56 protein-coding genes, 1 tRNA gene and 1 pseudogene (2 of these 58 cut by a window edge) are annotated in these 54,799 nt (G+C 71.0%); 30 read left to right on the forward strand and 28 right to left on the reverse strand.

What is annotated here, in order from left to right; all coding sequences use genetic code 11:
* Nucleotides 1-458: the 5' portion of a transposase gene (locus tag BLQ63_RS11185; protein WP_091033632.1), read on the reverse strand. It extends 271 nt beyond the left edge of the window; the window shows 458 of its 729 coding nt (coding positions 1-458); it begins with the start codon at nucleotides 456-458; its stop codon lies beyond the left edge, outside the window.
* Nucleotides 459-479: 21 nt separating this feature from the next.
* On the opposite strand from BLQ63_RS11185, the gene BLQ63_RS11190 reads away from it, so the two are divergent.
* A complete protein-coding gene (locus BLQ63_RS11190; RefSeq protein ID WP_091033635.1) occupies nucleotides 480-974 on the forward strand; it encodes a nucleotidyltransferase domain-containing protein in 495 nt (164 codons plus the stop codon).
* 95 nt (nucleotides 975-1,069) lie between these two features.
* A complete protein-coding gene (locus tag BLQ63_RS11195) occupies nucleotides 1,070-1,618 on the forward strand; it encodes a GNAT family N-acetyltransferase (RefSeq protein WP_091033639.1) in 549 nt (182 codons plus the stop codon).
* A 60-nt stretch (nucleotides 1,619-1,678) separates the two neighbouring features.
* Here the strand turns inward: BLQ63_RS11195 and BLQ63_RS11200 are convergent.
* Together BLQ63_RS11200 and BLQ63_RS11205 are read right to left on the reverse strand one after the other, a co-directional pair.
* Nucleotides 1,679-1,852: pseudogene (locus tag BLQ63_RS11200) on the reverse strand (transposase); the annotation flags it as partial.
* Between the two features lie 42 nt (nucleotides 1,853-1,894).
* On the reverse strand, nucleotides 1,895-2,917 hold the full coding sequence (locus tag BLQ63_RS11205) for a transposase family protein (RefSeq protein WP_177154883.1): 1,023 nt from the start codon (nucleotides 2,915-2,917) through the stop codon (nucleotides 1,895-1,897).
* Nucleotides 2,918-2,919: 2 nt separating this feature from the next.
* Between BLQ63_RS11205 and BLQ63_RS28385 the strand changes: the two genes are divergently transcribed.
* Nucleotides 2,920-3,405: an Imm32 family immunity protein gene (locus BLQ63_RS28385; protein ID WP_177154884.1), complete on the forward strand. Its 486-nt coding sequence runs from the start codon at nucleotides 2,920-2,922 to the stop codon at nucleotides 3,403-3,405.
* Between the two features lie 156 nt (nucleotides 3,406-3,561).
* Here the strand turns inward: BLQ63_RS28385 and BLQ63_RS27780 are convergent, their stop codons facing one another.
* From BLQ63_RS27780 to BLQ63_RS11230, 6 genes are all read right to left on the reverse strand, one after another.
* Nucleotides 3,562-4,140, reverse strand: coding sequence for a hypothetical protein (locus tag BLQ63_RS27780; protein WP_143014843.1), 579 nt, complete (start codon nucleotides 4,138-4,140; stop codon nucleotides 3,562-3,564).
* Nucleotides 4,141-5,169: 1,029 nt separating this feature from the next.
* Nucleotides 5,170-5,604, reverse strand: a complete 435-nt coding sequence (locus BLQ63_RS11210) for a hypothetical protein (RefSeq protein ID WP_091033644.1) — start codon at nucleotides 5,602-5,604, stop codon at nucleotides 5,170-5,172.
* Between the two features lie 758 nt (nucleotides 5,605-6,362).
* Complete coding sequence (locus BLQ63_RS11215; protein WP_091033647.1) at nucleotides 6,363-7,262, reverse strand: nucleotidyl transferase AbiEii/AbiGii toxin family protein; 900 nt, start codon at nucleotides 7,260-7,262, stop codon at nucleotides 6,363-6,365.
* A complete protein-coding gene (locus BLQ63_RS28390; RefSeq protein ID WP_177154885.1) occupies nucleotides 7,259-7,864 on the reverse strand; it encodes a type IV toxin-antitoxin system AbiEi family antitoxin domain-containing protein in 606 nt (201 codons plus the stop codon). The genes BLQ63_RS11215 and BLQ63_RS28390 overlap by 4 nt, the downstream gene beginning before the upstream one ends.
* Nucleotides 7,865-7,996: 132 nt before the next feature.
* A tRNA-Ala gene (locus tag BLQ63_RS11225) sits at nucleotides 7,997-8,069 on the reverse strand.
* A gap of 115 nt (nucleotides 8,070-8,184) precedes the next feature.
* Entirely contained in the window at nucleotides 8,185-9,642 is a 1,458-nt protein-coding gene (locus tag BLQ63_RS11230; RefSeq protein ID WP_091033650.1) for an aldehyde dehydrogenase family protein, read from the reverse strand.
* 193 nt (nucleotides 9,643-9,835) lie between these two features.
* Between BLQ63_RS11230 and BLQ63_RS11235 the strand changes: the two genes are divergently transcribed.
* The 8 genes from BLQ63_RS11235 (at nucleotide 9,836) to BLQ63_RS11270 (ending at nucleotide 15,891) form a co-directional block, all read left to right on the forward strand.
* Complete coding sequence (locus BLQ63_RS11235; protein ID WP_091033653.1) at nucleotides 9,836-10,645, forward strand: CoA transferase subunit A; 810 nt, start codon at nucleotides 9,836-9,838, stop codon at nucleotides 10,643-10,645.
* A gap of 23 nt (nucleotides 10,646-10,668) precedes the next feature.
* Nucleotides 10,669-11,388 carry a CoA-transferase gene (locus BLQ63_RS11240; protein WP_091033951.1) on the forward strand — a complete coding sequence of 240 codons (720 nt, stop codon included), beginning with the start codon at nucleotides 10,669-10,671 and terminating at the stop codon, nucleotides 11,386-11,388.
* A gap of 8 nt (nucleotides 11,389-11,396) precedes the next feature.
* Nucleotides 11,397-12,104 (forward strand): protocatechuate 3,4-dioxygenase subunit beta, encoded by a 708-nt coding sequence (gene pcaH / locus BLQ63_RS11245; RefSeq protein WP_091033657.1) that lies wholly within the window; start codon nucleotides 11,397-11,399, stop codon nucleotides 12,102-12,104.
* Complete coding sequence (pcaG, locus tag BLQ63_RS11250) at nucleotides 12,104-12,604, forward strand: protocatechuate 3,4-dioxygenase subunit alpha (RefSeq protein WP_091033661.1); 501 nt, start codon at nucleotides 12,104-12,106, stop codon at nucleotides 12,602-12,604. Before pcaH ends, pcaG begins: the two co-directional genes overlap by 1 nt.
* 63 nt (nucleotides 12,605-12,667) lie before the next feature.
* Nucleotides 12,668-13,729 carry a lyase family protein gene (locus BLQ63_RS11255; RefSeq protein WP_091033666.1) on the forward strand — a complete coding sequence of 354 codons (1,062 nt, stop codon included), beginning with the start codon at nucleotides 12,668-12,670 and terminating at the stop codon, nucleotides 13,727-13,729.
* On the forward strand, nucleotides 13,726-14,499 hold the full coding sequence (locus BLQ63_RS11260) for an alpha/beta fold hydrolase (protein ID WP_091033671.1): 774 nt from the start codon (nucleotides 13,726-13,728) through the stop codon (nucleotides 14,497-14,499). Before BLQ63_RS11255 ends, BLQ63_RS11260 begins: the two co-directional genes overlap by 4 nt.
* A gap of 43 nt (nucleotides 14,500-14,542) precedes the next feature.
* A complete protein-coding gene (gene pcaC, locus BLQ63_RS11265; protein ID WP_218125208.1) occupies nucleotides 14,543-14,938 on the forward strand; it encodes a 4-carboxymuconolactone decarboxylase in 396 nt (131 codons plus the stop codon).
* A 26-nt stretch (nucleotides 14,939-14,964) separates the two neighbouring features.
* A complete protein-coding gene (locus tag BLQ63_RS11270) occupies nucleotides 14,965-15,891 on the forward strand; it encodes an IclR family transcriptional regulator domain-containing protein (protein WP_091033679.1) in 927 nt (308 codons plus the stop codon).
* Here the strand turns inward: BLQ63_RS11270 and BLQ63_RS11275 are convergent.
* From BLQ63_RS11275 to BLQ63_RS11285, 3 genes are all read right to left on the reverse strand, one after another.
* Complete coding sequence (locus BLQ63_RS11275) at nucleotides 15,875-17,110, reverse strand: thiolase family protein (protein WP_218125209.1); 1,236 nt, start codon at nucleotides 17,108-17,110, stop codon at nucleotides 15,875-15,877. The genes BLQ63_RS11270 and BLQ63_RS11275 overlap by 17 nt on opposite strands.
* A 212-nt stretch (nucleotides 17,111-17,322) precedes the next feature.
* Nucleotides 17,323-18,690 (reverse strand): amidase, encoded by a 1,368-nt coding sequence (locus tag BLQ63_RS11280; protein ID WP_091033684.1) that lies wholly within the window; start codon nucleotides 18,688-18,690, stop codon nucleotides 17,323-17,325.
* 42 nt (nucleotides 18,691-18,732) lie between these two features.
* A complete protein-coding gene (locus tag BLQ63_RS11285) occupies nucleotides 18,733-19,878 on the reverse strand; it encodes a cystathionine gamma-synthase (RefSeq protein WP_091033689.1) in 1,146 nt (381 codons plus the stop codon).
* Nucleotides 19,879-19,989: 111 nt separating this feature from the next.
* On the opposite strand from BLQ63_RS11285, the gene BLQ63_RS11290 reads away from it, so the two are divergent.
* Nucleotides 19,990-20,253: a hypothetical protein gene (locus BLQ63_RS11290; protein WP_091033693.1), complete on the forward strand. Its 264-nt coding sequence runs from the start codon at nucleotides 19,990-19,992 to the stop codon at nucleotides 20,251-20,253.
* A 230-nt stretch (nucleotides 20,254-20,483) separates the two neighbouring features.
* On the opposite strand, the gene BLQ63_RS28395 is transcribed toward BLQ63_RS11290, so the two are convergent.
* Nucleotides 20,484-20,876: a VOC family protein gene (locus BLQ63_RS28395; protein ID WP_091033698.1), complete on the reverse strand. Its 393-nt coding sequence runs from the start codon at nucleotides 20,874-20,876 to the stop codon at nucleotides 20,484-20,486.
* Nucleotides 20,877-20,974: 98 nt separating this feature from the next.
* On the opposite strand from BLQ63_RS28395, the gene msrA reads away from it, so the two are divergent.
* From msrA to BLQ63_RS11325, 6 genes are all read left to right on the forward strand, one after another.
* On the forward strand, nucleotides 20,975-21,577 hold the full coding sequence (gene msrA, locus BLQ63_RS11300) for a peptide-methionine (S)-S-oxide reductase MsrA (RefSeq protein ID WP_091033702.1): 603 nt from the start codon (nucleotides 20,975-20,977) through the stop codon (nucleotides 21,575-21,577).
* Between the two features lie 97 nt (nucleotides 21,578-21,674).
* Nucleotides 21,675-22,292 carry an ECF RNA polymerase sigma factor SigK gene (sigK, locus tag BLQ63_RS11305; protein ID WP_091033956.1) on the forward strand — a complete coding sequence of 206 codons (618 nt, stop codon included), beginning with the start codon at nucleotides 21,675-21,677 and terminating at the stop codon, nucleotides 22,290-22,292.
* Nucleotides 22,289-23,035: an anti-sigma factor gene (locus BLQ63_RS11310; RefSeq protein ID WP_091033705.1), complete on the forward strand. Its 747-nt coding sequence runs from the start codon at nucleotides 22,289-22,291 to the stop codon at nucleotides 23,033-23,035. The genes sigK and BLQ63_RS11310 overlap by 4 nt, the downstream gene beginning before the upstream one ends.
* A gap of 130 nt (nucleotides 23,036-23,165) precedes the next feature.
* On the forward strand, nucleotides 23,166-24,662 hold the full coding sequence (locus BLQ63_RS11315; RefSeq protein WP_091033709.1) for a molybdopterin-dependent oxidoreductase: 1,497 nt from the start codon (nucleotides 23,166-23,168) through the stop codon (nucleotides 24,660-24,662).
* Nucleotides 24,663-24,718: 56 nt separating this feature from the next.
* The gene (locus BLQ63_RS11320; protein ID WP_091033714.1) at nucleotides 24,719-25,348 is read left to right on the forward strand and encodes a fasciclin domain-containing protein; all 630 of its coding nucleotides are present in this window, start codon (nucleotides 24,719-24,721) and stop codon (nucleotides 25,346-25,348) included.
* A 74-nt stretch (nucleotides 25,349-25,422) separates the two neighbouring features.
* Nucleotides 25,423-26,610, forward strand: coding sequence for a cryptochrome/photolyase family protein (locus tag BLQ63_RS11325; RefSeq protein WP_091033718.1), 1,188 nt, complete (start codon nucleotides 25,423-25,425; stop codon nucleotides 26,608-26,610).
* Here the strand turns inward: BLQ63_RS11325 and BLQ63_RS11330 are convergent.
* Nucleotides 26,586-27,092: a MarR family winged helix-turn-helix transcriptional regulator gene (locus tag BLQ63_RS11330; protein WP_091033723.1), complete on the reverse strand. Its 507-nt coding sequence runs from the start codon at nucleotides 27,090-27,092 to the stop codon at nucleotides 26,586-26,588. The genes BLQ63_RS11325 and BLQ63_RS11330 overlap by 25 nt on opposite strands.
* Before the next feature lie 104 nt (nucleotides 27,093-27,196).
* On the opposite strand from BLQ63_RS11330, the gene BLQ63_RS11335 reads away from it, so the two are divergent.
* The 4 genes from BLQ63_RS11335 to BLQ63_RS11350 all read left to right on the forward strand — a co-directional run bounded on the left by BLQ63_RS11335 (nucleotide 27,197) and on the right by BLQ63_RS11350 (nucleotide 34,833).
* Nucleotides 27,197-29,284: an MMPL family transporter gene (locus tag BLQ63_RS11335; RefSeq protein WP_091033726.1), complete on the forward strand. Its 2,088-nt coding sequence runs from the start codon at nucleotides 27,197-27,199 to the stop codon at nucleotides 29,282-29,284.
* A gap of 139 nt (nucleotides 29,285-29,423) precedes the next feature.
* Complete coding sequence (locus BLQ63_RS11340) at nucleotides 29,424-29,681, forward strand: hypothetical protein (RefSeq protein WP_091033732.1); 258 nt, start codon at nucleotides 29,424-29,426, stop codon at nucleotides 29,679-29,681.
* 21 nt (nucleotides 29,682-29,702) lie between these two features.
* Nucleotides 29,703-32,861, forward strand: coding sequence for a LuxR family transcriptional regulator (locus BLQ63_RS29625; RefSeq protein WP_177154886.1), 3,159 nt, complete (start codon nucleotides 29,703-29,705; stop codon nucleotides 32,859-32,861).
* 439 nt (nucleotides 32,862-33,300) lie between these two features.
* Nucleotides 33,301-34,833: a multicopper oxidase family protein gene (locus tag BLQ63_RS11350; RefSeq protein ID WP_091033738.1), complete on the forward strand. Its 1,533-nt coding sequence runs from the start codon at nucleotides 33,301-33,303 to the stop codon at nucleotides 34,831-34,833.
* 97 nt (nucleotides 34,834-34,930) lie between these two features.
* Here the strand turns inward: BLQ63_RS11350 and BLQ63_RS11355 are convergent, their stop codons facing one another.
* From BLQ63_RS11355 to larB, 4 genes are all read right to left on the reverse strand, one after another.
* Nucleotides 34,931-35,305 (reverse strand): PH domain-containing protein, encoded by a 375-nt coding sequence (locus BLQ63_RS11355; RefSeq protein WP_091033742.1) that lies wholly within the window; start codon nucleotides 35,303-35,305, stop codon nucleotides 34,931-34,933.
* Nucleotides 35,306-35,449: 144 nt separating this feature from the next.
* Complete coding sequence (locus BLQ63_RS11360) at nucleotides 35,450-35,824, reverse strand: PH domain-containing protein (RefSeq protein ID WP_091033746.1); 375 nt, start codon at nucleotides 35,822-35,824, stop codon at nucleotides 35,450-35,452.
* A gap of 40 nt (nucleotides 35,825-35,864) precedes the next feature.
* Complete coding sequence (gene larC / locus BLQ63_RS11365; RefSeq protein WP_091033749.1) at nucleotides 35,865-37,307, reverse strand: nickel pincer cofactor biosynthesis protein LarC; 1,443 nt, start codon at nucleotides 37,305-37,307, stop codon at nucleotides 35,865-35,867.
* Nucleotides 37,304-38,104 (reverse strand): nickel pincer cofactor biosynthesis protein LarB, encoded by an 801-nt coding sequence (gene larB, locus BLQ63_RS11370; RefSeq protein WP_091033754.1) that lies wholly within the window; start codon nucleotides 38,102-38,104, stop codon nucleotides 37,304-37,306. Before larB ends, larC begins: the two co-directional genes overlap by 4 nt.
* A gap of 162 nt (nucleotides 38,105-38,266) precedes the next feature.
* Between larB and BLQ63_RS11375 the strand changes: the two genes are divergently transcribed.
* From BLQ63_RS11375 to BLQ63_RS11385, 3 genes are all read left to right on the forward strand, one after another.
* On the forward strand, nucleotides 38,267-38,998 hold the full coding sequence (locus tag BLQ63_RS11375; protein ID WP_091033758.1) for a glycerophosphodiester phosphodiesterase: 732 nt from the start codon (nucleotides 38,267-38,269) through the stop codon (nucleotides 38,996-38,998).
* Nucleotides 38,999-39,114: 116 nt separating this feature from the next.
* Nucleotides 39,115-39,516, forward strand: a complete 402-nt coding sequence (locus tag BLQ63_RS11380) for an ATP-binding protein (RefSeq protein ID WP_091033762.1) — start codon at nucleotides 39,115-39,117, stop codon at nucleotides 39,514-39,516.
* A 268-nt stretch (nucleotides 39,517-39,784) separates the two neighbouring features.
* Nucleotides 39,785-41,125, forward strand: coding sequence for a glycosyltransferase 87 family protein (locus BLQ63_RS11385; RefSeq protein WP_218125210.1), 1,341 nt, complete (start codon nucleotides 39,785-39,787; stop codon nucleotides 41,123-41,125).
* 186 nt (nucleotides 41,126-41,311) lie between these two features.
* On the opposite strand, the gene dnaB is transcribed toward BLQ63_RS11385, so the two are convergent.
* Entirely contained in the window at nucleotides 41,312-42,775 is a 1,464-nt protein-coding gene (dnaB, locus tag BLQ63_RS11390) for a replicative DNA helicase (RefSeq protein ID WP_091033770.1), read from the reverse strand.
* Nucleotides 42,776-43,098: 323 nt separating this feature from the next.
* On the opposite strand from dnaB, the gene BLQ63_RS11395 reads away from it, so the two are divergent.
* Nucleotides 43,099-43,488 (forward strand): hypothetical protein, encoded by a 390-nt coding sequence (locus tag BLQ63_RS11395; RefSeq protein WP_091033773.1) that lies wholly within the window; start codon nucleotides 43,099-43,101, stop codon nucleotides 43,486-43,488.
* 85 nt (nucleotides 43,489-43,573) lie between these two features.
* Here BLQ63_RS11395 and rplI read toward each other — a convergent pair whose 3' ends face one another.
* The 4 genes from rplI to rpsF are packed head-to-tail and all read right to left on the reverse strand — an operon-like array spanning nucleotide 43,574 to nucleotide 45,183.
* Entirely contained in the window at nucleotides 43,574-44,035 is a 462-nt protein-coding gene (rplI, locus tag BLQ63_RS11400; protein ID WP_091033776.1) for a 50S ribosomal protein L9, read from the reverse strand.
* A 15-nt stretch (nucleotides 44,036-44,050) separates the two neighbouring features.
* Complete coding sequence (gene rpsR, locus BLQ63_RS11405) at nucleotides 44,051-44,296, reverse strand: 30S ribosomal protein S18 (protein WP_030160643.1); 246 nt, start codon at nucleotides 44,294-44,296, stop codon at nucleotides 44,051-44,053.
* 45 nt (nucleotides 44,297-44,341) lie between these two features.
* Nucleotides 44,342-44,854 carry a single-stranded DNA-binding protein gene (locus BLQ63_RS11410; protein ID WP_091033780.1) on the reverse strand — a complete coding sequence of 171 codons (513 nt, stop codon included), beginning with the start codon at nucleotides 44,852-44,854 and terminating at the stop codon, nucleotides 44,342-44,344.
* 38 nt (nucleotides 44,855-44,892) lie between these two features.
* Entirely contained in the window at nucleotides 44,893-45,183 is a 291-nt protein-coding gene (rpsF, locus tag BLQ63_RS11415) for a 30S ribosomal protein S6 (RefSeq protein ID WP_091033783.1), read from the reverse strand.
* A gap of 254 nt (nucleotides 45,184-45,437) precedes the next feature.
* Between rpsF and BLQ63_RS11420 the strand changes: the two genes are divergently transcribed.
* The 3 genes from BLQ63_RS11420 (at nucleotide 45,438) to BLQ63_RS11430 (ending at nucleotide 48,683) form a co-directional block, all read left to right on the forward strand.
* Nucleotides 45,438-47,099 (forward strand): fumarate hydratase, encoded by a 1,662-nt coding sequence (locus BLQ63_RS11420; RefSeq protein ID WP_091033786.1) that lies wholly within the window; start codon nucleotides 45,438-45,440, stop codon nucleotides 47,097-47,099.
* 58 nt (nucleotides 47,100-47,157) lie between these two features.
* Nucleotides 47,158-47,559 carry a hypothetical protein gene (locus tag BLQ63_RS11425; RefSeq protein WP_091033790.1) on the forward strand — a complete coding sequence of 134 codons (402 nt, stop codon included), beginning with the start codon at nucleotides 47,158-47,160 and terminating at the stop codon, nucleotides 47,557-47,559.
* A gap of 332 nt (nucleotides 47,560-47,891) precedes the next feature.
* Nucleotides 47,892-48,683, forward strand: a complete 792-nt coding sequence (locus BLQ63_RS11430; protein ID WP_177154887.1) for an MHYT domain-containing protein — start codon at nucleotides 47,892-47,894, stop codon at nucleotides 48,681-48,683.
* A gap of 19 nt (nucleotides 48,684-48,702) precedes the next feature.
* Here BLQ63_RS11430 and BLQ63_RS11435 read toward each other — a convergent pair whose 3' ends face one another.
* Nucleotides 48,703-49,911, reverse strand: a complete 1,209-nt coding sequence (locus tag BLQ63_RS11435) for a DUF418 domain-containing protein (RefSeq protein ID WP_091033798.1) — start codon at nucleotides 49,909-49,911, stop codon at nucleotides 48,703-48,705.
* A gap of 129 nt (nucleotides 49,912-50,040) precedes the next feature.
* Here BLQ63_RS11435 and BLQ63_RS11440 point away from each other — a divergent pair, with 129 nt between their 5' ends.
* On the forward strand, nucleotides 50,041-50,781 hold the full coding sequence (locus BLQ63_RS11440) for a TetR/AcrR family transcriptional regulator (RefSeq protein WP_177154888.1): 741 nt from the start codon (nucleotides 50,041-50,043) through the stop codon (nucleotides 50,779-50,781).
* A 90-nt stretch (nucleotides 50,782-50,871) separates the two neighbouring features.
* Here BLQ63_RS11440 and BLQ63_RS11445 read toward each other — a convergent pair whose 3' ends face one another.
* The 4 genes from BLQ63_RS11445 to BLQ63_RS11460 all read right to left on the reverse strand — a co-directional run.
* A complete protein-coding gene (locus BLQ63_RS11445) occupies nucleotides 50,872-52,047 on the reverse strand; it encodes a glycosyl hydrolase family 18 protein (protein WP_419774928.1) in 1,176 nt (391 codons plus the stop codon).
* A gap of 186 nt (nucleotides 52,048-52,233) precedes the next feature.
* Nucleotides 52,234-52,665, reverse strand: a complete 432-nt coding sequence (locus BLQ63_RS11450) for an ArsR/SmtB family transcription factor (protein ID WP_245680945.1) — start codon at nucleotides 52,663-52,665, stop codon at nucleotides 52,234-52,236.
* Nucleotides 52,662-53,315 carry an SRPBCC family protein gene (locus BLQ63_RS11455; RefSeq protein ID WP_091033801.1) on the reverse strand — a complete coding sequence of 218 codons (654 nt, stop codon included), beginning with the start codon at nucleotides 53,313-53,315 and terminating at the stop codon, nucleotides 52,662-52,664. The genes BLQ63_RS11450 and BLQ63_RS11455 overlap by 4 nt, the downstream gene beginning before the upstream one ends.
* A 134-nt stretch (nucleotides 53,316-53,449) precedes the next feature.
* A protein-coding gene (locus BLQ63_RS11460; protein ID WP_091033805.1) for a cystathionine beta-synthase crosses the window boundary here: on the reverse strand, nucleotides 53,450-54,799 show its 3' portion. The gene runs 15 nt beyond the window's last position; 1,350 of the gene's 1,365 nt are visible here — the last part of the coding sequence; the start codon falls outside the window, past its right edge; its stop codon occupies nucleotides 53,450-53,452.

Below are 54,799 nucleotides of genomic sequence, written 5' to 3' on the forward strand. Positions count from 1 at the left end.
AGTCCGAAGCAGCCCTTGGCGTCTTGAAAGGTGGTCTCGATCGGCCCGCGGAGCCCGGCGATGCGGATCAGCCGAGCGAGCCCGGCGCCGGTGGCGGCCTCGGGCAGGAAGGTCAGGTAGTAGGCGTACTCGTCCTTGCGGCGGTTCCATCTGACCAGGAGCCCTCGTTCGCCTGCGGCCCCGGCCGAGTCGAGGGCGAGGTAGCCCCAGGCGTAGACCCGCTGCCCGCGGGAACCGGCCCCGGCAGAGCGGTCGGACCAGTTCCGGGTCGGAATGGCCTCGGCGAGGTGTTCGACCCGCTCGGCCTCGATCGCGGGATCGGTCCGAGCCTGGTGGTCTTTGCCGACTTCGCGCACGTAGGCGATGCCCTCAGATTCGGCGGTGGCCCGCAGCGGCTCCGACCTGCCGTAGACGGCGTCAACGGCGAGGGCCGTCGCAGTGAACGCAGTGCTCGGCAGCTTCGGCTGATCGGTGAAACGGTGGCGATCGCGAAGACCCTCGGGGTGGAGATCTGGCTCCGCGGGGGCTGGGCCATGGACCTCTTAATCGGCGAGCCCACGCGAGACCATGAAGACATCGACTGGTTCGCCTGGTCGGCGGATGCCGCGACGCTGACCCGCGGGCTGTTGCGTTCCGGCTATGAACCCCTGTCCGGTCCAGCTGCTGGCCAGCAGCTCGATTTCGGCAAGCAGGGTGAGGAGAGCAGTTTCGCGCTCTTGGACAAGGACCGGCTCGATCGCGTGGTGGTCGCCGGCGGCCCCTGGGCCGGGGAACGGTGGCCCGAAGACATGCTTGAGGGTTCGTCCGGCCGTATCGGTGCGCTGCGATGCGGGATCATCAGTCCCCGCAGCCAGATCGAGATCAAGCAGATGATGCCGGTCTGGGCACTGGGCCGGCCTCGTCGCAAGAAGGACGCCGATGACATCACCCGCCTGGCGGCGGTCCTGCAAGAGCAGCACATTTGCCCACAGTGAGCCCCAGCCCGACCCGCCAGCCCGTCACACAACGAACTTCCGCCGCCGTACTAGGCCGTTCGGATCGCTTTCACGGTGGCGGTAGGTTGTCTGCCATGCCTGAACTCGGACCTGTTGCCTGGCCGCCCGACCCGATCAAGACCGAGCGGCTCGTGCTTCGCGAGCCCGAGGTGGGAGACAGGGCGGCGATCATCGAGCTGTTCACCTCCCCAGAGGTGGGCGTTTACATCGGCGGCCCTCGACCGCGTGAGGAGTTCGAGCGTGCGATGCCCCAGGTCCCAAAGCGGCGCCCTGGCCTGTTCGTGGTCGATCTCGACGGGGCGATGATCGGGATCGTCACGCTCGACCGTCGCGATCCCGAACATCAGGTCCACGTCCGCCCGGGGGCCTCGGAGGTTGAGCTGGGGTACATGTTTCTGCCGCAGGCGTGGGGACGCGGGTACGCTGCCGAGGCGTGCGTGGCCGCACTGGAGTGGTGCGCCCGAGCGCTGCCCGGCGAGCCGGTAGTGCTCACGACGCAGACCGCCAACGAGCCCTCGTTGCGCCTGGCGGCGAAGCTGGGGTTCACCGTAGTGAAGCGGTTCGAGGAATGGGACGCCGAACAGTGGTTCGGCGTCTGGACCCCGCTCACGTCGTCCGATTGAGCGAGGCGGACCGGCGATCGCGCGGGCCCGCTTGAACGGGATGACTTAGCAGGGATTCAGCGACCCGTACCGCTCGGGCAGGTCACGCCAGGGCGCACCGGTCCGCAGCTTCCACAAGATCGCGTTGATCACCGTGCGGTGGTCACTCCACTGCCCGCCACGCCCGCCATTGGCGGGCAGCAGCGGCTCGATCTGCCGCCAAGCGGCCTCAGCCAACTCACCACGACCAGGCACAAGGCGATGGTCCCCCAACCACAACCATTCACAGGACAGGCCCTAGTCCGGAAGACGGGTCGTGACACCGCCGCACCGGAAGTTCAAGAAGCACCCGCCAGCCTGGTATGAGATCCGCCAGGGGTCGAGACTGACCTTGTCGAGGCATGCGAAGCGGACTTTGAGGTCGGCGTTGGCCTTCTCGGCCAGGGCGCGAAGCGCCCCGTGTAGCCGGTTGTAGGAGCGCTGTACTTCGGTGAGACTGCCACCCTTGGGTTTCTTGTGCGGAGCTCGGACCGCGGGGAAGTCGCGGAGCTTCTCGTACCCGAGGTAGACCAGGACCAGCAGGTGTTGCTCTTGGGGCACGCCGATGTTGAGCAAGGCGATCTCGTCCTCGACACCAGTGCGGTGGGCGGCGGTCGAATCGTGTTCGCGACCGGGCCGCGCGTCGCCGATCCACAGTGGGAACCCGTCTGGGGTGGACAGGACCTGCAGGTTGGCGCCGTGACGGTGATGCTTTCCCGAGTAGAACCGATCGCAGCCCTCGCTGGGGCCTTCGACCTTGACCCGGTTGGTGGGGATGAGGGTGCCGTCCAAGCCGATGTGAGCGTCCCCGACGGATCGAGCGGCGTCGATCGCGTCGTGCAGGGTCGGCGCGCACGCGGCGAGCACTTCCAGGCCCTCCCACAAGTAGGTGTAGGCGGTGGTCTTGGGCAGGGCGTAGTCGCGTCCGAGCTGCTTGATCCTGATGCCGTCGATGAGGAAGCGCAGGGTGTAGACCGCGTGATTCCAGGGTGTGAGGTGGCGAGTGCCCTTGCGGGTGCCGATGGCGCGGCGGTGGGCTGCGAGTTTCGGCGATAGCCACTCAGCGGCGGCCCTGTCGACGGGCAGGACTGCGGCGTAGGTGACAATGGCAGACCCGAAACCCCTTGGGAGAACACTGAAGTCGTAAGCAGCTCTAATATCTACCAGGGGATTTCCCTGTATCCCAACGTCTTCCAGCCACGGCCTTGCGCAACAGCTTGCTCGGAATGGCTCAGTCGCTCGCAGGCGAAGGCGCGCTCCCGAGCATGAGGAAGGATGCACCGGTGATCCTCTATCGGCTTTGTCGTCTTTCGACTTCTGACGGCGAACTGGAGCTTGCCGGACCTCCGGCTGCTCTTCGTGCCCTTGCCCTGCTGCTCCGTGAGACTCAGGGGCGGGTAGAAGCGCAAGTTTCGGGCGGCGTTGTCGTTCAGGAACGGACAGAAGGACCGCTGACTGTCAGCCATCGAGGTGAGGACACGCTGCATCTTGCCGGCGGTCATCAGTATCTCGACATCGTTTGGGACGCTCTCGTCGGTGTGGCCGAGCAGGCAGAAGGCGCTGAGGATCGTGGAGTTAGTCGGCATCAGCACATCGAGTACCTGCCACCGGACGACGAGTATCGTTCGCCGGTATCTGTCCCGCTGATCATCTTGTCCGATTGGCCAGACGTCGCATTACGGACGAGCAACGCCCTGGCCTTGAGCCATCGTGCCTCAATGCGGTACGGCAAGCGCACGCATTCCAAGCAACGCAGTGCACCCGGGTAGCGACGTTCTCAATCGCCCCCACCCCCGCAAACTCACTCATCGCGCATGACACGTTGCCGGGAATACCTCACTGGCCCCTCGAGCTGAACTCAGACGTCCACAGGAATCGTTGCGCGCCAACCACAAACATGCACGAGGTCGTTAGAAATGGAGGTGTCAGTCTCCCCAGAGTTCGTTAACGGTGGCGTTGTCGTAAGCAGTCCGTGCGCTTGCTACGTGCCGTTTGGCACCATCCAAGTCATTGAGAGCCCGAGCCAGCAGGCCGAATTGACTTTCATCAAAGAGACTAAGAGGATTGACTAGTCCTTGCTCTCTTTGCGCATTGTCGTCCTGAATGTCGTACCCATGGTGTTTAAAGATCGCCGCTATCTTGCCGACACGCGCTCCGCTCAGGTACTCGAACAATGCTGTCCTGATGCTGTCGTTGTCGACCTGGCTGTATCGGCTTTGGGAACTTGGCCAGCTAATCTGGCCCACGGAATCCTTTAGCTCGCCAGCAAGCGAAGTGGCCTCAGTTTCGAGTTCGGATCGCAGTTGTCGGACACCCTCTGCCCCCAAGGACCTCGTGACGTCCGGTTGACCCTGAGCCACTGTCTTCGCGAAAGCATCAAGTCTGCCGGGTAGCTCCTCCGCAACGTAGGCGAGGCACGCCCTCTTGAACTCATCTGCGTTCGCTTGAGCGGCGACTTCGTCGTCCAGGGCTTCTTCTAGCATCCTGGCTGTCTCATCGGTCATGCACGCATTGTAGATAATCACCCTGACAGGCTTGCGGTACAGCAGCTTTCCGCAACAACCGGCATGACTGGGGATGTCTCAAGCCAACCGTGACCAGGCTCGATACACCCTGGTTGGCCCGGGACAACCCTGCTGGCAGCAGCTCGGTTCGAGGAGGCGTTCCGCCGCCAATGGGATGCAGCGGCAAATGCGCATAAATAGGCTTCGCGATGAGAGTTCTGGCCGGAACCCTTGGCCGGGAACCCCACCGGGCCCGCGGTCCAGGGAGGTTGCGGTCAGTCCCTGCGGGCCGCCCTGTCGCGGGTCGCGTGTAGCGCGCGCCCGGCCCCGGCCAATGAACCTCTTCAACTTCAGCTTCGGGTCGGCTGAGAGCTTCGCGTCCCGCAGCTCGTCACGAAGATCCGACAGCGCTTGGGAGAGGGGGAGATTCGCCGTGCATCCACGCTACCGACACCCACCCGATTCCACGACCCCCGAACAGGCCACACCACCCGAACGAGCAGACCAGGAGCACGGAACCCACAACCCCACGAGACACGTGGCGACACAATCGGACAGCAAAGTCCATCCTGCAACACAGTCCACAACAGAACAATACGGGAATGCCCGACCCGGCTCCTCGCGTCCGCAAACCACAAGCGCCACAACAGCAAACATGAGCGGTCATCAACCTGATGACCGCTCATGTACACAATGTCCGATTCAGTGGAGGTACTGAACGCGTATCCGAACACGTTTCCGCTGGTCAAAGCGTTGCGATCCGACCTGTCGAACCATGCGAAACCCGACACGAAAAGCCAGGAACGCAGTCCAGGTCGCAAATCTTCTGTTCGGACGGAACCGCGTCCGCTCCGCAAACGACTGGACCCCAGGGACCGCCAACGACTCATCGCAGAGTACCTCGCCGGGGCTCTGCAGAAGGAACTTGCCACGCGATACGGCATTGGTCTCTCGAGCGTGAAGACCGTGCTTCGAGAAGCTGATGCGAAGAAGCACACGGCCCGCCTCTGAACACCTGGCGGCGAGCGCTCACGACTGTCCCGCTCGCTTCGAGGCTCGCCGTGCGGCGATGGACGCGGCCGCGAGGAAGCCGACCGTGACATAGAAGAACATGAAGCCGCTGGGCCCTGCCAGCCAGATGCAGCCCGAGCACCAAAGGAACAGCACCGCCGCGATGCCGACGTGCAGCGGCTCGCGCCGCCGCCCCGCCTTGATGATGAGCAGGCCCGCCAACAGCCCGGGAACCACGATCCCGCCCGGCAGGGCCCAGAAGATCGCGACCGACTCCATGTCGGGCTCCGCGGTGCGCAGCGACCCGCCGATCCAGTCGCCCCAGGGCGCTTGAGGAACGAAGACCAGGGTGTGGAGCACGGCGATGACGATAAGCGACCACCCTGCGAGAGAGGTCAGCCGCCCCGCGGCCGCGGACGAGGTTCGAGTGCGCTGTGGTTCGGTGTCGATCATGACCCCGAGCGTATGGGGGCCCCAGTGGCGGCGCCTCCCCTTGCGGAGCTATCCGACTCCCCCGCCAGGGGGAATCAGCGTTGCGACTCGAACCGGAGCGCCACCGCGCCCCAGGGAAGAACCTTGCGGCCCACGGGTTCCAGGCCGAGAGGCTGGGAGAGACCGGTGAGAAAGGGTTTCACCAAAGCGTCAGAGCGAAGTTGAGCTTGACTCAAGCCCCAATCCGTCAAAGCGCAATTTCGTCATGCCTGGAACTCGCCCACGCCCCGGGCGATCCACCGTCGATGGCCTCGATCAGAGTCCACACCGCTTCACAGAAGAGCGCGGATTCCGAGACCCTGCCTCAGATTGACACCGGCAGATACCGTGAGTTCGCGGTTGCAGGACTGTCCGTGTTCGGAACCGACCCCTTAGGTATTCGAACCCGAACTTGCTTCACCTGGTCAGAGGCGATGTGACTCAAAATGGTGGAGCTGGCAACGGCCTACTTGAACCCATCACCCCAGATCAGCGGACACGCAAACCAGCTCCCTGACCTGTTCAACCGTCCCGCCCACAATCCTGACCCCGCGCCAGCACCCCAAACAGCCGTCACCGCCTGGGCGCTGAACCGTCGCCTGTCCGGTGACGTCAGAAGCGCCATCGTGACCGCTCACCTTGAGGGTGTCCGACAACAGGTCCTTGCGGACCGCTACGAGGTCAGTCTCTCCAGCATCAAGCGTCTGCTCCGCACCGCGCGAGGTGCCTGATGCTCGGTCTCAGTGCGGTTGCCACTGCTGCCGGGCGGCATTCCAGGTCCAGTCGCTGACTTTGTCGTTGACGGCGAGGTCGGCGAAGCCGATCACCGCATCCAGCAGCTCATCGAATCGTTCCGGCAAGCGGTCGTCGAGCCGCTGCTTCCGCCGCCATGCTCGCCACCTCGCCTGCGCGAGTTCGGCGTAGCCGTCGAGGACTTCGCTCAGCGGTGCGAGCGGTGTCTGGCGGTGGGCGGCGACATGGGTGATGGCTTCGGTCATCTCGGCACCGGCGACATCGTGCCGGCGGCAAAGCAGGTACACGTCGGTGAAGTCGCGCCAGCGGGTGTTGGCAGTGCCGCGTTGGATGGCGGTGACCAGCTTCTCGGCGAGCACCATCGTGAGCGGGTAGCCGACGAGCTCGATGTGTCCGCCGAGCAGCCGCGGGAGCGGCACTGTCTGTGGGCCGGGCCAGATCGGGTCGCCGACGTTAATGTCGACATGCAGTCGGAGCTTGGCGACCGATAGGCGCGCGCCGAAGACGATCCGGACGCCGTTGTAGGCCTCCTCGTCGCGGATCGTCTCGACCGCAACATGGTCGAGGTCGAACTCCAGTCCGTCGTTGATACCGATGGCGGCGATACCGAGGACCAGGTCGCGGAGGTGGGTTTCGTCATTGGGGATCTGCTGGCCCTGGAAGTCGATGTCGCGGGTGGGGCGGCGCGTGTCGAACGCGGCCAGGAGCACACCGCCTTTGAGAACCAGTCGATCGGCGTGCTCGGAGACGGCGAGCCGGGCGAGGAACCCTTCGAGCGCGTAGATCTGCAGCAGTTCGTCGGTCGGCCGATGGTCGCGGCGGGCGAGGTTCTGCAGATCGAGGTAGACACGGCCGGCCACGGTCGCTCGGGTCGGTCGCTCGGTCACAGCAGGATCTCCAATGCGGTCTGCAGCGCGGGCCGCGCTTTCGGGAAGTCACGGGCCATGGCGAGCAGGGCGGCAGGGGAGGATCCGGGGCGGCGCAGCCAGCGTTTGAGGGCTTCGACGGCGAGTTCGTGGCCTTCGAGGTGCCGCAGGCGGAACGCGTCGATGATGCTCCGCTCGGGCCCATACAGTCCGATCACGGTCTCCTCGTCGAGCTCAAGCTCGGTGTGGCCGATGTCGAAGGTCTCGGGGTCGAATGAGTGCCAGGCTACCGGTGCTTCAATGACTGGTCTGCGCCGGCCACGCGGGATTGCGATATCGATGGCAGCCGGAATCTGGTCGGTCAGGTCGTGGCGGCTCAGGGCCGAGACCAAGCAGATCGTCGCCTCCGGTGCCCGCTGAGCGATCTCATGAAGCTCGAGGTCGGGCGGCAGCTCGGCGTCGGTGACCCGGAACCGGCCCCGCCCGACCGTCTCGATGAACCCCTCGTCCCGCAAGCGATACAGCTTGGACTTCGCGATACCGGCGTCGATGGCCATGCGGTAGGAGAAGACGGGCGGCAGCTCGCGCAGCCGCTCCCGCGCTTGTCCGCGATCTCCACCCATGGGAAGAAGTGTACACACATCATCGATATGTGTAGACGGTTACTCCCGACGAGACCTGTCCGAGCGGCGCGATGGCGCCAAAAGAGCGGTCATCAACCTGATGACCGCTCATGCACTACATATCCGATTCAGTGGAGCTTAGGGGATTCGAACCCCTGACCTTTTCCATGCCATGGAAACGCGCTACCAACTGCGCCAAAGCCCCTTGATTGGCGTTCCAGAGGTCTGAGACCTTGGAACCGGCACTAGTTTACACAGGGTCGGGATGCGGGCAAATGGAGGGGCTGGAGACGGCGGTCACGGTTGTTGAGCTGGGGTTCTTACCAGGGGTACGGGCCCGGGCCGGCCTGGATCGTCGTCCAGCGGGTTTCGGTGAACGCCTCCAGGTTGGCGGCTCGGCCCCCGAAGCGGGCGCCGGTGCCGGATGCCCGGACGCCGCCGAACGGGGCGTGGGCCTCGTCGCCCACGGTCTGGTCGTTGATGTGCACGATTCCCGTGGGGATGCGCTCGGCCAGGTCCCAGGCTCTCATGACGTCGCCGGTGATGATGCCCAGCGACAGGCCGTATTCGGAGTTCGCCGCGAGTCTGACGGCCTCCTCTGGATTCTTGAAGGGTCGGACCGGGGCCACCGGGCCGAAGATCTCTTCCCGCCAGGCCGGGGTCCCGTCGTCGAGGTTCGTCAGGACCGTGGGCCGGTAGAAGAGGCCCTCGTACTCGCCGCCGGTCGCCACCGTGCCGCCCACTCGGACCAGGGCGTGGATCTTGTCCCGTTGGCCCTCGTCGATCACCGGGCCCAGGTCCACCTGGTCGACGTGCGGGTCGCCCACCTTCATTGCTGCGGCCTTGGCGCGCAGGGCTTCCACGAAGTCGTCGTGGAGCCTCTCGTGGACCAGGTGCCTTCCTGTCGTCATGCAGATCTGGCCCTGGTGGAAGAACGAGCCGAACGCCGCTGCGCTTGCGGCTTGATCGATATCCGCATCCTCTAGGACTATGAGGGCCGAGTTGCCTCCTAGTTCCAGGTGCACTCGTTTCAGGCCTCGGCCGGCTTGCTGTGCCACCTCCCGGCCCGCCCTCGTCGAGCCGGTGAACGAGATGACCCTGATGTTCGGGTCCCCGACCATCGCCCGGCCCGTCTCCGGGCCCCCCGGGGTCAGCTGGAGCACTCCTGGTGGGAGGCCTGCCTCTTCGAGGATTCGGGCGATCACCACGCCCCCGGACACCGCGGTCCTCGGGTCGGGCTTGAGGACCACCGCGTTGCCCACCGCCAGCGCCGGGGCCACCGAGCGGATGGCGAGGATCAGCGGGGCGTTGAACGGCGCGATCACGCCCACGACGCCGGCCGGGACGCGGCGCACCGCCGACAGGCGGGGCTGCTCCGACGGCAGGAGCTCGCCGATCGGGCCGGAGGCCAGGGCCGCGGCCTCGTGGCATTCGGCGGCCGCCACGTGGGTCTCGAAGCCCGCCTTCATCGGGACGGCGCCCGATTCGCGGATCAGCCACTCGTGGATCTCCTCGGCGTACTGCTCGAACAGGTCGCCTGCGTGGCGTAGGACGGCGGCGCGTTCGTTGAAGGGCTTTGCGGCCCAGGCTGTCTGGGCTCTGGTCGCGGCCTCAGCCGCTTCGGCGATGTCTTCCGGGGACGCCAGGGCGACCCTCGCCAGGTGGTCGCCGGTGGCCGGTTCGACTACCGGGACGGTGTTCGCGGACGGGCGCCAGGCGCCGTCGAAGCGGCGCGAGTCCCAGGTCGTGGGGTCGAGGAGTCGGTTGAGCGCTGACATCGTCGTCACTCCAGTCGGCTTGGGGGAGAACGGGCCGAGTGTTCGTCTCGCGGAGGTTTGTTCGTCATGTGAACTCCTGCATCGTATCGAGCGTGCGAGTCCGGGGCAAGGGGTCGCTCGTCGCGCTCTGGAAATCGATAGATGTTCGTGTATACTCTGTTCGTTCGCATACCGAACTCCCCGGAGGTGGTCCATGGCCGTCCTGGCCGCCCTCCCCGAAGCGCTCGCGTCGGCCGTCCACGACGGCGACTCCGTGGCGCTGGAGGGCTTCACCCATCTCATCCCGCACGCCGCCGCCCACGAGCTGATCCGCCAGGGCCGCAAGGAACTCACCCTTATTCGGATGACTCCCGACGTCATCTACGACCAGTTGATCGGGGCTGGTTGCGCTTCGAAGCTGGTCTTCTCGTGGGGCGGGAATCCCGGGGTCGGCTCGCTGCACCGGTTCCGGGACGCCGTCGAGCACGGATGGCCGCGTGAACTCTCCATTGAGGAGCACTCCCATGCGGGGATGGTGAACCGCTACGTCGCAGGGGCCTCCGGGCTGCCGTTCGCCGTCCTGCGGGGGTACGCCGGGACCGATCTTCCCGAGGTGACCTCCTCGATCGCGCCCATCACCTGCCCTTTCACCGGGGAGCGGCTCACCGCCGTCAGCGCGCTCAACCCGGACGTGGCGATCATCCACGCGCAGAAGGCGGACCGCGAGGGGAACGTGCAGCTGTGGGGCATCGTCGGCGCCCAGAAGGAGGCCGTGCTCGCCGCGAAGTGCGCCGTCGTCACCGTGGAGGAGGTCGTCGACGAGCTGACCCCCGTCCCCGGCGCGATCCTCCTGCCCCACTGGGTGGTCGACTGGGTCTGCGAGGTCCCCGGCGGGGCCGCGCCCTCCTACGCCGCCGGATACACCGAGCGCGACAACGACTTCTACGTGCGGTGGGACGCCGTCAGCCGCGACCGGGAGGCCTTCGGGGCCTGGATCGCCGCCAACATCACGGAGGCCGAGTGAGCACCGTCCACAGTGCCGAAGAGATGATGACCGTCGCCGCGTCCCGGGCGCTCGCCGGGCGCCGCACCTGCTTCGTCGGCATCGGCCTGCCCTCCCTGGCCGCCAACCTCGCCCGCGCCACCTGCGCCCCGGGCATCGTCCTCATCTACGAGTCCGGGACCATCGGCTCCAAACCCGACCGGCCCCCGCTGTCCATCGGGGACGGTTCCCTCGCGGAGACCGCCGACACCGTCGTCTCCAGTGCGGAGATCTTCAACTACTGGCTCCAGCCTGGACGCATCGACACCGGGTTCCTCGGTGCGGCCCAACTCGACCGGTACGCGAACCTCAACACCACCGTCATCGGCGACTACCGCCGGCCCAAGGTTCGCCTGCCCGGCGCGGGCGGGGCCCCCGAGATCGCCGCCTCGTGCCAAGAGACCATCGTCATCGTCCGGCACACGAAGCGGATCTTCGTGGACCGCATCGACTTCACCACCTCCGTCGGCCACGGCGACGGCCCCGGCGCCCGCGAACGGCTCGGCCTGCGCGGCGCCGGACCGGTCAAGGTCATCACCGACCTCGGCGTCCTCGAACCCGACCCCGAGACCCGCGAGCTCGTCCTCGTCAGCGCCCACCCCGGCACCGACCCGGCCGACGCCGCCGCCGAGACCGGCTGGCCGCTGCGCATCGCCCCCGACCTGGCGACCACCGACCCGCCCACCCCCGGAGAACTCGGCGCCCTGCGCGCCCTGAACAGTTGAGGAGCGACATGGCGACCCCCCTTCGCCGCGACGGCCGCGACGCGCACCCCGACCGCGACCACCCCGCCTACCGGTCCACCGCGCTGCGGCACCCCCGGCAGCCGCTCGTCCCGCTCCACGACCCCGAAACCGAACTCGCCCGGCCGTTCCTCGGCGCCGGGCCCATCGCGCCCCTCGACCACGACCTCACCGCCCAGCGCGGCGGGCAGCCGCTCGGCGAGCGCATCGTCGTCACCGGCCGGGTCCGCGACGGCAACGGCGCCCCGCTCGCCGGCCAGCTCGTCGAGGTCTGGCAGGCCAACGCCTCCGGCCGGTACGCGCAGGCCGAGGACCGCCACGACGCGCCCCTGGACCCGAACTTCGCCGGCGTCGGCCGCTGCCTCACCGACGCGGCCGGCACGTACCGCTTCGTCACGGTCAAGCCCGGCCCCTACCCGTGGCGCAACCACGACAAGGCCTGGCGCCCTTCGCATATCCACTTCTCGCTGTTCGGGACCGCATTCGCCTCCCGGCTCATCACGCAGATGTACTTCCCGGGGGACCCGCTCTTCCCCTACGATCCGGTCATGCAGTCGGTGACGGACGAGGCCGCGCGCGAGCGGATGGTCGCGGCCTTCGACCTCGATGCGACGGTGGACCAATGGGCGACCGGGTACCGCTGGGACATCGTCCTGCGCGGACCCGCCGCGACCGTGTTCGAAGACGTGGAGGGCTGATGGCGGTCCAGGAGCTCACCCCGGCCCAGACCGTCGGGCCGTTCTACGGCTTCGCCCTGCCGTACCCGGCCGGGCCCGTCGTCGCCGAGGGCGGGAGCCTGCGCCTGCGGGGGACGGTCTTCGACGGCGCCGGGGAGCCGGTCCCGGACGCCCTGGTCGAAGTGCTGCAGGCCGACGTGGACGGGCGCCTCGACGGCGGACTGTTCGGGCGCTGCTCGACCGCGCCCGAGGGCCGGTTCGCGTTCACGACCGTGCGCCCCGGTCCGACCGCGGACGGGTGCGCGCCGCACCTCGCGGTCATCGTCCACGCCCGCGGCCTGCTGCTGCACCTGCACACCCGCGTCTACTTCCCGGGCGAGGCGCTGAACGCCGCCGACCCGGTGCTCGCGGTCGTCCCCGAGGACCGGCGGCACACGCTTATCGCGGTCGAGGAGGAGCGGGGATTCCGGTTCGACATCCGCCTGCAGGGCGAGGATGAGACGGTGTTCTTCGATGTGTGAGCGGTCGGAGCGGCGACGAGCGGCGGGGGAGCCTCCGAGTGGCTGAACGAGGTGAACCGGCGGATGCCTGAACTGTTCGGCGCGGTCTTCGCGCGCGGCGCGGCGGCCGAGGCCGTCTCCGGCCGCGCCTGGCTGGAGGCCCTGCTTTCGGCAGAGGCGGCGCTCGCACGCGCCGCGGCCGAGGTCGGCGTCATCGAAACCGGTGCGGCCGAGACGATCGCAGCCGCCGCCGTCCCCGCGAACTTCGACCCTGAGGCGGTCGCCGCGTCGGCCGCCGCGATCGGCAACCCCGTCGCCGGGGTCGTCGACCGGCTGCGTGAACTGGTACCCGCGGACCACCGGGACGCCGTGCACTACCAGGCGACCAGCCAGGACCTGCTCGACACCGCCATGATGATCGTCGCGAAGGCGGCCGTCGCGGCGATCGCGGACGACCTGCACGGCTGCGACCGGGCGCTCGAACGCCTGGAGGCCGTGCCGGGCGACCTCATCGGCCGCACGCTCCTCCAGCGGGCCGTGCCGCTCCCGGCCCGCGACCGGGCCATCGCCTGGCGGGCCGGACTGTGGGACCCGATCAACCTGCTCGGCCGGCTGGAGTTCTACAGCTCCTACGGCGGCCCGGTCGGCGCGAACTGGGCACTCGACGGCGACACCGACTTCGCCGACATCCAGCAGCTGATGTCCGAGGAACTGGGCCTGGAACCGCGACTGGACTGGCACACCATGCGCAGCCCGGTCGTGCGCATCGGTGCGGCGGCGGCCGAGGCGGCCGGGGCCTGCGCGAAGATCGCCGTCGACGTGATCCTCCTGAGCCAGAACGAGATCGGCGAGGTCAGCGAGGCGCGGCCGGGTGGATCGACCTCGATGCCGCACAAGCGCAACCCCGTCGCCGCCACGTGCGCCCGCGCCTGCGCCGCCCGCACCCCCGGCCTCCTCGCCACCCTGTACGCCGCGATGCCGCAGGAGCTCCAGCGCTCCCCTGGCCTGTGGCACAGCGAGTGGGAGACCCTCTCGGACCTGCTGCGGCTCACCGGATCGGCCGCCGCGTGGCTGCGAGAGTGCCTGGAGGGCCTGCAAACCCACCCCGAGGCCATGGCACGGAACCTCGAGGAGGGCACCGCATGATCCCCCATCACGTCATCGACGGCGACGGTCCGCCGGTCGTCCTCCTCAACTCCCTCGGCACCACCCTCGACATGTGGCGGCCGCAGGTGACGGCGCTGAGCGCCGCGTTCCTCCTGGTGCGCCTGGACTTCCGCGGCCACGGCGGCACCCCCGCCGCCGCCGGGGCGCTCACGGTCGGCGACCTCGCACGGGACGTGGTCGAACTGCTCGACCACCTGGCCGTCCCCAGCGCCCACATCGCCGGGGCCTCCCTCGGCGGCGCCGTCGCGATGCGCATCGCCCACGACCATCCCGGCCGCGTCGAGCGCCTGGCGCTCGTGTCGACCGCCGCGCGGATCGGCACGCCCGAGAGCTGGCGCGAACGCGCCGAGACCGTCCGCGCCGACGGCGGCGCGGGCATCAGCGAAGCGGCCATGGGCCGCTGGTTCTCCCCGGCGTTCCACGCCGACCAGCCCGGCACCGTCGCGGCCTTCCGCGAGCGCTTCGACGCGACCGACGCCGAAGGCTACGCCGCCTGCTGCGAAGCCCTCTCCCGCTTCGACATGCGCGGCGAACTCACCGAGATCCACTGCCCCGCCGTCGTCATCGCGGGCACCGGGGACGAGGTCACCACCGTGGCCGACGCCGCGTATTTGGACGAACGCATCCCCAACGCGCGCATGGTCCTCGCCGAAGGCGCCAAGCACCTCCTCACGGTCGAGCGCGCCGACTGGGCCAACCGCATCCTCCTCGACTTCTTCACAACCGACGACTCGCAGGCCCGCGCGTGAGCGGCCGCCGACGCCCACGGAAGGCGACATGGAGGAGCGGAACATGACGGACCCCGACAGCGCAGCGCACCGACCCGAACCGAGCCCCGGCGAGACCGTGAGGCGGGCCGTCCTCGGCGATGATCACGTCGACCGCTCCGACGCCGCCCGCACCGACTTCGACCGCGACTTCGGCACGTTCATCACCGAATACGCCTGGGGCGGCGTCTGGTCCAGGCCCGGACTCCCGCGCCGCACCAGGCGCCTGCTCACCATCGCCGTCCTGTGCTCCCTGGGCTCCGAGGACGAACTCGTCATGCACGTCAGAGCCGCCCTCGACGACGACGTCCCGCCCGAGGAGATCAAGGAAGTCCTCCTCCACACCGCCGTCTACGCCGGCCTCCCCCGCGCCAACCGGGCCTTCGCCCTCGCCGGGCGGGTCGTCGCCGAGCGCGGCTGAGGCCCGAACACGGATATGGTGAGCCCATGCAGCCCGAGCCCACTGAGGAACGCGGACCCGAAACCGCCGCACCGCGCAACTCCGACTACGTGCAGACCCTCGCGCGCGGTCTCGCGGTCATCCGCGCGTTCTCGGCCGAGCGGCCCGAACTGACCCTCAGCGAGGTCGCCAAGGAGACGGGCCTGACCCGCGCCACCGCGCGCCGGTTCCTCCTCACCCTCACCGAACTGGGGTACGTGCGCGCCGGCGGGCGCCACTTCCGGCTCACGCCGAGGGTGCTCGAGCTCGGCTTCGCCTACCTGTCGAGCCTGAGCCTGCCCGAACTCGCGCAGCCGCACCTGGAACGACTGGTCGCCGAGGTGCAGGAGTCGGCGTCGGTCGCGGTCCTGGACGGCACCGACATCGTGTACGTCTCCCGGGTCGCCACCCGGCGGATCATGCGCGTCGCCATCAACATCGGGACCCGGTTCCCCGCCGTCAGCACGTCGATGGGGCGGGTCCTTCTGGCGGACTTGGACACTGAGCGGCTCGACGCGGCGCTGGAGGAGGCCCGGCCGGTCGCGTTCACGCCGTTCACGATCACCGACGAGGCCCGCCTGCGGGCCGAGATCGACCTGGTCCGCAGCCAGGGGTGGGCGTTCGTGGACCAGGAGCTGGAGGAGGGGCTGCGGTCGATCGCGGTGCCGATCCGGGACCAGTGGGGGAAGGCCGTGGCGGCCATGAACGTCTCCTCGCACACGAGCCGCAACGACCTCGACTCGGTGCGCCGCGACCTGCTGCCGCCCTTGCTGGCGGGCGCCGCGCGGGTCGCGGCGGACATGGCGATCACCTACGGGACCGCCCAGGCCGAAACGGGGATTCGCGGTCGGCGGACCGTGACCGGCCCTTGCAGGGTGGGTGATCCTGAGCTGCGGTCGAGTCGAATGCCCTTGCGGCTCAGACGGATTCGATGACCACGGCGATGCCCTGGCCGACGCCGATGCAGAGCGCGGCGAGGCCGTAGCGTCCGCCTTCGCGGCGCAGCCGCCACGCGAGGGTCGTCAGGAGCCGCGCCCCCGAGCAGCCGAGCGGGTGGCCGAGCGCGATCGCCCCGCCCTGCGGGTTGACGCGTTCGGGATCGAGTCCGGGCCAGGACGCCAGGCACGCGAGCGCTTGGGCCGCATAGGCCTCGTTGAGTTCGACCGAGTCGACGGCGTCCCAGCCGATCCCGGCGCGTGCGAGCGCCCGCTCGGCGGCCCCGACCGGTCCGATGCCGTAGCGGTGCGGGTCGACGCCGACGACGGCCCGGGAGACGATCCGGGCCAGCGGCCTGCCGTGCGCCTCGGCGGCCCTCTCGTCGCCGAGGAGGAGCGCGGCCGCGCCGTCGCTGAGGGGGCTGGCGTTCCCGGCGGTGACGGTGCCGGGCCGGTCGGAAGCGCTGTCGCGGAAGACGGTGCGCAGCCCCGCGAGGATCTCGGGCGTGGTGTCCGGGCGGATCGCCTCGTCGCGGGGGAGCTCGGCGAGCGGTGCGATCTCGCCGTCGAAGCGGCCCGACTCCCAGGCGGCGTGGGCGAGCCGGTGGCTGCGGGCGGCGAAGGCGTCCTGGGCTTCGCGGGTGACGCCGAACTCCTCGGCGAGGATCTCGGCGCCCTCGCCCAGACTCACCGTCCATTCAGGATTCATGACGGGGTTGACGAGCCGCCAGCCCAGGGCGGTGTCGGCGAGTTCGAGGCCGCCGCGCTGGAAGGCCTTGTCGGTCTTGGGAAGCACCCAGGGGGCGCGCGTCATCGACTCGACGCCGCCGGCGATCGCGAGCCGGGCGTCCCCGCATTCGACGGCGCGGGCGGCCGCGACCACGGCCTCGGCGCCGGAACCGCAGAGGCGGTTGACGGTGGTGCCGGGGACCGAGGTGGGCAGTCCGGCGAGGAGCGCGGCCATGCGGGCGACGTTCCGGTTCTCCTCGCCCGCGCCGTTGGCGTTGCCGAGCACGACGTCGTCGATCGCGGCCGGGTCGAGCCCGGGGTCGCGGGCGACGAGCGCGCCGATCGCCTTGGCGGCCAGATCATCGGGGCGGACCTTCGCGAGGGCGCCGCCGAAGCGCCCGACGGGGGTGCGGACGGCGTCGAGGATGAAGGCGGCGCTCACGGCGCCGCCGGGTGCGTCTCGGACATGGCGGGTTCCAAGTGTTCGCATCGCGGATGAACGTGCTCTGTGCGAACAATAATGGACGAGGGAGGGGTGCGCAAGACTCCGCTGTTGTGCCGAGGCGGCAATACCATCCCGAGCCCCCACCCACCACGGGGAAAGGTAGCTCCCACCTTCCCGCGGGGGTCCGACGAGAAGCGCGGGCCGCGCCTGTCACCCGATCGGGTGCCGTGGCGATCGCCACGGCACCCGCGGATCGATCAGTCCCAGCTCAGCCCGGGGGCGTAGCGCCTCGGGCGGAGTTTCGCGATGAGCTGGGCCGCCACGTCGAAGAGGCGCCCCTGGGATCCGGGCGGGCCGACGAGCTGGACCGTCGCGGGCGCGCCGTCCGAGCGCATCCCCACCGGGACCACCAGCGCCGGAAGCCCCGCCAGCCCGAACGGCGCGGTGAACGCCGCCGCCCCGGCCAGGTGGCCCACGTTGGAGCGCAGCGTCTCCAGCGACCACTCCTTCGCCTCCGGCGGCGCCGCGGGCATCCCCGGCGTCACCAGCAGGTCGTAGTCCTCCAGGTCGAACCAGTCCTCCAGGTGCCGGCGCACGCGGTTGCCGTCGCCGAGCACCCCGCCGAACAGGCCGCGCAGATACGTCCGCTCGCCGACCGACACCAGGCGCCTCGTGCGCCGCTGGAGCCCGTCCGGCCCGCACTTGAGGCTGCGCAGGTACGCGGCGCACGTCCACGCGCCCGAGGACGCCGGAGTCAGCCGCGCGCCGAAGCGCGGCTTGGCCCGGAACGTGTCGTGTCCCAGGTCCGTCAGCGACCTGACGGCCTTGAGCAGCCACTTCGTGGCGTCGTCGTCGACGCGGGCGGGCAGCGGCGCGATGTTGGAGGCCGCGATCCGCAGCCGTCCCGGGTCGCCGGTGGAGCGCGGATGCCGGTGCGTCAGCGCGGCATAGGCGAGCGCGGTGTCCTCCACCGTGGTCGCCATGACGCCGACGTGGCCGCCGAGCCAGTGGTCCGGGTCGGCGTTGATGTCGGCCGGGACGTGCTCGGGGCTGAACGCCACGATCCCGCACGCGGCCGCGGCGGTGCGCACACCGCCGGCCGAACCGGGCCCGTCGAGGCCGATGCCGATGGGGGCCGCGCCGGTGGCCACGGCCAGGGCCGTGCCGCCCGAGGGCCCGCCGATGCCGCGGTCGGGCCGCCAGGGATTGGCCGGGACGTTCCCGTCGTCGTCGGTCGCGGGCCACAGGCCCAGTTCCGACGACCGTCCGAAAGCGACGATCACCGCGCCGGCGCCGCGGATGCGCTGCACCGCCTGGTGATCGGTGTCCGCGATCGGCAGGACCGCGGCGTTCGAGCCCAGTCGCGGGGCGTGCCCGGTGACCGGGAGCTGCTCGCACACGGCGACCGGGACCCCCGCGGCGGGCAGGGCGTCGCGGTTCTCGATCTCGTCCACGGCCGCGGCCTCGGCGAGCGATTCGATCTTGCGGACGCTCGTGAGGGCGCCCTCGGACTCGCGGTGGTCCTCGATGCGGCGGAGGTGGTGGTCGACGACGATCGAGGCGTCGGCGTCGCCGCGCCGAACCGCCTTCGATATCTGCTGCGCGGTAGTTCCCGACCAGCTCACTGCTCGTCCTTTCTCGCGGGGGACAGGGGTGCCGGTGCGGCGCTAGCCGAGGGCTCGGCGCAGGTCGGACAGGAGGTCGTCGACGTCTTCGATGCCGACGGAGAGGCGAACCAGGTCGCCGGGGACTTCGAGGGCGCTGCCGGCGACCGAGGCGTGGGTCATGCGCCCGGGGTGCTCGATGAGCGACTCGACGCCGCCGAGGGACTCGCCGAGCGTGAACACCTCGGTGCGGGCGCACACGTCGACCGCCGCCTGCTCGCCGTCCTTGTGGCGGAAGGAGACCATGCCGCCGTAGCGCTTCATCTGCTTGCCCGCCACGTCGTGCCCGGGGTGCTCGGCGAGCCCGGGGTAGCGGACCTCGGCGATCTTCGGGTGGCCGGCCAGGAACTCCGCGACGCGCTCGGCGTTGTCGCAGTGGCGGTCCATGCGGACACCGAGGGTCTTGACGCCGCGCAGGGTGAGGAACGCGTCGAAGGGGCCGGCGACGGCGCCCAGCGCGTTGTGGTGGAACGCGATCTTCTCCGCGAGTTCGTCATCGCCCACGACGGCCGCGCCGCCGACGACGTCGGAGTGGCCGCCCACGTACTTGGTGGTCGAGTGGACCACGACGTCGGCGCCCAGCGCGAGCGGCTGCTGGAGATAGGGACTCGCGAAGGTGTTGTCGACGACGACGATCGCGCCGCGGCGGTGGGCCAGGTCGGCGAGGTGCTCGATGTCGGCGATGTTGAGCAGCGGGTTGGTGGGCGTCTCGATCCACACCATCTTCGTGTCGGCGTTCATGGCCGCCTCGACGGCGGCGACGTCGGTGATCGGGGCCGCGGAGTACTTGAGGCCCCAGCGGGTCGCGACCTTGTCGAACAGGCGGAACGTGCCGCCGTAGGCGTCGTTCGGGATGACCACGTGGTCGCCGGGCCCCAGCAGCCCCCGCAGGATCGCGTCCTCGGCGGCCAGGCCCGAGGCGAACGCGAAGCCCCTGGTGCCGCCTTCGAGCGAGGCCAGGCAGGCTTCCAGGGCGGTGCGCGTGGGGTTGCCCGACCGCGAGTACTCGTACCCGCCGCGCAGGCCCCCGACCCCGTCCTGCTTGTAGGTGGAGGTCGCGTAGATCGGCGGGACGACGGCGCCCGTCAGCGGATCGGGCTCCTGCCCGGCGTGGATGGCGCGTGTGGAAAACCCGTGACCCTCATGCATGTCCCTACGCTAACCGACGCGACTACCACTGCCCATGGATAGGCACGCTATCGTGCAGACAACACTCGGCATCTTCACAGATCTTCAGCAACGACACGGAGGGCTTGCCTCATGGGCTTCGACGAAGTACACAAGATGGACATCACCGGCGACGGCAGCGATGACACGGTCGGCGTGCGACGCAACGAGGACGGCTCGGTGGAGTACCACGTGGACGTGGACGGCGACGGCGTCGCCGACATGAAGGCCGTCGACACCGACGGCGACGGCGTCATCGACACCGTGCTGCTCGACAACGACGGCGACGGCAAGTACGACGCCGCGGCCGTGGACCTCAACGGCGACGGCGAAGCCGACGCGGTGGCCGAGAAGTAAAGCCCCCCTCGGCGGCGACGCCACACAGATTTCGCACCGCGGGCGCCCCGGATCGGGGCGCCCGCGGTCGTGTGCCGCAGGGCCGCACCGCGGCTGCGACGCCGGACGGCGCTTTCGGGTCGCCCCGCCCGACCGTGCGGTCGGACTGTCTTGTCGGACCCCCGTGTCACCCTTGTATTCGGGGGCCCACGGAAGTCCGTTTTGAAGGCTGGCGCCGGACTTGCCCGGATTCAGGGAGTGGTCTCCCGCTCCTTGTCGGAGCGCTCGACGCAGAACTCGTTGCCCTCGGGGTCGGCCATGGTGGCCCAGCCGGTGCCGTCGGGTTTGCGGTGGTCGTCCACGAGCGTCGCGCCGAGGGCGATGAGCCGCTCGACCTCCTCGTCGCGGGTGCGGTCCTCGGGCGAGAGGTCGAGGTGGAGGCGGTTCTTGACCTCCTTGCCCTCCGGCACGTTGATGAACAGCAGCCCGGGCCGGCGGCCGTCGGCGCTGATGTAGTTCTCCTCGTGCTCCGGGGCGTTCGGTTCGTCCGGGTGCTCGATGTAGCCGGTGACCTCGGCCCAGAACAGGCTCTGCGCGTAGCCGTCGCGGCAGTCGAACGTGACTTGATTGATTCTCGAAACCATGCACCGACGTTAATGCGCCCGGGTGGGCGGCGGCGAGGGAAATACGCCGCTTCGCCGTCGTCGTGGACGGTGTAGTTCCTGCGTGACAGACTTGCCCGATGAGCGTCACGCACCCGATCCTGAAGCACCCCGTCGAAGGCTCCCCCGGGCCCGGCGCCGACATCGCCTACTTCGGCATGGGCTGCTTCTGGGGCGCCGAGCGGCTGTTCTGGCGCGTCCCCGGCGTCTGGACCACCTCCGTGGGCTACATGGGCGGCAACACCGAGAAGCCCTCCTACGAGGAGGTCTGCACGGGCCTGACCGGCCACGCCGAAGTCGTCCGGGTCGTCTTCGAACCCGAGAAGGTCGACTACGAGGACCTGCTCAAGGTGTTCTGGGAGAACCACGACCCGACGCAGGGCATGCGCCAGGGCAACGACATCGGCAGCCAGTACCGGTCCGTCGTCTTCACCTCCACCCCCGAGCAGCAGGCGACCGCCGAGGAGGGCAAGACCGCGTTCGAACCGCTGGTGCGCGCGGCCGGGCTCGGCCCGATCACCACCGCGATCGTCCCCGCCGGCGCCTACTGGCTCGCCGAGGACTACCACCAGCAGTACCTGCACCACAATCCGAACGGCTACTGCAACCACGGCCCCAACGGCCTGACCTGCCCGATCGGCGTCGTCAAGGCGCAGGTCGAGGTCGCGCCGCCGAAGGCCTGAGCCGGGCGGCGCAGAAAAGCGCCGAGGCGACCCATCCGCTCCCCGTGCGGCTCCGAACCACCATCGAGAACGCCGACCTAGCGCGGGGAGCGCGATGATGTTTGACCAAGGGCCTGAAGCCCGACGCCGACAGGACCAGCCGCGCCTGTCCGTCGTGGCGGGCGCCGAGCCCGCCACGGCCGAAGCGCTGCTGCACCGCACCGCGCTGGGCGAGGACGACGCCTTCGCCGCGCTCTACGACCTCATGTCCGGGCGCGTCTACGGCCTGTGCCTGCGCATCGTCCGCGACCCGGCCCAGGCCGAAGAGGTCGCCCAGGAAGTCCTCGTCGAGGTGTGGCGCACCGCGACCCGCTTCGACGAGCACCGCGGCTCGGCCTCGGCGTGGATCACGACGATCGCCCACCGCCGCGCCGTCGACCGGGTCCGCTCCGCGCAGGCCGCCGGGGACCGGGAGCGGCGCGCCGCCGCCGAGTCCGTCGAACCCGAGTACGACCAGGTCGCCGAGGCCGCCGCCGGGCGCCTGGAGCACCGCCAGGTCCGCCGCTGCCTCAAGACCCTGACCGAGCTCCAGCGCCAGGCCGTCACCCTCGCGTACTACGGCGGGCACACCTACCGGCAGGTCGCGACCCTGCTGGACGCGGCCGTGCCCACCGTCAAGTCCCGCATCCGCGACGGGCTCGTCAAACTGCGCGACTGCCTGGAGGTGGCCCGATGAGCACGGACGAGCACACCATGATCGGCGCCTGGGCCCTCGACGCGGTCGACGCCGACGAGCGCGCCCGGGTCGAACGCCACCTCGCCGCGTGCGCCTCCTGCGCCCAGGAGGCCGCCGAACTGCGCGAGACCGTCGCGCGCCTCGCCGACGTCACGATCACCGAACCGCCGCCGCGCCTGCGCGACAGCGTCCTGGCCGAGGTGCGCCGCACCCGCCAGGAGGCCCCGGTCGCGCACGAACCGGAACCGCGCCGCCGCGGCCGCGCCCACCGGTCCCGCGCCCGGCACCAGTCGCGCCTGCGCCTGGCCCTGGGGGCGGCCGCGCTCGCGGTGGTCGCCGCGTTCGCGGGGATCTTCGGGACCTGGGCGGTCATGCAGCAGCCGGGCGGGGAGAGCCGGGGCGACCAGATCGCGGCCGTGCTCGAAGCGGCCGACGCCGAGGTCTCCTATCAGGAGCCCGACGGCGGGGGCCGGGTCACCGTGATCGCCTCGGAGGCGCTCGACCAGGCCGTCGTGGTCGTCTCCGACCTGGCCGCGCCCGGCGACGACCGCTCCTACCAGGTGTGGAAGGTCAATGAGGCCGGGCAGGTGTCGGCCGGGGTCATGGACGCCGGCGACGCCTCCGCGACCATGCTCGTCGAAGGACTCGGCGACACCCGGGTCGTGGGCGTCACCAACGAACCGGCGGGCGGCTCGGACGAGCCGACCCTGCCCATGGTCGCCGACGTGGCGCTCGACGCGTAGGCCCCAGGAAGCGGCGCGGACCGGGATGAACGTCCAGGTCCGCGCCGCTTTTCATGCCGTCCACGGAATTCCTCCTGATTTATTTCGCGATCGGACCCATCCGGGAGCCGACCGGCACCGAATCCCCGGCATGAACGGCAAACCGATCGCAGCCCTCGCCGGCATCGCCTGCGCCGGGTCCGCCCTCGCGGCGGCCCAGCTGGTGGCCGCGGCGGTGGCCCCCGGCAGCGCCCCCGTCGCGGCCGTCGGGGCCGCGGTCGTGGACGCCGTCCCCGAGCCGGTCAAGGAGTTCGCCATCCGGACCTTCGGGGCGAACGACAAACTCGTCCTCCTCCTCACCATCGGCGCCGTGCTCCTGGTCGCCGCCGCCGTCGTCGGCATCCTCGCGGTCCGCCGGATCGCGGTCGGCCACACCGCCCTCGCCCTGCTGGGCGCGGCCGGGGCCGCCGCCGCACTGACCCGCCCGGCCGCGAACGCGGCCTGGGCCCTGCCCTCGATCGCCGGCGCCGCCTGCGGCGCGCTCGTGCTGTGGCTGCTGTACCGACGGACGGCCGCCACCGAGCCGCCCGTGCCCGGCAGGGCCGTCGACCGCCGGGGCGTCCTCATCGCCCTGGCCGGGGCAGGCGTGGCGGGGGCCGCCGGATGGCGCCTGGGCGGCACGGGGGAAGTCGACGCCGCCCGCGACGCCGTCCGGCTCCCCGCCGCGGTCGACGTCGGCCCGGCCGGCGAAGGCCTCGACATCGAGGGCCTCACCCCGTACGTGACGCCGAACGCCGACTTCTACCGCGTCGACACCGCGCTGGTGATCCCGCGCGTGCTCCCCGACGACTACCGGCTGAAGATCACCGGCCGCGTCAAGCATCCGATCGAGCTCAGCTACCGGGACCTCCTCGAACGCGACCTGGTCGAGCGCGAGATCACGATCTCCTGCGTCTCCAACGAGGTCGGCGGCACCCTCGCCGGCAACGCCCGCTGGCTCGGCCTGCCCCTCGCCGACCTGCTCGCCGAGGCCGAACCCGAACCGGGCGCCGACCAGGTCGTCTCGCGCTCCGAGGACGGCTGGACCGCCGGGACCCCGACCGCCGTCTGCACGGACGGGCGCGACGCCCTCGTCGCGGTCGGCATGAACGGCGAGCCGCTGCCGCTCGAGCACGGCTTCCCGGTGCGCATGGTCGTCCCCGGCCTGTACGGCTACGTCTCGGCCACCAAGTGGCTGGTCGAGATCGAGCTGTCCTCCTTCGCCGACTTCGACCCGTACTGGGTCCGCCGCGACTGGGCCGCCGAGGCCCCGATCAAGACGTTCTCGCGCATCGACACGCCCAAGCCGCTCAAGACCGTCGCCGGCGGAGCGACCACCGTGGCCGGCGTCGCCTGGGCGCAGCACCGCGGCGTCGAGCTCGTCGAGGTCCGCGTCGACGAAGGCGAATGGAACGAGGCCGACCTCGCGCCCGTGATCGGCACCGACACGTGGCGGCAGTGGTCGTGGACCTGGGAGGCCGACCCCGGCCGCCACAAGCTCGAGGTCCGCGCCACCGACGCCGAGGGCGACACCCAGACCCGGGAGCGGCGCACGCCGTTCCCCGACGGCGCCACCGGATGGCACTCGGTCGTCGTCACCGCCGAATAGACCGCAAGTGAAACCCGGGGTTCGCGCCCCGGAACCGATGAAGAGAGGCAAGACCAATGAGCAATCGACTTCTGACCCGCACCGGAGCGCTCCTCGCCGCCGCCGGATTCGCACTCGCCATGACCGCGTGCTCCGACGACGGGGACGCCTCGTCCGAGGACACGGCCGCCACCGAAGAGGCCGCACCCGAGGAGACCACCGAAGAGGAGATGGCCTCGGGCGAGTTCGGCGACGCCTGCTCGGCCGTCCCGGCCGACGGCGAGGGCAGCTTCGCCGGCATGGCCGACGACCCGGTCGCGACCGCCGCCAGCAACAACCCGGTGCTGTCCACACTGGTCACCGCCGTGACGGAGGCCGACCTGGTGGACACGCTGAACTCGGCCGAGAACATCACCGTGTTCGCGCCCACGAACGACGCGTTCGCCGCGATTCCCGAGGCCGACCTGCAGGCCGTCCTGGCCGACCAGGACATGCTCACGAGCATCCTCACCTACCACGTGGTGGGCGAGCAGATCGCGCCCGAGGACCTGGGCGGCACCTTCACCACGCTCCAGGGCGACACGCTCGAGGTCGCCGGCTCCGGCGAGGAGTGGACCGTCAACGGCTCCGCGAACGTAGTCTGCGGGAACGTCCAGACGGCCAACGCGACCGTCTACATCATCGACTCGGTGCTCATGCCCGCCTAAGGCCTGCGCGCCGTCCGGCCGGGACCGTCCGCGACGCGGGCGGCCCCGGCCGCAGCCCTGCGAGGAGACCACCGGTGCGAACCGCCGTCATGCTGTTCACGCGCGACCTGCGCGTCCACGACAATCCGGCGCTCGCCGCCGCCTGCGCGGCCGACCTGGTCGTACCGCTCTACGTGGACGACCCGGGACGCGCGACGTCCCCGGCGCGGCGGCGCTTCCTGGCCGAGTCCCTCGCCGACCTGCGCGGTGCGCTGCGCGGCCTCGGCGCCGACCTGCTGGTGCGCCGCGGCGACACCGTCGCCGAGGTGATGCGGGTGTGCGAGGCCCACGGCGCCGCCGGCGTGAGCTGCGCCGACGACTTCGGCCGCTTCGAGTCCGGTCTGCGCGAGCGCCTTCGACAGGCCTGCGACGCGGCCGGCGTCCTGCTGCTGCGCACCGCCGGCGTCACGGCCGTCCCGCCCGGCGCCGTGCTCCCCAGCGGCGGCGGCGACCACTACAAGGTCTTCACCCCGTACTGGCGCGCCTGGTCGCGGACCCGGCGGCGCCCGGTCGAACCCGCCCCCGAGCGCATTCCGACGCCCGACGGCGTGAACGGCGACGACCCCTTCGCGGTCCTCGACGTCCCGCCCGAGGCGAACGCGCGCTTCCCCGGAGGGGAGGGCGCCGCGGCGGACCGGCTCGACGCGTGGGCGCCCCGCGCCGAGGACTACACCGAGCGCAGCGACGACCTCGCCGCCGACGCCACCTCCCGGCTGAGCCCGTACCTGGCCTTCGGGTGCCTCTCGCCGCGCGCGCTCGCCGCCGACGGGCGCCTGCCCGACGCGTTCGTGCGGCAGCTGTGCTGGCGCGACTTCCACTACCAGGTCCTGGCCGCGTTCCCCGGCCTCGCCGACACCGCCTACCGCGGCGACGAGGACTGGGCCGAGGACCCCGGGGCCCTCGACGCCTGGCGCCGCGGCGAGACCGGGATCGACATCGTGGACGCGGGGATGCGCCAGCTCCTGGCCGAGGGCTGGATGCCCGGGCGGGCCCGGCTCATCTGCGCCGCCCACCTCACCAAGACCCTCGGCCTCGACTGGCGCCGCGGCGAGGCCTGGTTCGCCGAGCACCTCGTGGACTACGACGAGGCGAACAACGCCGGGAACTGGCAGTGGACGGCCGGGACCGGCAACGACACCAAGCCGTACCGGCGCTTCAGCCACGAGCGCCAGGCCGCCCGGTTCGACCCCGACGGGGCCTACCGGCGGCGCTGGCTCTCGTGAGGCGGCGCCCACTCGGCGCTGACGGCCTTCATCGCCTCGGTGCTGACGTCCAGGAACCGGGCGACGACCTCCCGCTCGGCGGGGCCGAAGCCCGCCCAGGAGTCGGCGAAGGCCTCGGCGAGCGGCACGAACATCTTGCGCCCTTCCTCAAGGCCCGCTTCGGGAACGTGGAGGGCGACGCGGCGCCGGTCGCCCGAGGGGCGCTCGCGCTCGACGTGCCCGACCGCTTCGAGGCGGTCGATGAGCGCGGTCGTCGCCGACGGGCTCAGCCCCAGCTCCCTCGCGAGGGCGGACGGCGACATGGGCTCGCCGCGGCGGGCCGCGGCGAGGATGAGCGCGAGCGCGTTGACGTCGGTGCGGTGGAGCCCGTGGCGGGAGCCGAAGCGCTCGGCGTACCGGTCCGACTCGACCGTCAGCGTCTGGAGCAGCCTCGTAAGGTCGAGGTCAGAGGGCGCGTTCTCGCCTTGCGTGTCGCGGGTCATGCACGCCGTCCAATCCGTGTCCAGTGTCGTTCAGTAGTTTACTATTTCGATCATCGAACTATCCGCCGATGGAAGCATCGGTCGCAGTGACGCGAGGAGACCCCATGGCCCCCGAACGACCGCCCCGCCCCGTCACACGGCTGCGTCGGCTCATCCCGGCGCTGCTGGCGCTCGCATGGCTCGCCTTGGGCGCCTTCGCGGGACCGTACGCCGGGAAGCTCAGCGAGGTCGCCTCCAACGACGGTTCGGCGTTCCTGCCGTCCTCGGCCGAGTCCACCGAGGTGAACGAGCTGCGGGCCGCCTTCGACGAGACCGACGCGGTCCCGGCGATCATCGTCGCCGAGCGCGACGGCGGCCTCGACGCCGCCGACCTCGACTACCTCGAATCGGCGAGCGCGGCCCTGGCCGCGCTGCCGTTCAACGCCGGCCCGCCGATCCCGCCGCAGCTCTCCGACGGGGCCGACCCCGAGGCCGCGCAAATGATCGTCCTCATCGGCGCCGGCGCGGAGGCCTCGGACGCGGTCGAGGAGATCCGCTCCGTCCTGGAGGACGGGCGACCCGACGGGCTCGACGTGCTCGTCACCGGACAGGCCGCGTTCGGCGCCGACCTCGGGGCGGCCTTCGGCGGCGTCGACGGCCTGCTGCTGCTCGTGGCCGCCGCGGTCGTCGCGGTGATCCTCGCGCTCGTCTACCGCTCCCCGCTGCTGCCGGTCCTGGTGCTGCTGTCGTGCGGTTTCGCCCTTGCCGCCGCCAGCGCGGCCGTGTACGTCCTGGCCGACGCGGGCGTGATCGACCTCAACGGTCAGAGCCAGGGCATCCTGTCCATCCTCGTGTTCGGCGCCGCCACGGACTACGCGCTGCTGCTGGTGGCGCGGTTCCGGGAGGAGCTCGGGGCCGGCGCGGACCGCTTCGGCGCGGTCCGCAGGGCCCTGCGCGCGACGATCGAGCCGATCGCGGCCTCGGCCGGGACCGTGGTCCTCGGCGTCCTGTGCCTGCTGTTCAGCCAGTTGGAGTCGAACCGGGGCCTGGGCCCGGTCGCGGCGATCGGCATCGGGGCGTCGTTCCTGGCCGCCACGACGTTCCTGCCCGCGGTGCTGGCGCTGTTCGGGCGGGCCGCGTTCTGGCCGCGGCGCACCGGCGCCGAACGCGCGGGCTCGCGCCTGTGGTCGGGCGTGGCCGCGCTCGTCCGCCGCCGGCCGCGGGCCGTGTGGCTGACCACGGCCGCGGGCCTGGTGATCGCGGCGGCGTTCATGACGCAGCTGAAGGCCGACGGCACGACGCAGACGGAGGTGTTCCTCACCGACGTGGACTCCGTTGCGGGACAAGAGGTCCTGGCCGAGCACTTCGACGCCGGGTCGGGCGCCCCCGCGGTGATCGTCGCCGACGCCGGATCGCTCGACGCGGTGCTCGCGGCGGCCGAGGTCGACGGGGTCGCGGAAGCGTCGGCGAAGACCGACGCCTCGGGGCGGGTCGTGGAGGCGGACGGCCTGGTCGAGGTCGAAGCGGTCCTGGAGGACGCCCCCGACAGCGACGCCGCGATGGCCACGGTGGAGCGCCTGCGCGAGGCCGTGCACGCCGTCGACGGCGCGAACGCCCTGGTGGGCGGGCCGACCGCGATTCAGCTCGACACGCTCACGGTCTCCGAGCGCGACCGGACGGTCATCATCCCGATCGTGCTCGCCGTGATCCTCCTCGTGCTCATGCTGCTGCTGCGGTCGATCCTGGCGCCGCTGCTGCTGACCGCGACGGTGGTGCTGTCGTTCGGGGCGACCATGGGCGTCTCGGCCCTGGTGTTCAACCACCTCTTCGGATTCCCCGGTGCCGACCCCACAGTGGTCCTGTTCGGCTTCGTCTTCCTGGTGGCCTTGGGGATCGACTACAACATCTTCCTGATGACGCGGGTCCGCGAGGAGTCGGCGCGCCTGGGCACCCGGGCGGGGACGCTGCGGGGGCTGGTCGCCACGGGCGGGGTCATCACCTCGGCCGGAGTGGTCCTGGCGGCCACGTTCTCGGCGCTCGCGGTGCTGCCGATCCTGTTTTTGGCGCAGATCGCGTTCGTGGTGGCCTTCGGGGTGCTGCTCGACACGGTCATCGTCCGGTCCCTGCTGGTCCCGGCGCTCACGTTCGACATCGGGAAGGCCGTCTGGTGGCCCTCGCGCCTGTCGAGGGTAAGGCCCCTCAGCCGCGAGTAAGGGGTTTTCGGGGTAAGGGGCCGAGAACTAAGGCGTGTAAGGGCAGTCTCGACGCGGAATGCTGATGCCCCGTGCCGGGCCTCAGCCGGAGCATTGGTATCAGGCCGGAACCGCTCCGGTCAGATACCGAAGGAACGCGATGAACGACTTCGACTTCCACTACATGCACTACACCCGCTCCGAGGAGCTCATCAAGGACGCCGAGAACGAGCGGCTCGCCCGCAGCCTCATCAAGGCCGCGAAGGAGACCCGCCGGGCCGGCACCCGTGTCCGGCACGACGGCACCTCCAACGGCAGCGTCGCCCAGCGCGTCGCCCGTGCGCTCGGCCGCAAGGACCGCCCCGAGGCGGGTCCGGCCGGGTCCAGCCCGCGAAATGAACACGCCGCTGCGTCATAGGGGCATGTCATGATTGCTGACATGCCGCGCCTTGGTTCCGATCTCCCCCTCTTCGCCCGAGACGGCGAGCTCGCCGCGCTCCGCGACGCGCTCGCCGCCGCGAGGCAGGGGCGACCGGCCACGGTGCTCGTCTCCGGTGACGCGGGGGTCGGGAAGACCCGGCTCCTCCACGAGTTCAACGACAGCGCCGGTGACGGTGTCCTCACCGTCACCGGCCACTGCCTCGACACCGCCGACTCCGCCCTCCCCTACCTGCCCTTCGCCGAGATCATCGGCACCCTCGCCCGCGACAACCCCGAACTCGTCGCCGCGCACCCCGGCCTGCGCCCCCTCCTGCCCGGCCACCCCACCGCCGCCGAGGGCGACCTCGGCCGCCTCGGGCTCTTCGAAGCCCTCCACGCCGCGCTCGCCGACCTCGCCTCCGCCGGGCCCGTCGTGCTCACCCTCGAAGACCTCCACTGGGCCGACCGCTCCAGCCGGGACCTCCTCGCCTTCCTCACCTCCCGCCTCACCGGCCAGCGCGTGCTCATCCTCGGCACCTACCGGTCCGACGCCCTCCACCGCGGCCACCCCCTGCGCCCCCTCCTGGCCGAGCTCGTGCGCCTGCCCGCCGTGCAGCGCCTGCACCTCGACCCCTTCGACGCCCAGCACGCCGCCGACTTCGTGCGCGAACTCAACACCGGGCTCGACGAGGAGACGGTCTCCAAGATCGCCGCCGCCTCCGAGGGGAACGCGTTCCTCGCCGAAGAGCTCGCCGCCGCCGAGACCCACACGGTCACCTTCGAACTCGCCGAAGTGCTCCTCGCCCGGCTCGAACGCCTCCCCGACGCCGCCAAGCAGGTCGTGCAGCTCGCCTCCGTCATGGGCCGGCGCTTCACCTACCGGCGCCTCAACGCCGCCGCCTGGTCCCTCCTCGACGACACCGGACTGCGGCACGAGCGCGAACTCGACCAGGCCCTGCGGGCCGCGATCTCCCACGGGATCATCGTCCAGAAGAGCCCCGACACGTACGCCTTCCGCCACGCCCTGCTCGGCGAGGCCGTCTACAGCGACCTCCTTCCGGGCGAACGCATCCGGTACCACCAGCGGATCGCCGAGTCCCTCGCCGACGACCACGGCAAGGGCGCCGAGGCCGAACTCGCCCACCACGCACACGAGTCCGGCGACCTCCCCTGCGCCCTTTCCGCCTCAGTGCGCGCGGCCGACGAGGCCGTGGAGCTCGCCGCCCCCGCCGAGGCCCTGCTCCACCTCGAGCGGGCCCTGACCCTCTTCGGCCGCGTCCCGGCCGAGAAGCGGCCCGAGGGGCTGACCGAACTGCGCCTGACGCTCCGGGCCGCCGCCAACGCCGGGGCCTCCGGCGAGATCAAACGCGCCCAGTCGTTCTCCGCGGCCGCGGTGCGCCTCGCCGACGCCTCCGGCGACCCCATCATGGGCGCCTCCTCCCGCCGCAAGTACGCCAAGCTGCTGCTGACCATCGAGGGAGACGAGCAGGAGGCCCACCGGATCGCCTGGGAGGCTTGGGAACTGGTCAAGGACGAGGAGCCCCGCGCCGTGAAGGCCTGGGCCCAGGCCGTGGTCGCCCGCACCACCTACTCCCTGCGCCGGTACGAGGAGGCCGCCCTGTGGTGCGCCCGGGCCGTCGCCACCGCGGACGCGGTCACCGCCTCCGGCGCCACCGACGAGCACGACGGCCACCTCGCGGCCAAGGCCGACGCGATGCTCACCGACAGCATCGCCGCGTTCCGCGGCGGCACCCTGTCCCTTGAGGAGACCATCGAGCGCAACAACGAAGCCCTCGACCTGGTCCGCGGCAAGGGCTGGCACGAGGTCGAACTGCGCGTGCACTTCAACAACGGCCTCGTCCTCACCGAGTTCTCCCGGATCCCCGAAGCGCTCGCGCACTTCGACCGCGGCGCCGAACGGGCCCGGTGCACCGGCGACAAGTGGAGCGCCTTCGGCATCGAGATCGCCGTCCGGCAGGTCATCTGCAACTACATGGTCGGCCGCTGGGACGCCGTCGACGCCAACGGCGAGATGGCCTCCAGCGTCATGCCCGGCGTCGTGCTCACCCGCGTCGCCGCCGCCGTGCTCCTCGTCGACGTCGCGCGCGGCCGCTTCGAGACCGCCGACCGGCGCCTGGGCTACCTCGCCGACCGCTGGCAGATCGACGGCCAGGTCCTCGCGCTGGCCTCGGTGTGCGGGGCCGAACTCGACCGCTGGCGGGGCCGCCCGGCCGACGCGCTGCGCCGCGTCGAGCGCGCCACCGAGAAGATGACCCGCATGCGCGGCTACTACCTCGCCGGCATCTCCGTGTGCGCCGCCGGGATCGGGGCCGCCGCCGACATCGCCCAGCAGCACCGCCACAGCGGCGACGCGAACGCCGCGAAAGACGCGGTGGCCGCGGGCGAGCGCCTGGCCGAACGGGCCCGGTTCTTCCTCGAGCACGGCCAGCCCCTGTCGGGCACGCTCGGCCCCGAGGGCCACGCCTGGGTCGCCCAGCTCGACGCCGAGGAGTCCCGCCTCTACGGCGAAGGCGACCCCGAACTGTGGCGCGCCGCCGCCGCGGCCTTCGACTACCGCAACGCCACCGGCGAACACGGCATCGAGAACGACACGGCCGCAAGCGAAGCCGCGCCGCTCGCCGAGCAGGACCGGCTCGAACTCGCCCTGAACGACCCGGTCGCCTCCGAGGCGCTGGCGCTCCTCGAACGCGCCGGAGCGGGCAAGGGCGCGGGCGACACCGGTGCGATCCCGATCGGCTCGGCATGGGAGTGGGCCGAGCCGTACCGGCAGGCGTACGCGCGCTGGCGCCTGGCCGAGGCGCTGCTGGCCGGGCAGGGAGGGGAGTCCCGGGCCGAGGCGGCCGCGGTGCTGACGGACGCGAAGGCCACGGCGATCCGCCTGGGCGCGACCCCGCTCGCCGAAGCGCTGTGCGAGCTGGCCGAACGGGCCCGGCTCGACGCGGCGGTGCCGACCTCCACGCCGCTGACCCCCCGGGAGCTGGCGGTCCTGCGGCTGGTGGCGCGGGGGATGACCAACCGGCAGATCGGGGCCGAGCTGTACATCTCCGAGAAGACGGTGAGCGTGCACCTCTCGCGGGCGATGGCGAAACTCGAAGTGGCAGGCAGAGCCGCAGCGGTCAACGCCGCGCACCTGCGCGGCTTTCTCACTGACGACTGACGGGACCCGCCGGCAGCGAGTGCGCGCGACGCGGAGGCGGGGCGGGCCATGGCCCGATCGGCGCCGGCCCGCGCCGAGACACCGCATCGAGCTCCGAGGTCCGTTCGGCTGGAGTCAGTAGGCTCCGGCGATCGAGCGGAAGGCCGCCGCTGTCGGGCGGACTGCGACCGGTCGACGGCCCGTCAGTCCCGCGCCGCTTCGGGGACGGCCGTGACCGGCGCCGCAACCCTGTCCTGCGGCGGTGCGACCGCTGCTGCGCTCTGGCGGCCGTGCGCCTGCGCGTACTGGACTCGGCTTGACCTGCGGTGCGGCCCGGCCGGGTTCGTGTATACCGCTACCGGGGGTTGACGCGCCCCGCTCCGCGTAACCCTTCAGTGGTACGCCGATTGCCTTCCTGTGCCCGATGTACGCGCCGAGCCTTCGCACGAACATTGCCCTCATGAAGCGGCGAAAAGCACTCAAGTGGACACTCATCGGCGTCGGCAGCGGCGTCGGGGCGCTCGCGCTCGGCAGCGCCGGCGCCATCGGGTACTTCTGGACCACCTCGAAGCTCGACACCGCCGGCAAGGTCGACTTCACCAACCCCCTCGCCGTGCCCCCGCTCGCCGAGTCGACCCAGGACCCCTCGGGCGCGCGGCGGTTCGACCTGGAGATCCAGTCGGGCGCGGTCGCGTTCAAAGACGGCCGTGAGACCGAGACGTGGGGCGTCAACGGCGCCTTCCTCGGGCCGACGCTGCGCGCCAAGCGCGGCGAAGAGGTCGCGTTCGCCGTCCGCAACAGCCTCGACGAGGGCACCTCGATCCACTGGCACGGCATGCACCTGCCCGCGGTCATGGACGGCGGACCCCACCAGGAGGTCGCCCCCGGCGGCGACTGGGCTCCCCAGTGGATGATCAACCAGCCCGCCGCGACCCTCTGGTACCACCCGCACCCCCACGGGCGCACCGGCAACCACGTCTACCGCGGCCTGGCCGGGATGTTCATCGTCGACGACGACGAATCCGACGGCCTGAACCTCCCCAAGACCTACGGCGTGGACGACGTGCCGATGATCGTCCAGGACCGGAAGCTCGACGGCGACAACCAGTTCGACGACAACGGCTCGTTCATGAGCATGCAGGGCCTCCTCGGCGACCAGGTCTTCGTCAACGGGACCCTCGGCCCCTACCTCGACGTGTCGACCCGCCTGGTGCGCCTGCGCCTGCTCAACGGCTCGGTCTCGCGCCTGTACAACTTCGGGTTCGACGACGACCGCCCGTTCTCGCTCATCGCCACCGACGGCGGTCTGCTCCCGAGCGCCTCGGAGACCGACCGGCTCCAGCTCTCACCGGGCGAGCGCGCCGAGATCGTGGTCGGCTTCGAGCCCGGCGAGACCGCCGTCCTGCGCTCCTACCCGGCCGACGAGGGCTACTCGGGCCCGCTCGGCCGCGTCAACGGCGCCGACGACACGCTCGACATCTGCGAGTTCCGGGCCGCCGAGAGCCTGACCGACACGACCGCGATCCCCGAGACCATGGGCGCCGCACCGGATCTGGCCGACACCGAGCCGGCCGAGGAGCGCTCGTTCTCGCTGTCGGGCTTCAACCAGATCAACGGCGAGTCGATGGACTTGCAGCGCATCGACTTCGGCGTCCGCGAGGGCTCTGTCGAGGTCTGGGAGGTCGCGAACGCGGACGGGTTCCTGCACAACTTCCACGTCCACGACGTCCAGTTCCAGGTCCTGGACGTGGACGGCGAGGAGCCGCCCGCGCGCCTGCGGGGCTGGAAGGACACCGTGCAGCTCGTCCCGCAGCGCAAGTACCGGCTGGCGATGCGGTTCACCGACTACACCGACCCCAACCTGCCGTACATGTACCACTGCCACATCCTCGCCCACGAGGACGCGGGGATGATGGGCCAGTTCGTGGTCCTCGGCGAAGGCGAGTCGATCGGGCAGGTCCCGGCCGTCGACTCGGCGCACTCCCACGGCTGACGCCGCGAGGAGCGCCGTTCCCGGACCAGGCGTCCGGGAACGGTGGCACCGGGCGGGCCGTCCGTAGGCACCACGTGAAGGCCCGCCCGGATCGCCGCTAGAGCACGTACACGCCGATGAGGTTGGCGAGCGTGCGGATGTCCACTTTGCCCTTGAATTCGAAGCGCACCTTGCCGAGCCCGCTGTACCAGAGGTCCAGCTCCGCGTCGAGGTCGAAGTGCCCGGAGGTCTCGACCGAGAATGCCTGGATCTTGCTGTAGGGCAGCGAGGTGTAGTCGCGCTTCTTTCCGGTGATGCCCTGGGCGTTGACGGCGATCACGCGTTTGTCGGTGAAGGCCACATAGTCCCGCACCCCTTTGAAGGCCGACACCAGCTGCTCGCCCTGCACGAGCAGCGGCTGCAGCTCGGAGGCGATGCTCCCGGGGTCGATCTGCTGGAGCTTGAAGAGTGAGCCGTTCGAGAAGTCGATCATGCGCTCATCGTAATGACCTCAATGGATTCCATGGGCACTGAGGACGGCCGGCGGGCGCCGGGGGCGGGAGGGACCGGGGAGCAGTGTCCCCTGGCCGATCCTCCCGTCCCGAGCGATCACGTTGCGGGGCAGTTGGATCCAGGATCAGAGGGTGGCGTTGGCGATGTGCTTGGCGATCGCGGGGAGGTCGACGTTCTCCTTGAACTCGAAGCGCACCTTGCCGAGCCCGGAGAACCACATGTCCAGTTCGCCGTCGTTGTCCATGAGGCCGTCGGTCTCCACCGAGTAGGCCTGGATCCTGTTGTAGGGCAGCGAGGCGTAGTCCTTCTTGCGACCGGTGACGCCCTGGACGTTCACGGCGATGACCCGCTTGTTCGTGAAGACCACGAAGTCCCGCACGCCTTCGAAGGCCAGCGCGACCGCTTCGCCGTCGGCCAGCAGCGGCTGCACCTCGTCGCGGAACGCGGGGTCGTCGGTCAGCTTGAGCTTGAAAATTGAGCCGTTCTCGAAATCGATCATGCGGGCAGGATATCGGTCCCGCCCCACCGCCGCGGTCCGGCTAATACCGTTCGGCCGCAAGCGCAGTGGCCTGCGCGATCACCACTTTGACCGGACGTGCCAACTTCACGGCCGCCGCGGCCGCGTCCTCGTACTCGACCGAGGCGTTCACGACCTCGCCGTCCTCCAGGGCGATCTTCACCCCGATCTCGCAACCGTCCACAGTGACATGCGTGTAGCGGCGCTCCAGCGCGTACTTGTCGATCTCGTAGGAGCGCATGCCGATCGTCGTCGTATGCCGCACCAGCGCCGACCGAACCGCCGCGACCGCCTCGGCGCGGCACAGCACGTGCACCGTATGGGCCGGGCGGCCCTTCTTCATGAGGATCGGCGTCAGCCACGCGTCCGAGGCCCCCGCGTCGAGGAGCGCCGCCAGCGCCGCGGGCCACAAGCGCGGGTCGAGGTCGTCCACGTTCGTCTCGATGACGACCGGCCGCCCCGAAGGCGCGCGGCCCTCGTCGCCGCCAGGCGCGGACGCGTGCTCCCGGCTCGCATCATGCTGGTGCCCATGGGTTTCGGAGCCCGAGTGGTGCCCGTGGCCCCCGGAGGCCGCTGCGCCGTGCCCGGCGGAAGCCGGTGCGCGCCCGTGGTCTGCGGTGGCCGGCGCGTGTCCGTGCGCCCCGGCCGCATCGTGCCGGTGTCCGTGCGATGCCGGATCGTGATGGTGCGCAGCGGATTCGCCGTGATGCGCGCGGCCCGAGGCCCTCGCCGGTTCGACCGTGCGGCCGACGACGATCCGCAGCAGGTTCGCCCGCTCCCGCGGGTCGCGCCCGCCCGCGCCCGCGCCGATCCGCTCGACCACCATCTCCGGCAGCGGACCGAAGTCCCCCGCGGCCGCCGCGACGATCGCCGCGCCCGTCGGCGTGCACGCCTCATACGGCACCGCGCCCACCGCCGGAGCGCCCGCGTCCGCGAGCACCCGCAGCACCGCCGGCGCCGGCAGCGGGATCGACCCGTGCGAACCCCGCGTCGTGCCGCCGCCCACGGTCACCGTCGACGCCGTCCACCGCTCGACCCCCAGGGACGCCAGGCCGGCCGCCGCCCCCACGATGTCCGCGATCGAATCCAGCGCGCCCACCTCGTGGAAGTGCACGTCCTCGACGTCGATCCCGTGCGCCGCGGCCTCGGCCGCCGCCAAACGGGCGAACGCCCCCAGCGCCAGCTCCCGGACCCGCTCGTCCAGATCCGCACCCTCGATCAAGTCCCGGATCGCACGCCAGCGCCGGTCCGTCTCGACCTCCGGCACCTCCACGCCGACCAGCGTCGCGACCAGGCCGTGGCGCGTGACCCTCTCGGCGCTCAAGCGGATCGGCTCGGTCCCGAGCGCGTCCACCGCCGCCTGCATCACGTCGAGCCCGACCCCCGCGTCCACCAGGGCGCCCAGGAACATGTCGCCGCTCGCGCCCGCCGAGCAGTCCAGCCACCCGACCGGCCCCGCCGTCACAGCGCCGCCTTCACGCCGAGGATCCGGGCCGCGGCCATCGCCGCCCCGAACCCGTTGTCGATGTTCACCACGCACACCCCCGGCGAGCAGGAGTTCAGCATCGTCAGCAGCGGCGCGAGCCCGCCGAACGCCGCCCCGTATCCCACCGACGTCGGCACCGCCACGACCGGCGCCGACACCAGGCCGGCCACCACGCTCGGCAGCGCCCCGTCCATGCCCGCCACCACGATCACGCACGCCGCCTCCCGCAGGTCGGCGACCTTGTCGAGCAGCCGGTGCAGCCCCGCCACGCCGACGTCCGCGACCAGGCGCGCGTCGATCCCGTTCGCCTGCGCGATCAGCTGCGCCTCGCGCGCCACCGGCAGATCCGACGTCCCCGCGCACACCACCGCGAGCGGCCCGACCTCCGCCTCCGGGAACGCGCCGACCGCGCACACGCCCGCCTCGACCAGCACCGGGTCCGCGTCGCCGAACGCCTCCAGCACCGCCGCCGCGCACGCCTCGTCGCACCGCGTCGCGACCGCGACCCGCGCCGGGTGGGCCTCTCGCAGCGCCCGCAGCGCCCCGACGACCTGCGCAGGGGTCTTGCCCGCCGCGTACACGGCCTCGGCCGAACCGGTCCGGGCCGGGCGGCCGGTGTCGATCTTGGCCCAGCCCAGATCCCGGTAGGCCTGGCCCTCCCCGGCGAACGCCTGCGGGGGCGTGAACTCGCGGCCCTCCGCGAACGCCTGCGGAGGCGTGAGCCCGCCGCCCTCGCCGAACGCCTCCGGGCCCGTAAACCTGTCCTGCTGTTCCACCAACCGATCCTTTCACCCGCGGTGGCCCTGCGACCACTCGAATCCGTCCCGTCCCACCCGAAGCGCCCCGCGAACGCCCATTCCCCGCACGTTCACGGCCGCCTCCCGAACCGGACACCGCGGTGCGGCCGTGTCGTCGGCCCCACCGTCTAAGGTCAAGGGGTGTCCCAGCCGCTGATCGCCGCCCACCGTGGTGCCAACGAGTTCCTCCCCGAACACTCCATCGCCGCGTTCCGGCAGGCCATCGTCGAGGGCGCGGACGCGTTCGAGTTCGACATCCGCCTGACCGCCGACGGGCACCTGGTCCTCCACCACGACCGCACCGTCAAACGCACCGCCGGCGCCAAGGGCGCCGTGGCGGACCTCACCCTCGAACAGCTCCGCGGGCTCAACTTCGCCCACCTCCACCCCGACTGCGCCGGCAACCCCGAGGCCGAGCGCATCCCCACCCTCGAAGACCTCTTCGGCCTCGTCATCGACTCCGGCAAGGACATCAAGCTCCTCGTCGAGGCCAAGCACCCCTCGAAGTTCGGGCCGCGGCTCGAACTGCGGCTGTGGGAGACGCTCAAGCGCTGGCCGGGACTGGACGTGACGGTCATGTCGTTCTCGCGCGCCGCGCTGAAGACCTGGCGGGGCCTGGACGTCGACACGCCCCTGGTGTGGATCTTCGAGTACCCGTTCCGGCGCCCGCCCGAGGGCGTGCAGGTGCTCAGCTCGCGCGTCGACTACGTCGATTCGACCCCGGAGTTCGTGGAACGCAGCCACGAGGCGGGCTATGAGGTGTACGCCTGGACGGTCAACGACGCCGACACCGCGCACCGGATGGCCGGGCTCGAGGTCGACCTCATCTTCACCGACCGGCCCGCCGCGATCCGGCAGACCTTGGCGGGGTGAAACTCCCCACTCCGCCGACGGACTCCGCGTGCGTCGGTAATGCTGGCGTCATGCGTTGGTAAAAGGTAGGTTGCTGTATAGCCTCCCCACGGCACGTCAGAAGGAAGGGGGACGTCATGCCCGCTGCGAAACAGGCACCGGAGCGGCTGCGCGTTCCCCACCAGTCCGGGGCGCCCGGTCAGGTCCGCCGGTGGCTGCGGGACGCGCTCCCCGACCTCCCCGAAGAAGTCCGCGACGACCTGCTGGTGTGCGCGACCGAGCTGGTCTCCAACGCGGTGCGCCACGCCCGGCCGCTGCCGGGCGGGGACCTGTGCGTGGTCTACACGCTGGGTTCGGCGGACGTGGAGGTCCGCGTGGTCGACGGCGGCTCGCGCACGCACCCGCACGTCTGCGCGGTGAACCTGGACTCGGCGCACGGGCGGGGCATGTTCATAGTGTCCAAACTGTCCACCGACTGGGGCGCGCGAACCCTCGGCGACGGCACCCAGGAAGTCTGGGCCCGCATCCCGCTCCGCTGACCGGGCTGCGATCCGCACCTCACCGGCTCGCCGCAACCCCCGGAATGTGATACCCCCGCGCCACCCTTGTGCCGGGGGCCCGGAGCACGGCCGCCCGCACCGCATGGGGCTGCCCGCGATCGGACCGTCGGTCCGAAGACGCGCCGCCGCCGTCCGGGATCGTCGGACCCCCGTGGCACCCTCGAATCGGGGGCGCTGCGATCCGCGCCCGCATGGCGCCCGGCCCTGCCCTCAATCCGGATTCGACCGGCCGCCGTACGCTGTCCGGGTGTCCAACCGCCCGCTCATCATCGACCTCGCCTTCTACTCCCTGGCCGCGCTCTTCGCGGGCGCGACCGCGCTGTGGACGACCCTCGACTCGCACGCCCAGTGGGGCGCGATCGCGTTCGGCGGCTACCTCCCGGCGGCCGTCTGCGCCGCGATCCTCCTGACCCAGCCGGGCGCGGTCTGGCGCCGCAGGGCCATCGTCGCCGGGGCCACCGCGGTCGCCGTCGCCGCGATCCCCTTGGTGTTCATGGCGATCGACCGCGCCGCGGGCGTCAGCGGACGGGCCCAGGAGGAAGTCCTCGTGGTCGAGGCCTCCGGCACGCGGCTGCTGGAGACCGGCAGCCCCTACCTCCGCGCCGACTCGATCGCCGCGCTCCCCGAACCCCTGCTCGGCTACAACCCCTACCAGCCGGGCATGGCCGTCTTCGGCATCCCGGCCGCGCTCCTCGGCGAGCACTGGTGGACCGACGCCCGCGTCTACTTCCTCCTCGCCGCGGCCGCGTGCGCGTACGCGGCCGTCCGGCTCCTGCGCGGCGGCGGTGCGCTCCAGGGCGCTGCCGTCGAGGGCGGCGCACTCGAAGCCGCCGGCGCGGGCAAGGGCCCGCTGCTGCGCGCCGTGCAGGCCACGTTCGTCTTCCCGGTGTGCGCGTTGACGTTCGCGACCGGCGGCGACGACATGCCGGTGGTCGCGCTCATGGTCCTCGCGCTCGCCCTGGCCCACCGCGAGCGGTCCTTCGGGGCGGGCCTGGCGGTCGGCGCGGCGGCCTCGCTCAAGCTGTTCGCCTGGCCGGTCGCCGTGGTCCTGGCGTTCCTCTTGTGGCGCAACGGGAACCTGCGCCGCTACCTCGGCGGGTTCGCCCTGCCGGTGGCGGTGACGATGCTGCCGGTCCTGGCGACCGATGCGCGAGGGTTCTTCGACAACGTGATCGCGTTCGGGCTCGGCCACGGCGTCGTCACCTCGCCGGCGCAGTCGCCGCTGCCCGGATTCCTCATCGCCGAGCACGTTCCGGGCGGCGACCTGATCGCCCCGGCGCTGCTGGGCCTGGCGGCCGTCGTGATCGCGTGGCTGCTGTGGACGCGCCCGCCGGCGTCGGCGGCGTCCGCGGCGATGTGGTGCGTCGCGGGGCTCTCGGCGGCGTTCCTGCTCATGCCCTCGACGCGCTTCGGGTACCTGCTGTACCCGGTGGTGCTGCTGGGCTGGTGGCTGCCGCTGCGCGACGCGATCGCGGGCTCGGCCGTCGGCACGCTGTTCACGGGGCTCCCCGTGGACGACGAGGTGGTCGACGACCTCGAGCACGAGACCGGCCCCGGCCCCTCGCTCGCGGTCGAGTGGTGGCGCTGACGGAGGGCGGCGCCGCACCCGTTCGGGTGACATATCGGCCCGGCGGGCCGGTTCTTGTCGCACCCCCGCGGCATTGTGGACGCCACGGTCCCCTCTGGGAGGGTGGGGGCTGGGGACGGCCGTTGCTCTAACCGTTAGTAGGGGAACCGCAGGCGGGAGAGCGGCCGGGGCGGGCGGTTCGGGCTCCTACACGGCCATGTCGACGAAGCGCGAGAGGTGCAGCTGGGCCGCGACGGTGATCGTGTCCGTCGCGCCGTTGCGGTGCTTGGCGACGATGAAGTCGGCCTCGCCCGCGCGCGGGGACTCCTTGTCGTAGTAGTCCTCGCGGTGCAGGAGGATGACCACGTCGGCGTCCTGCTCCAGCGAACCGGACTCGCGCAGGTCCGACAGCTGCGGGCGCTTGTCGGTGCGCTGCTCGGGCCCGCGGTTGAGCTGGGCGACCGCGATCACCGGGCACTGCACTTCCTTGGCCAGCAGCTTGAGCCCGCGGCTGATCTCCGAGACCTCCTGCTGGCGCGACTCGGTCTTCTTCGGCGAGGTCATCAGCTGCAGGTAGTCGACCACGATGAGCTTGAGGTCGTGGCGCTGCTTGAGGCGCCGGGCCTTGGCCCGGATCTCCATCATGGTCATCGACGCGGTGTCGTCGACGAACAGCGGCGCCTCGGAGATGTCGCCCATGCGCTTGGCCAGGCGCGTCCAGTCGTCGTCGGACAGGTCGCCCGACCGCAGGACGTGCATCGGCACCCGCGTCTCGGCGCTCAAGAGCCGCATGACGATCTCGAGCTTGCTCATCTCGAGGCTGAACAAGGCCGCGGCGTGGCGGTGGTGGAGCGAGGCGTGCCGCATGAAGTCCATGGCGGCGGTCGACTTGCCGGCGCCGGGGCGGCCGGCGACGATGATGAGCTGCCCGGCCTGGAGGCCCGAGAGCAGCCGGTCGAGGTCGGCGAAGCCGGTCGGGATGCCGGTCATGAGGCCCTGGCTGGCGCCGATCGCCTCGATCTCGTCCATCGCGGGCTGCAGGAGGTCCGACAGCACCGCGAAGTCCTCGCTCTGGCGGTTGTCCGTGACCTCGTACACCGCCTGCTGGGCGAGGTCGACCAGGTCGTCGATGTCGCGCCCGCCCTGGCCGCCGCCGTAGCCGTACTGGACCACTTTGGTCCCGGCCTCGATGAGGCGGCGCAGGATCGCCTTCTCCTTGACGATCTTCGCGTAGTACCCGGCGTTCGCGGCCGTGGGCACCGCGTTGAGCAGGTCGTGCAGGTACGGGCCGCCGCCGATCTTGGCGAGGTCGCCGGAGTCGGCGAGGGCCGCGGCGATCGTCACCGCGTCGGCCGGCTCGCCGTTGCCGAACTTGTCGATGACCGCGTCGAAGATCATGCCGTGGGCGGGCTTGTAGAAGTCGCCCTGGCCGAGGACCTCGATGACGTCGGCGATCGCGTCCTTGCTCATGAGCATGCCGCCGAGGACCGACATCTCGGCCTGGAGGTCCTGGGGCGGGGTGCGCTCATAGGTGCGGGCGCCGCCGCCCCCACCTCCTCCACCGCCGCCGCTGAAGGGGTCCTCGGGCGGGGAGTCGAAATAGGAACCGCCGGATCCGTTCGCGCCGTTCGCACGTCGCGAGAAGGCACCTTCCGTCGACACGTCGGTCATGCCGTCACCCCCTCGGTCACCGTGCGTTCACTGTGAATGTACCGCCTGCATCCGACAGAACGGCGGCGTCAATGACGCTATGTCGCCCCGGGCACGGTTGCAAACGGGTCTGTGGACAACCTGTGGACAAAGCTGTGGATAACCTGTGGATAACTAGGCCCGGGCCTGTGGACAACCTGTGGACAAGAAGGTGATCCGGGCTCGGATCAGGGGCGTCAGCAGGGGCGGCGCCGTCCACCGCCTGTGGACGGAAATTCGTTCGTGCCAACTTGCCACTACAGTGGTGGACGACCCCCGGCACGGATCAGAGGAGAGTGCGGCGCATGACCGCTCCCCAGCGCCCCGAGCGCAGGCCCCGTCTCGACCCCGACGGCGACGACCGGCCCGGCGAGCGCGCGTTCACCCCGACGTTGCTGGTGACCCTCGCCTGGTACGCCGTGCCCGCGGTGGTCTACCTGACGTGGGTGCTGTCGCAGGCGCCGGTCGACGCGAAGTGCGCCGAGACGGGCTGCACGGCGGCGGGCCGGATCGGCGCGGCGGTCGCCGGCGGCTGGGCCTGGACGCTGTCGTCGCTGACGGCGAGCCTGCTGGTGGCGGTGCTGCTGCGGCTGCCGCGGGCCGGGTGGCGCGCGGGCGTGGCCGGATCGGCCGCGGCGATCCTCGGCGCGGGCCTGGTGACGGTGGTGCTGCGGACGGCCGGCTGGGTCATCTGAGGCCCCGCGAGGATTCACCCCGAAGAGGGAACGGACATGAACAGGGCCCGCGACCGTCGCCGGTCGCGGGCCCCGTCGGGTCCCACTACTTCTTGCGGCGCTTGGCCGGCGTGACCTGAAGCTTGAACTTCGCGGTCACCTCCGGGTGCAGCTTCACGGCGATGTCGTAGGTGCCGATCGACTTGATGGCCGAGGCCAGCTCGACGCGGCGGCGGTCGATCTTCGGACCCCCGGCCTCGTCGACGGCCTTCACCACGTCGGCGGCGGTGATCGAGCCGAAGAGGCGGTCCCCGTTGCCCGTGCGGGCGACGATGTGGGCGTCCGTCTGCTTCAGCTTGTCGGCCACCGAGCGGGCCTGGTCCAGGTCGTTGATCTGGCGGGCCGCACGGGCGCGCTGGATCGAGTCGACTTCCTTCTGACCGCCCTTGGTCCAGGCGATCGCCAGGCCCTGCGGCAGCAGGTAGTTGCGCCCGTAACCGGGCTTGACCTCGACCACGTCACCGGCCGAGCCGAGGTTGGGCACCTCATGAGTCAGGATGATCTTCATAAGCGCGCTCCTTCCTTATCGGGTCTGGCTGGTGTACGGGAGCAGGGCCATCTCGCGGGCGTTCTTGACGGCCGCGGCGATCTGGCGCTGCTGCTGGGTGGTCACGCCGGTCACTCGGCGGGCACGGATCTTGCCGCGGTCGGAGATGAACTTCCGCAGCAGCGCCGTGTCCTTGTAGTCGACGTACTCGATACCCTCTTTTTCAAGCGGGTTCGGCTTCTTCTTCGGCTTCCGCAGGGGAGCCGATTTCGGGTTGGCCATGTGTTGTCTTGCCTCTTAATCGAGATCGTTCCGGGGCTGGCCCGGTTAGAACGGCGGGTCCTCGTCGAAGCCCGCGTTGCCGGCGGGAGCGCCGGCAGGGGCGGCCGAGGCCCAAGGGTCGTCAGGTGCCGATCCGCCGCCGGAGGAGTTGCCGCCGCCCCCGAAGGAACGACCGCCTCCGCCGCCGGAACCGCTGCCGGACTTGTTGAGCTTCGCGGTGGAAAAACGCAGCGCGGGGCCGACTTCCTCGACGTCGAGCTCGTACACAGTGCGCTTCTCGCCCTCGCGGGTCTCGTAGCTGCGCTGCTTGAGCCTGCCCTGCACGATCACGCGGGTACCGCGCGACAGCGACTCGGCGACGTTCTCGGCGTACTGGCGCCAGACGCTGCAGGTGAGGAACAGGGCCTCACCGTCTTTCCACGCGTTCGTCTCTCTGTCGAACGCACGCGGCGTCGATGCGATACGGAACTTCGCGACGGCGGCACCGGACGGCGTGTAACGCAGTTCGGGGTCGTCGACGAGGTTGCCGATAACCGTGATGACTGTCTCTCCTGCCATGACCTATTCTCCTCAGGTCTCGCAGTTGCTAGGTCGGGTTACCGAAGCTCCGGTCGCAGCACCTTGGCCCGCAGGACCGACTCGCTGAGTCGCATCTGACGGTCCATCTCAGCGACGGGACCGGGTTCGGACTGCAGGTCGACGACGGCGTAGACGCCCTCGTTGCTCTTGTTGATCTCATAGGCGAGACGGCGCCGGCCCCAGACGTCGATCTTGTCGACGGCTCCCCCGGCGTCCTTGACGCCCTTCAGGAACTTGTCCAGAGTCGGGCTGACCTGGCTTTCCTCGAGATTCGGTTCGAGGATCACCATGACTTCGTAATGCCGCAAGATCGCTCCACCCCCTTTGGTCTCAACGGCTGCGGTCTCTCCGCAGCAGGAGGAATCACTTGCGCGTGCCGCGCCGGGCCCGAGTCGGGTCCGGTGGCGGACAACCGCGCAATCGTACCTGCTTACAGGCGGTGCGTCTGCATCGCGCCGCCTGTGTGTGACGCTACCTTCCGGGTCCGACACTCCAGGGCCCGACACCGCCTGAGCTTCGCCTCACCTCGGGGCCGGCCGCGCCCCGCGCTAAGTTGGAACGCGTGACATCGGAGTTCCAGTACACCGACCTGCTTCCCACCGGACCGGACACCACCGAGTACCGCCTGCTCTCCAAAGACGGGGTGAGCACGGTCGAAGCCGCCGGGAGGCGCTTCCTCACCGTGGAGCCCGAGGTCCTCACCGGCCTCGCGGCGGAGGCCGTCAAGGACATCTCCCACTACCTGCGCCCCGCGCACCTCGCCCAGCTGCGCTCGATCCTCGACGACCCCGAGGCCAGCGGCAACGACCGCTTCGTGGCGATGGACCTGCTCAAGAACGCGAACATCGCCTCAGGGATGGTCCTGCCGATGTGCCAGGACACCGGCACCGCGATCGTCATGGGCAAGCGCGGGAGGCACGTCCTGACCGACGGCCGCGACGAGGAGCACCTCTCCCGCGGCATCTGGCAGGCCTACCACGACCTCAACCTGCGCTACTCCCAGATGGCGCCGGTGACCATGTGGGACGAGAAGAACACCGGCTCCAACCTGCCCGCGCAGATCGAGCTGTACGCCGACGGCGACGACGCCTACAAGTTCCAGTTCATCGCCAAGGGCGGCGGCAGCGCCAACAAGTCCTTCCTGTTCCAGGAGACCAAGGCGATCCTCAACCCCGACGCGATGATGCGGTTCCTGGAGGAGAAGCTCCGCCAGATCGGCACCGCCGCCTGCCCGCCCTACCACCTGGCGGTCGTCATCGGCGGCACCAGCGCCGAGTTCGCGCTCAAGACCGCGAAGTACGCGTCCACGAAGTACCTCGACGACATGCCCACCGAAGGCTCGGCGCTCGGGCACGGCTTCCGCGACGTCGAACTGGAGCGGCACGTGCTGGAGCTGACCCGCCAGTTCGGGATCGGCGCCCAGTTCGGCGGCAAGTACTTCTGCCACGACGTGCGCGTCATCCGCCTCCCGCGCCACGGCGCCTCCCTGCCCGTGGCGATCGCGGTCTCCTGCTCGGCCGACCGCCAGGCGAAGGCCAAGATCACCGCCGAGGGCGTGTTCCTGGAGCAGCTGGAGACCGACCCGAGCCGCTACGTGCCGGACGTCCAGGAGGACGACCTCGACGCCGACGTGGTCCGCGTGAACCTCGACCGGCCCATGGCCGAGATCCGCGCCGAGCTCTCGAAACACCCGGTCAAGACCCGCGTGTCCCTCACCGGCACGCTCGTGGTCGCCCGCGACATCGCGCACGCCAAGATCAAGGAGCGCCTCGACGCCGGCGAGCCCATGCCGCAGTACCTCAAGGACCACGCGGTCTACTACGCGGGCCCGGCCAAGACCCCCGAGGGCTACGCGTCCGGATCGTTCGGGCCGACCACGGCCGGGCGCATGGACACCTACGTCGAGCGGTTCCAGGCCGCGGGCGGCTCGTTCGTCATGCTCGCCAAGGGGAACCGCTCCGACCAGGTCACGAACGCCTGCAAGTCGCACGGCGGGTTCTACCTCGGCTCGATCGGCGGCCCGGCCGCCAAGCTCGCCCAGGACAACATCAAGTCGATGGAGGTCCTGGAGTACCCCGAGCTGGGCATGGAGGCGGTCTGGAAGATCGAGGTCGAGGACTTCCCGGCGTTCATCGTCGTGGACGACAAGGGCAACGACTTCTACGCCGAGACCCGCAAGCCCGTGCTCACCGTCGGCCGCAAGCCGCGGATCAGCATCTCCTAGCGGGCGCCGCCCGACCCGGCCCGGCGGCCGGGCCGGGCCGTCTCCGGAAAGGGTCCGCATGAAGCTCCGGTCACCGCTGTGGACGGCCGCGTTCGCCGCTCCCGTCGGCGTCCTCGCGCTGCTCCCGCTGCCGCTGGTCGAACCCGGTGCGAGCTACGCCGATCCCGTGTTCTGGTACGCGGCGGCGGCCCTGTCCGGCGCCGTCCTGCTCGTCGGCCTCGTCGTGGTGCGCCGCCCCTCCATGGTGATCGAGGGGGACCGGCTGCTCGTGCGCGGCGCGTACGGCTGGTCGCCGCGAACGGTGCTGGCGGAGGGCGAGCGCTGGGTCGTCGCGGGCGACCGGCTCTGCCTCCAGCGCGGCGACGGCTCCCTGGAGCGGACCCGCATCGCCAGGCGGATGGTCGACCGGCGCGACTGGGAACGCCTCCGAGCGGCCGTGCCGGTGCTCGACCCGCATTGAGCGGCGCGGACGCTCGAACCTGCGTTATCCATTGGGCCGCAAGTTTTCTCAGGACTGGGACGAGTCGATTGTCCGGATCGGTGCGCGCGGCCATTTTTCCCTCGACGCACGGTGCAACATGGCGCGGCAGTGTGGCCGCAAATGCGGGCATTCGTCAGCGTTTGACGGTGCGATCGGGGTCCTCGAAGGACTGACGTGAAGCCGCATCAGTGCAGGTAAACGGCAATACGGGAATATCGCGAGACCCCCTCGGCGGCCCCGGCGAGGCTACGCTACCCGAAACCGCACCCATGGGTGCGCCCGCTCCTGCCTTCCTCCTCACCGGAGCCCCCATGATCGAGCACTTCTCCCACGGCTACGTGACCCTCCCGGTCGCCTTCCTCGTCTCCATGACCGGATCGGCCCTCGGGCTCCTGATGGCGCGCCACGCCCGCCGCCACCAGGAACCGGGACGGCGCCTCCTGTGGCTGTCCGTCGCCGCGTTCGCCATCGGCGGCACCGGCATCTGGGTCATGCACTTCGTCGCCATGCTCGGCTTCACCGTCACCGACGCGGAGCTCCTGTACGACCCGGGCCTGACCGCGCTCAGCGCCCTCATCGCCGTCGCGGTGGTCGCCTGCGGCCTGTTCGTGATCGGCCTGGGCCGCTACACGCTGCTGAAGCTCGCGCTCGCGGGCCTGTTCACCGGCGCGGGCGTCGCCGCCATGCACTACACGGGCATGGCCGCCGTCAGCGCCGACGTCGAACTCACCCACCGCACCGGCTACGTGATCGCTGCCGTCGCGATCGCCGTCGGCGCCGCCACCACCGCGCTGTGGCTCTCGTGGCGGCTCGAGAAGACCGCCGCGATCTGGCTCGCGGCGATCGTGATGGCCCTGGCCGTCAACCTCATGCACTACACGGCCATGCTCGGCGTCCAGATCGGCGGCGAGACCGTCGAGCAGCCGCACGGCGCCCACTCCATGGACCTCATCTTCCCGATGGCCACGCTCACCGCGATCGTGCTCCTGGTCCTCATCTTCGCCGTGGTCACCGTGCCCACCGACGAGGAGATGCAGACCGAGGCGCGCATGAGCACGATCGAGCGGGAACTGCGCCCCGGCGCGGACCGCAGCTCCCGCTGATTCGGCCTGAACCGGGGCCCTAGCGGCGCCCGTAGACCAGGCGCCGCAGCAGGGTCTCGGCCGGACCCCGGTACCCGCCGCGGCGCATCAGCTCCGCGCCGACCACGCTCGCCAGCCACACCAGGACCGCGCACGCGCCCGAGACCAGCAGGGGCGAGCCGACGCGGTCACCCAGCGCGAACGTGAACGGCATCGCCAGGACCAGCCAGGCGACCGACTGGAACAGGTAGCCCGTCAGCGAGCGCTGCCCGAGCGCCGACACGGCCGTCACGACCGCGCCCGGCGCCTTGCGGCCGCGGGTCAGGGCGTGCGCGAGCAGCCCGAACAGCGCCACATAGCCGACCCCGCCGAAGAACCCGGAGGTCTCGTAGAGCATCCGGACCGGGGCGGTCGCGTCGGCGCCCACCTCGATGAAACCGCCCGAGTGCAGCGCCATCGGCAGTCCGGCCGACAGCGCGATCGCGAGTCCGCCGACTGCGGCGAAGCCCAGCAGCCGCAGGTGGCGCGCCGGCTCCTCGAGGACGCGGCGGCGCGCGGCCCACGAGCCGACCCACACCATGAGGATCATCGGCAGGAGCGTCAGCGTGTGGACCGGCCACTCGGCGGCCCGCTCGGCCACCGAGTCGAGGTAGGTTGCGGCCCGGACCGACGGGAACGCCGTCACCGACACCGCCGATGTCGCGCCCGACCCGAGCGAGGCGAGGGCCATCGCGGCGAGCACCAGCACGTAGACGAGGCCGACCGCGAGGTACCAGGGCGCGAAGCGGTGGACCTTGTCGGAGCGCTGGAGCAGGATCAGCGTGAACGCGATCCCGATGAGGCCGTAGGCGCCCAGGAAGTCGCCCGAGTACAGCAGGACGCCGTGGACGGCGCCGAAGACGGTCAGCCAGACGCCCCGCCGCAGCAGCACCGAGCGGACCTGCCCCGGGTCCGCCCCGGCGCGCTCCTGGCGGCGGGCGAGCTGGACGAGGCCGTAGCCGAACATGATCGCGAACAGCGGGAACGCCCTGGCGTGCACGAACTCGACCATGAACACGTTGTAGTGGCGCTCCAGGCCCTGCGGGTCCGTCTCGACGCCGGGGGCGCTGGCGAGGAAGTAGCCGGCGGCGTTGGCGAGGGCGATGAACAGGAGCATCGCGCCGCGGGCGAGGTCGGGCGCGAGGGCCCGTTCGGCGCTGTCGACGGGGCCCCGTGCGATGCGGGGCCCCTCTTGCAGGTCGGCGGTCATGTCGACGCCTCCAGTCGGTCACGTGGGGGAATAATTAGTGTCTAGAGGATAGTATCCTAGAGATACTAATAAGGTGTGCGATGATGTGCCACCAGAGGACCGATCCTGGTGCGGAGGTGGCGGTGCGAGATGGACGAGGCTGAAGTGCCCGTTGAGCTGGCGCGGTTGTGGCGCATCTCATCGCAGTCGCGGCTCGGGCGCCCGGCCCGGCTCGACGTCGGCGCCGTCGTCGACGCCGCGGTCGCCCTCGCCGACCGCGAAGGGCTCGCGGCCGTGACCCTTCCCGCGGTGGCCGAGGCCCTCGGCGCCACCAAGATGTCCCTGTACCGCCACGTCGGCTCCAAGGACGAGCTGCTGGTCCTCATGAGCGACGCCGCGCAGGGCGCGCCGCCCGCCGCGTTGGACGGGACCGGGCCGTGGCGCGAGCGCTTGCGCGCCTGGGCCCTGGCCCAGGCCGAGGTCCTGGGGCGCCACCCGTGGCTCGTCCAGGTGCCGGTCACCGGCCCGCCCAGCGGCCCCTGCGGGATCGCCTGGTTCGACGCGGGACTGCGGACCATGCGCGGGACCGCCCTCGAATGGGGCGCGAAGGTGGGGGTGGTGATGCTGGTCAGCCAGTACGTCTCCGGCGCCGCCGAACTCGCGCGGGGCCTGGAGCAGGGCCGCAGCGGCACCGGCATGGACCAGGCGGCGGCCGAGCAGGCCTACGGGCGCGCGATGGCGGCCCTGGTCGACCCCGGCCGGTTCCCCGACGTCGCGGCCCTGTTCGCCTCCGCCACCTTCGAAGAGGCCCGGCCCGACACCGGCGAGCACGACTTCGCCTTCGGTCTGGAGCTCATCCTCGACGGCGTCGCGGTCGCCGTCGGGCGCTGAACGCGGGACCGGCCCCGCTCGCAACGAGCGGGGCCGGTCCACCTGCGGGGGAGGGAACAGGTCGGTGGCGGCCTCGGCCGCCGGCCGGTCTCAGCCGACCGTGTCGGCGAAGTTGTAGCCGTTCGTGGCGTCCCAGTTGATCGACCACGTCATGGCCCCGCCGATGCCCGGGTAGGCCTGGTCGGGGACGAAGTTCCCGCAGCCCTGGAGCGTCTCGAGGCAGCGGATCGCGTCGTTGACCATCGTCGGGTTCACGTAGCCGGAGCCGGCCGCGCTCTGGACCGCGGGCAGGCCCAGGCCCACCTGGCTCGGGTCGAGCCCGGCCTCCAGCTGGATGCACGCCAGGCCGGTCAGGAAGTCGATGTCGCCCTGGGCGTACACCTGGCCGTCGCACCCGAGCATGGAGCCCGAGTTGTAGTACTGCATGTTGACGATCGTCAGGATGTCCTTGGTGTTCACCGCGAGCTGCGCGTAGCTGCCCTGCGCGGACTGGAAGTCGATCGTCTGCGGCGCCATGGTGTACGTGAAGCCGGGCTTCGCGCTGCTGACCGAGCGCAGCGCGGTCTCCATGGGCCCGGGGTTGATGCCGTGCTCGAGGTCGATGTCGACCCCGTCGAAGCCGTACTCGTCCATGAGGCCGACGATCGAGCTCGAGAAGGCCGACGCGGTGGCGCCGTCGTTGACGGTGACCGTGCCCCGCTCGCCGCCGACCGAGATGATCACGTCCCGGCCCTGGGCCTGGATCGCGTCGATGTCGGCCTTGAACTCGGCCTCGGTGTAGCCGGCACCGGTCAGGCTCGCGTCGAGCGCGAAGTCGACCTGGCCGGGCGTGCCCGTGGCCTCGGCGAAGGCCACCGCGATGATGTCGTACGCGGCGGGGACCTCGTTGAGCTCCATGACGCCGGAGCCGTTGTCGAAGTTGTGCCAGTAGCCGGTCAGGAGCACGTCCTCCTGGCCCGGCCCGCCCGTGGGCGGGTCGGTGGGCTCCCCGGTGGTGGGCGGCTCGGCGCCGTCACAGGCCCCGAGGTCCTCCCAGACGCCCCACTGGCCGGTGGTGCCGGGGGTCTCGCCGGTGGTCCACCACTTGGCGCGGTATTCGCGGTCCTGGTGGCTGACGAGGTCGCCGCCCGTGTAGACCGCGCCGGACTGCCAGGGGGTGCCGTCGCAGACCGCGGCGGCGGAGGCGTTGTGGGCGAGCGCCATCGGCACCGCCACGGCGGCGCCGGCCGTCGCTAGGGTGGCGGCGATGATCGCTGCTCTGCGGATGGGACGCACGGGACCTCCAAGATATTTAAAGATTCCTAAATGTAGCTCCCCTATAGTGTCGGCGGACACGTCGGCTTGTCAAGGCCGCGAGGCGTGAAAAAATCCGACTCGCCCGGTTTGCGACCCGCTTTCGCAGGCCCCGCAACCGGACGAGCCGGAAACTTTCCTATTGGGACGCAGGCGCGCTCAGGCGACCCCGCGGCGGTCGGACCGGGAGCGGCCGGGCCGCTCCGCGAGGCGCCGCTCCCGCTTGCCGCGGGCCAGCTCGGTCTCCAGGGCGTCGAGCGGGCCGGCGAAGGCGTCGGCGAAGCGCTCGAGCCAGGCGCGGACGGCCGCCAGCCCCGCCTCGTCGACGCCGTAGATGCGCCGGGTCCCCTCGGCGCGGACGGTGACGAGCCCGGCCTCGCGCAGCACCTTGAGGTGCTGGGAGACCGCGGGCTGCGAGATCGGGCCGCCCGCGCGGCCGCTGGAGGCGGTCGGGGCGCCGAGCGCCTCGGCCACGGCCCCCGCGGGCCGCTCGCCCTCGCCCAGCAGCTCCATGATCCGGCGGCGCACCGGGTCGCCGAGCGCGTCGAACGCCGGACCGGCCGGCGACGCGCCGGCGCCGTCCCCGCTCACGCTTCCGGTTGCTCCGGCGGCACGGTGTAGAAGGCCACGACCGCGTCGACGGCGGCCTTGGCCTCCTCGGGGTCGTCGCCGTCCGCGATCGCCGCCGCGCCCCAGGCGTCGCCCAGGAGGCGGGCGTACGCGGCGCCCTCGGGGCCGGTCATCCACTGCTCCCACTCGTCGGTGTCCAGCGACGCGGCCGTCCCCAGGTGGTAGCCGAGGCTGTGCAGGAGCCCGTCCCAGCCGATGCCGACCGCGCCGGGCCCGTACTGGCGCCACAGGTCGGGTTCGACCGGGGCCTCGTGCACGAGCTCGAGCACGGTCCCGTCGTCCCCCGCGCTCAAGTGCACCCGGAGCCAGGACATGCCGCCGCCGAACTCCCAGGTCACGGCCAGGTCGTCGGGGGCGTCGCAGCGTTCGATCGTGCCGCCGGCCTGGGCTTCGAACTGGTAGCGCCCGCCGACTTTCAGGTCGCCGCTCACCGGCTGGAACCAGCGGGGGAGCCGCTCGGCGCTGGTGAGCGCGTCCCACACGTCGGCCTGCTCGGCGCGGTAGGTGCGCCTGGCGACGAGGACCTTCGTCGCGGCGCCGTCCCTCTCGCCGGTGCGGATCTCGCGCACCACCATGCGGGCGGACGCGATCGGATCGTTGGGATCGGTCATGCTGCCTCCTTATATAAGTTACAGCTTATATTATGGGGCCGGGGTCGGCCCTGTCAAACGATCCTAGGATCCGCTCCCGCGCCGCGCACGCGAAACGGCGCCGCCCGAAGGCGGCGCCGTCGACGGTTTTCTGGTCAGCGCTCGACGTAGGAGAGCAGGTCCTGCCGCGTGAGCACGCCGACGGGCTTGCCCTCGGCGAAGACCATGAGCGCGTCCCGGTCCTGCAGCGCCGCGACGGCCCGCTCGACCTGCTCGCCCGAGCCGATCGTCGGCAGCGCCTCCCCGACATGCCGCTCGATCGGGTCGTGCAGCGTCGCCTTCCCCGAGAACAGGGCGTCCATGAGGTCCCGCTCGGCCACCGCCCCGGCGACCTCGCCGCTGGTCACCGGCGGCTCGGCCTTGAGCACCGGCATCTGGCTCACCCCGAACTGGCGCATGATGTCGATCGCCTCGCGCACCGTGTCCTGCGGGTGCACGTGGACCAGCTCGGGGATGTCGCCGCCCTTGCTCGACAGGACCTCGCCGACCGTGGTCTGGCCCGAGCCGCCCATGAAGCCGAACTCGGTCATCCAGGAGTCGTTGAAGATCTTCGACAGGTAGCCGCGCCCGCCGTCGGGCAGGACCACCACGATGACGGCCTCGGGGCCGGCGTCGCGGGCCACCGCGAGCGCCCCGACCACGGCCATCCCGGCCGAACCGCCGACCAGGAGCCCCTCCTCGCGCGCCAGCCGCCGCGTCATCGCGAACGACTCCGCGTCGGTGACCTCCACGATCCGGTCGGCCAGGTCCCGGTCGTAGTTCGCGGGCCAGAAGTCCTCGCCCACGCCCTCGACCAGGTACGGGCGGCCCGTCCCGCCCGAGTACACCGAACCCTCCGGGTCGGCCCCGACGACCTGGACCCTCCCGCCCGAGACCTCCTTGAGGTACTTGCCGATCCCGGTGATCGTCCCCCCGGTGCCCACGCCCGCGACCAGGTGCGTGATGCGCCCCTCGGTCTGCTTCCACAGCTCGGGGCCCGTCTGGTGGTAGTGCGAGGCCGGGTTCGCCGGATTCGAGTACTGGTCGGGCTTCCACGCCTTGTCGATCTCGCTGATGAGGCGGTCGGAGACCTTGTAGTAGGAGCGCGGGTCCTCCGGGTCGACCGCCGTGGGGCACACCACGACCTCGGCGCCGTACGCCTTGAGCACGTTCCGCTTGTCCTCGGAGACCTTGTCCGGACACACGAACACGCACTGGTAGCCGCGCTGCTGCGCCACCATCGCCAGCCCCACGCCCGTGTTGCCGCTGGTGGGCTCCACGATCGTGCCGCCGGGGACGAGCAAGCCCGCGGCCTCGGCCTCGTCGATCATGCGCTGGGCGATGCGGTCCTTGATGGACCCGCCGGGATTGAGGTACTCGACCTTCGCGAGCACGGTCGCCGAAGCGCCGTCGGTGACCGAGTTCAGCTTCACCAGCGGAGTGTTGCCGATGAGGTCGAGGACCGA

It is taken from the genome of Glycomyces harbinensis, from assembly GCF_900101745.1.
In the GTDB taxonomy this organism is placed as follows: domain Bacteria; phylum Actinomycetota; class Actinomycetes; order Mycobacteriales; family Micromonosporaceae; genus Glycomyces; species Glycomyces harbinensis.

Coding starts and splice junctions, on each gene's coding strand:
- BLQ63_RS11285 (WP_091033689.1), bottom strand. CDS start 19,878: ATGCATGAGGGTCACGGGTTTTCCACACGCGCCATCCACGCCGGGCAG.
- msrA (WP_091033702.1), top strand. CDS start 20,975: ATGAGCGTCACGCACCCGATCCTGAAGCACCCCGTCGAAGGCTCCCCC.
- BLQ63_RS11235 (WP_091033653.1), top strand. CDS start 9,836: ATGGCCGTCCTGGCCGCCCTCCCCGAAGCGCTCGCGTCGGCCGTCCAC.
- BLQ63_RS11290 (WP_091033693.1), top strand. CDS start 19,990: ATGGGCTTCGACGAAGTACACAAGATGGACATCACCGGCGACGGCAGC.
- BLQ63_RS28395 (WP_091033698.1), bottom strand. CDS start 20,876: ATGGTTTCGAGAATCAATCAAGTCACGTTCGACTGCCGCGACGGCTAC.
- BLQ63_RS28390 (WP_177154885.1), bottom strand. CDS start 7,864: ATGGGTGGAGATCGCGGACAAGCGCGGGAGCGGCTGCGCGAGCTGCCG.
- BLQ63_RS11350 (WP_091033738.1), top strand. CDS start 33,301: ATGAAGCGGCGAAAAGCACTCAAGTGGACACTCATCGGCGTCGGCAGC.
- BLQ63_RS11270 (WP_091033679.1), top strand. CDS start 14,965: ATGCAGCCCGAGCCCACTGAGGAACGCGGACCCGAAACCGCCGCACCG.
- BLQ63_RS11330 (WP_091033723.1), bottom strand. CDS start 27,092: ATGACCCGCGACACGCAAGGCGAGAACGCGCCCTCTGACCTCGACCTT.
- BLQ63_RS11435 (WP_091033798.1), bottom strand. CDS start 49,911: ATGACCGCCGACCTGCAAGAGGGGCCCCGCATCGCACGGGGCCCCGTC.
- BLQ63_RS29625 (WP_177154886.1), top strand. CDS start 29,703: ATGCCGCGCCTTGGTTCCGATCTCCCCCTCTTCGCCCGAGACGGCGAG.
- BLQ63_RS27780 (WP_143014843.1), bottom strand. CDS start 4,140: ATGACCGATGAGACAGCCAGGATGCTAGAAGAAGCCCTGGACGACGAA.
- BLQ63_RS11230 (WP_091033650.1), bottom strand. CDS start 9,642: ATGTCAGCGCTCAACCGACTCCTCGACCCCACGACCTGGGACTCGCGC.
- BLQ63_RS11360 (WP_091033746.1), bottom strand. CDS start 35,824: ATGATCGATTTCGAGAACGGCTCAATTTTCAAGCTCAAGCTGACCGAC.
- BLQ63_RS11195 (WP_091033639.1), top strand. CDS start 1,070: ATGCCTGAACTCGGACCTGTTGCCTGGCCGCCCGACCCGATCAAGACC.
- pcaH (WP_091033657.1), top strand. CDS start 11,397: ATGGCGACCCCCCTTCGCCGCGACGGCCGCGACGCGCACCCCGACCGC.
- BLQ63_RS11210 (WP_091033644.1), bottom strand. CDS start 5,604: ATGATCGACACCGAACCACAGCGCACTCGAACCTCGTCCGCGGCCGCG.
- BLQ63_RS11275 (WP_218125209.1), bottom strand. CDS start 17,110: ATGCGAACACTTGGAACCCGCCATGTCCGAGACGCACCCGGCGGCGCC.
- BLQ63_RS11380 (WP_091033762.1), top strand. CDS start 39,115: ATGCCCGCTGCGAAACAGGCACCGGAGCGGCTGCGCGTTCCCCACCAG.
- pcaG (WP_091033661.1), top strand. CDS start 12,104: ATGGCGGTCCAGGAGCTCACCCCGGCCCAGACCGTCGGGCCGTTCTAC.
- BLQ63_RS11395 (WP_091033773.1), top strand. CDS start 43,099: ATGACCGCTCCCCAGCGCCCCGAGCGCAGGCCCCGTCTCGACCCCGAC.
- rplI (WP_091033776.1), bottom strand. CDS start 44,035: ATGAAGATCATCCTGACTCATGAGGTGCCCAACCTCGGCTCGGCCGGT.
- BLQ63_RS11355 (WP_091033742.1), bottom strand. CDS start 35,305: ATGATCGACTTCTCGAACGGCTCACTCTTCAAGCTCCAGCAGATCGAC.
- BLQ63_RS11310 (WP_091033705.1), top strand. CDS start 22,289: ATGAGCACGGACGAGCACACCATGATCGGCGCCTGGGCCCTCGACGCG.
- BLQ63_RS11430 (WP_177154887.1), top strand. CDS start 47,892: ATGATCGAGCACTTCTCCCACGGCTACGTGACCCTCCCGGTCGCCTTC.
- BLQ63_RS11455 (WP_091033801.1), bottom strand. CDS start 53,315: ATGACCGATCCCAACGATCCGATCGCGTCCGCCCGCATGGTGGTGCGC.
- rpsR (WP_030160643.1), bottom strand. CDS start 44,296: ATGGCCAACCCGAAATCGGCTCCCCTGCGGAAGCCGAAGAAGAAGCCG.
- sigK (WP_091033956.1), top strand. CDS start 21,675: ATGTTTGACCAAGGGCCTGAAGCCCGACGCCGACAGGACCAGCCGCGC.
- BLQ63_RS11440 (WP_177154888.1), top strand. CDS start 50,041: ATGGACGAGGCTGAAGTGCCCGTTGAGCTGGCGCGGTTGTGGCGCATC.
- BLQ63_RS11255 (WP_091033666.1), top strand. CDS start 12,668: ATGCCTGAACTGTTCGGCGCGGTCTTCGCGCGCGGCGCGGCGGCCGAG.
- BLQ63_RS11240 (WP_091033951.1), top strand. CDS start 10,669: ATGATGACCGTCGCCGCGTCCCGGGCGCTCGCCGGGCGCCGCACCTGC.
- BLQ63_RS11410 (WP_091033780.1), bottom strand. CDS start 44,854: ATGGCAGGAGAGACAGTCATCACGGTTATCGGCAACCTCGTCGACGAC.
- BLQ63_RS11335 (WP_091033726.1), top strand. CDS start 27,197: ATGGCCCCCGAACGACCGCCCCGCCCCGTCACACGGCTGCGTCGGCTC.
- pcaC (WP_218125208.1), top strand. CDS start 14,543: ATGACGGACCCCGACAGCGCAGCGCACCGACCCGAACCGAGCCCCGGC.
- BLQ63_RS11320 (WP_091033714.1), top strand. CDS start 24,719: ATGAGCAATCGACTTCTGACCCGCACCGGAGCGCTCCTCGCCGCCGCC.
- dnaB (WP_091033770.1), bottom strand. CDS start 42,775: ATGACCGACGTGTCGACGGAAGGTGCCTTCTCGCGACGTGCGAACGGC.
- BLQ63_RS11340 (WP_091033732.1), top strand. CDS start 29,424: ATGAACGACTTCGACTTCCACTACATGCACTACACCCGCTCCGAGGAG.
- BLQ63_RS11315 (WP_091033709.1), top strand. CDS start 23,166: ATGAACGGCAAACCGATCGCAGCCCTCGCCGGCATCGCCTGCGCCGGG.
- BLQ63_RS11260 (WP_091033671.1), top strand. CDS start 13,726: ATGATCCCCCATCACGTCATCGACGGCGACGGTCCGCCGGTCGTCCTC.
- BLQ63_RS11425 (WP_091033790.1), top strand. CDS start 47,158: ATGAAGCTCCGGTCACCGCTGTGGACGGCCGCGTTCGCCGCTCCCGTC.